Here is a 53,274-nt window from a genome sequence, read left to right as displayed (position 1 = left end):
GCTTATTACGTTAAAAGTTAGTATTTAATGTTGATATTTAGTTTAAAAAACAATTAACATCCGGCCTTCTTTCCCATTGACGGGAAGTGCAGCACTAACATGGAGACGAATGACATGCACTTAAACACCTCCGAGCAACGGGGCGGCCCACATAAACGCACGCTGTTTACGCGTTTTCTCGATACCGTCGAGTGGCTCGGCAACTTATTACCCCATCCTGTGACCTTATTCGCAATTTTCTGCGTCGCCATTCTGCTGGCATCGGGTGTCGCCGGTTACTTTGATGTTTCAGTGGCGGATCCGCGTCCAGAAGGCGCAAGCGGGCGTGCCGCCGATGGCATGATCTACGTGCAAAGCTTGCTTAATGCCGAAGGTTTGCAAATGATCGTCACCAATTTGGTGAAAAACTTTACTGGCTTTGCGCCATTAGGCACCGTATTGGTTGCTATGTTGGGTGTTGCAGTAGCCGAGCATTCTGGCTTACTCTCAGCATCAATGCGTGGTTTAGTGATGGGCGCCTCTCGCCGTACCGTCACCTTTACCATTGTCTTTGCAGGTATTATCTCTAACACCGCCTCAGAGCTCGGTTATGTGGTCTTAATTCCGCTCGCGGCGATGATCTTTCACTCGTTAGGCCGCCACCCACTTGCCGGCTTGGCAGCAGCATTTGCCGGGGTGTCGGGCGGCTATTCAGCTAATTTATTGCTGGGGACCGTCGACCCATTGCTCTCCGGGATCACCGAATCTGCTGCACAAATGATTGATCCCGAGTACACCGTGGGCCCAGAGATGAACTGGTACTTTATGTTTGTCTCCACCTTCTTTATTGCCTTTGTCGGCGCCTGGATAACCGATAAGATTGTTGAGCCTAAGCTTGGACCTTATGACCAAAGCCAAGCGTCTGAAGACATTTCTGCGGCCTCGGCCAGTAAGCTTAATGATGACGAAAAACGCGGCCTGCGTAATGCGGGGATTGCGGTGCTGATTGTCAGTGGTATTTTAGCGCTCACCATTGTCCCAGAGTGGGGAGCACTGCGTCATCCCGAGACCGGTGACGTGGCGGGATCTCCGTTCTTGAAAGGGATTGTCGCCTTTATCATGGTGTTCTTCGCGGTACCGGGTACCGGGTATCGTGTTTGGTCGTACGGTTGGTACCATCAACAACGATCGTGATGTGATTGACTCGATGTCGAAATCGATGAGTGCGATGGGGATGTACATCGTACTGGTGTTCTTCGCCGCTCAGTTTGTCGCCTTCTTTAAGTGGACCAACTTCGGCCAAGTGATTGCCGTCGGCGGCGCAGACTTTCTGCAAACCATCGGTTTAACCGGTCCAGCATTATTCTTTGCCTTCATCTTGATGTGTGGCCTGATTAACCTCTCAGTCGGCTCGGCATCGGCGCAGTGGGCCATCACCGCCCCGATTTTTGTGCCGATGTTAATGTTGGTGGGGTATGCCCCAGAGACCATCCAATCGGCGTACCGGATCGGCGATTCAGTGACCAACATTATCACCCCGATGATGAGTTACTTCGGGCTGATTCTGGCGGTGGCGTGTCGCTATGTGAAAAACCTGGGGATTGGTACCTTAATAGCCACCATGCTGCCTTACTCGATGATCTTTATGGTCGGGTGGAGTATCTTGTTCTATGTGTGGGTTTTTGTTCTCGGTTTACCGGTCGGCCCGGGCGCAGAGACGTATTACAACTTTAACCAATAATCGTCTTTGATTCTTTACCAGGCAAGCCGATCACGCTTGCCTTTTTTCCCTCTTAAGTGGGATTTTCATCCTTCCTCGAAGACGGTTATAGTAACGCTATCTCAATGATGGTAGCCAACAAATGACAACTCTTGCCGACAGTCAGGACCAACCGGCTTGCGACGCTCACTCTCTTGCCCGCGAGGCACAACTGAGTGAGGCGTTTAAACACAATATTACGCCCTTTTGGCAGCAACGTGAGCATGGATTTTTCCATGGAGAAAGTGGCTTACGTCTGCATTGGTGTAGCTTTACGCACCCACAACACACGCGTGCAGTCGTGGTGGTAAATGGCCGCATTGAAAGCGTAATGAAGTACCAAGAGATCTTTTATGACCTCTTTCAAATGGGCTATGACGTTTACAGCTTTGATCATCGCGGCCAAGGTTTATCAGAGCGTTTAGTCATTAAACCGCGCGATTTGGGACATGTTGAACGTTTTGACGATTATGTCACCGATCTCGCGACCTTCATGCAAACCATTCGGGCGCATCGTCATTATGATCAGACCTTCATGCTAGGTCACTCGATGGGGGGCGCCGTTGCCACACTCTATGCGCATCAGTATCCGAACGCGCTTGCAGGATTAGCCATGACCGCGCCCATGTTTGGCGTACAAGTGAGTCCCTGGCTCGGCCGTATCGCGCCTTGGCTTTGTCGCTCGATGGCACGCTATCAACACCCACCGCGTTTTGGGCCAGGGCAAGTGGGCTATCGTCATGTGCCGTTTGAGCAAAACCGCCTGACTCACTCGCGAGCACGCTATGCCTGGTTTCGCCAGCTATATATCAACCAACCCCAGTTACAAATCGGTGGACCGAGCGCGCGCTGGATTGCCGAAGGCATGGCCGCAGGCGAACAATGCTTAGCGGTCGCATCACAATTAACGACGCCAACATTTATCTGCCAAGCTGGTGGCGAGCAAATCGTCTCTAATCCGGCCATGTCGCAATTTCATTTTTTACGCCAACAGGCCAATCAACCCAGCCAATGGCAGTTTTTTGCAGGGGCACGGCATGAGATCCTGTTTGAAACCGATACCCATCGTATTGCCGCTTTATCCGCAATACGCGACTTTTTTGATCGCCAATGCAAGGATCGCTAATGCAAGCTGTCGGCTCATCCATGGGGTCACTAAAAGCGGAAATCAAACAGTGATAGTGTTCCCTTTTTAACCGCTACGAGTTGCAGTAGACTCAAAGGATACTGTGATTGTGATCGCCAAACTAATGAGGACATGATGTACAAACTTGTCGCTTCTGATCTCGACGGTACCTTGCTGACGCCTGAGCATCGTATCGCCCCCTATACCAAGCAAGTGCTGGAGCACCTTCATCAGCAAGGTATTCACTTTGTGTTTGCGACAGGTCGCCATCATGTCGACGTTGCTAGCATTCGTGAAACGGTTGGTATTCCAGCTTACATGATCACCTCGAACGGCGCCCGTGTGCACGACAGTGATAACCAGTTGGTTTACCAGCATAATGTTGACCCTGCTATCGTCGCGAGTCTGATTCAAGACGTCAAAGATGATGCAACTGTCACCATTCACTTATACCGTGATGATGAATGGCTACTGAGTAAAATGGACGAAGAACTCGCCCGTTACCATCAAGACTCAGGGTTCCAGGCCCGTGAATTTGACGTCGATAATCCTCCAGTTGATAACGTGGCCAAGATTTTCTTTATCCGCCATGATCATGACTACCTACTGCAGTATGAGCATCAATTTATTGAGCAGTATGGGGATCAAGTCAGCATTGCCTTCTCTACCCCTTTCTGTCTCGAAGTCATGGGGAGTGGGGTGTCAAAAGGCGCAGCCTTAGAGGCCGTCGCCCGCCGCCACCAGCTCAATCTCAGTGACTGTATTGCGTTTGGCGATGGCATGAATGATGTCGAAATGCTGAATGCCGCCGGCCAAGGGCTGGTGATGGCAACGGCACAAGCACGGGTAAAAGCGACTCTTTCAGACAAGGCAATCATTGGCAGCCATGCCGACGAAGCCGTCGCTCGCTATTTAAAAGCCCATTTATTGGATCAGTGACAGCTTCATTGGGCTTACTTTTGGCGCCAGCCTCGCTGTGGTTACTCCCCCACCATGGCGAGGATGGCCTGCCATTGCGTATCCGTCACCGGCATCACACTTAGACGGTTGCCTTTTTTCACCAAGGGCATCTCAGCCAAGGCCGGATTACCTTTCATCTCAGCCAAGGTAATTAACGGTAAATGACGCTGATAGGCCACATCCACCATAAACCACCTCGGTATCTGTGGCGTCGATTTCGGATCAAAATAGCCGCTTTCTGGCTCAAACTGGGTATGATCGGGATAACACGCACGCACCACGGTCGCCACGCCGACTACCCCAACGTGCTTGCAGGATGAGTGATAAATCAACACCTGATCACCGACCGTCACCTCATCACGCAACATATTTCGTGCTTGATAATTGCGCACCCCTTCCCAGCATGAAACCTTTTGCTGCTTTAAGGTGTCTATGGAAAACGTATCTGGCTCGGTTTTAAATAACCAATAACGCATGCTAGCTTGCTCTTCATCCAACCCTAACGGCAATCTTGCCCGCCAGCTTGAATCGGCGCAAGTCTGTCTATCGCTTATCACAAGGAGTTTATCGTGCCATCCACTCGTCATCTGTTCGTGATTACCGCTGTGAGTGTGCTCAGTTTGGTGGGATGTAGCCAATCTTCTGGCCCTATAGAGCTTGGGCACCGTAGCGATGTCGTTGCCTCGGGACTCAGTCAGTCGCCAATTCCTTTTATGCAAAGCGGTCGCATCGCCGTGAGTCCCGAAACAGCCAGTTTTACCCCCTGCGGCAGCCAACAACAGTACTGGCTCGATTTAACCAGCGAACAGCGCGCGGCGCTTGACCAGCATGAGGCGTCGGTTTATGCCGAATTTGAAGGCTTTTTCACCCCTGTCTCTCGCCGAGGTTTTAGTGCCGATTACCCTGCCGCCGTCACCGTTTCGCGCTTAAACATGCTGACAAGTGAGCTAAAAGGTTGTGCTCAACCGCGTAATACTGTGCTGGCCGAAGGCAGTGATCCCCGACTTTGGTCCGCCGCGGTAGGAAAAGGACATGTAGCGTGGGAAAGTGACAATGATACCCAAGAGGTTTCCCTATCCGACTATCAGTTGGACGATGAACAGGCACAGTTTAGCAGTAAAGAGGCCGTTCTCACTCTCACCCTCAACGGATGCCAACAAAGCGAACACACCCTTTATGGCTGGCAGGCTCGTTTAAAAACAGCCCAAAATACCTTCCAAGGCTGCGCGGTTTTGCCTTCAGCCGACACCAGCCAACATTGGACGGGCCAGTATCAAGGCACCAGCCAGCACTCAGGCCAACCAATACTGACCACCCAACTGACGTTACTGCCTGACCACAGCGCCATCACTACCTATCACCCGCAAGGGGAAGCCGTGACTAAAGAAACCGGGGTTTGGCAGCCGGTCGCTAACAATAAGGTACAAGTACTGACCACTCGTAGCGGCGAACAAATGGTGGTGTCTGAGCGTATTTATCAACGCAACGGCTTGTCCTTGACCGCAACCGAAGAGACATTTAATGGCAATACGTATCCTTTGGGCCCTGAAGGGTTAACACTTAAGCGTCAGGTCGATGGCGCGGACAGCAGCCAACAATGACCTGGTATTCGTGGCTGGGCTTGCGCACAATAGCGCGCTATTAACCAAGGAGACAATCATGGCCCGTTCGCCCTGCCGCCAATGCGGTTTTACCTATCACTGCATCTGTCACTGCTATTGGCCGCTTGAAAGCCAATTGCAATGCGTGCTGGTGATGCACGAAAACGAAGCGGCGCGCCAATCTAACACCGGCAAACTGGTTAAAGCGGCGCTGCCCCACACTCAGATAGAGATTTGGCAACGCAAACAACCACCGCAAGCCTTGCTCGACAGCTGGGCGCGCGGTGATGTGTCACCTTGGTTATTGTTTCCCAGTGATGATGCCGTCCCCGCAGATAGACTCTTCGCTGACCCGGCTCGGTCTGTCTCTTGCGAGAATAGGTTAGTCTCTTACGCGGATAGGTCAGTCTCTTGCGCGGAGACGTTAGCCGCCACGAATGCGCCTCGCGCGCCGTTACAGTTTGTGGTGCTGGATGCGACTTGGCAGCAGGCGCGAAAAATACTCACTAAAAGCCCATGGCTCAATCGTCTGCCGCGGGTCAGTTTGCCGTCGACAGCCGCCTCGCAATATACGCTCAGGCGCAACCAGCCACCTGGACACCTGTGTACCAGTGAAGCGGTGAGTGCATTACTACGAAGCCGAGGCGACGTGGATGCCGCCACGCAGCTGGACTATTTTCTTGCCCACTTTATCGAGAGCTACGAGGCCGACCGCCATCATCAAACCGAGCCTCTCCCCGCCGCCAAGGTGCTGACGCCAAAAGAATAAAAAAAAACGCCGAGCACAGCGCGCTGCCATGCTCGGCGTTTAAGCGGTTTATAGGTTACAGCTTAAAGCGGCTGATCTCTTGCTCGAGGCTATGAGAAAGCTCGGATAACGTCGCGGCTTGACGCGCGGCTTCATCCGCTTCAGTCGATAACTCATTAGACACATCGCGAATGCCCTCTGAGTTGCGGGTGATCTCCGAGGTCACGCTCGACTGCTCTTCCGCCGCCGAGGCAATTTGGGTGGCCATATCGCTAATTTGACTCACCGCCGCAACAATTTGGCTCAGGCTCTCATGTGCAACGCTCGCCTCATCGACACTGGCATGTGCCCGCTTTTGGCTATTTTGCATCATAGTCACCGCTTTACCGGTCGCTTGCTGCAAGGTATCAATCATTTGCTGGATTTCGGTAGTCGAGGCATGGGTGCGTTGACTCAAGATACGGACTTCATCCGCCACCACCGCAAAGCCTCGGCCTTGCTCGCCCGCACGCGCCGCTTCGATCGCGGCATTCAGCGCCAACAAGTTCGTTTGTTCGGCCACACTCTGAATGGTCGATAAGATACTCGTGATGCTGTGCGCGTGTTGATCCAACTCACCAATCACACCGGTGGCCGCCTCGACGTCATGGGCCAACTCGGTGATAGCGTGTTTGCTTTTCTCTACCTGCTGGCCACCATCGTTGGCGACGCTTTCGGTCTCTTGGGCGGTCCGCGCAGTATTATCCGCATTACCGGCAATATCTTGGGTCGCCGAGGCCATTTCATGGATAGCGGTCGCCACCATATTGATTTCATCTTGCTGATGACCAATACGGGTGGAACGCTCTTCCGCTTGCGCCGCGGTCAGCTCGGCTTGTTGCTTGAGCGAGCCAGACAGCTGGCGCAAATGCGACACCATGGCGTGCATGTTGCCGACAAAGCGGTTGAAGTTATTGGCCAGTTTACCAATTTCATCATTGCTGTGTGGCTCAAGGCGCTGGGTTAAGTCCCCTTCACCGGAAGCAATTTCTTCTAGCGCGGCGGACACATTGAGCAAGTCACGGAACAACACGTGCATCAACCACGTCACGGCACCGGCCACCAACAAGGTGATAACGAGGGCTGTCAGTATAAGATCGAACAAGGCATCACCCTGGCTGGCGTATTCGGTGCGCTTATCCAGTTCAATCGCCAGCACCCAGTCGGTGTTAGGAACCGACGCAAAATAAAACAGTTTATCAACGCCATCGACAGGCAATTCCACCAGCGATTGCTGTGCCAACGCCTGACGCACGCGGTTTTCATTCAGCTCAGGAGACAGGCTACGATACGGCTTTAGCAAGCGTGCTTTGTCTTTGTGGGCGAGAAAAGTGCCGTCAGCGCCTAGCAGCATCGCGTTCGCATTTTTGCCCACTTTCAATTGGGTCACATCGCGGATCAACTGGTCAATCAACACATCTGCGCCCACTACACCGATCAATTCGCCATTGCGACGTACTGGCTCGGCCAAAGTCACCAACATCGCACCGGTAATCGCATCACTGTAAGCGGTGGTAATCATCGGGCTACCTGCACTCACGGCTTGCTTGTACCACGGGCGGAGGCGAGGGTCATAGTCATCGCGGTTGCGCTCTGGGCGCGAGCGATACATGGCACCTTTAGGGGTGCCAAAGTAGATATCGTCAAACCCACCGGCCTCGCGCGCTTGCTGTAAATAGCTCACACGATGGCTACTGCTGGTGTAATCGGTAAAGGCGCTGGTGATATCAGCACGGATTTGCACCCAACCGCTGATCGATTCAGTCGCCGCATCGGCGATACCACTGACGCGGCTATAGATGCTCGACTGGGTTTGGGCTTGAATCTGGCTTACCGCAAGCCAGGTGAGAAAGGCGGCCATCAGCAATACAGCAGATAAGCATGCCCCAATTAATTTTTGTTTTAGTGATAACTGCATGGGAACGGCTCTCAAAGCAACGACAGGTTAATTCCAAACTCCCCGATAACCGAGGTAGCAATAGTGAACAGCCGTCACCCCGTCCCTAGGGTACCGCGAGCCCATCCAGTGCATCGCGGGTTCACAGCGCCGGATAGTTTTTATCCGACATGGCAAGCGCGCGCTAATGTAACAGCGCGCAAGAAAGATTGCTATTTTTTAGACAAAAAACAGTCAACTAGAGAAGAGTTAGAATCAAGATCACATAAACCAATCATCGCTTATGATATGCAGTTTGTTGTAAATAACACAAAAGCAAGCATCTGAGGATTGGGGATTCCTCGCAAGACCGACAGAAACGCGGCCTATTGGCGGACCTCAATAATAACTCGGCTATCTGCATATGAATCAATCAGCGCACCTATCTTTTTCGTATTCTCTGAGTCGAGAAACGCATCCCATTCATCCAGAATCAAGTGACCCGAGCTATTTTCCAGTAACCACTGAATACTCTTGGCGGAGTACATACCATCAGACAGTATTGCTGAATCATCCCAAGGCCACAGTAAGCGCTTAGACGGGTTGAAGTAGAGATAATCATTTTTGGCGCAGAGGTGCCTTRAGAAAGAAGTTTTTCCAGACCCGTTTTCTCCAACAACGCGAAAACGGCCCTCCTGCGCTTGAGCAAGGTTCACGGTATCAACGCTCTCGTTATCTTTAAGGATCGCGATATTCCATTGTGGCTGGTAAAGCGGCTTATTTTTCGAAAAACACGTCATCACCGACAGCTGGCCTTTGATAGAATTGTCATGGATAGTCGATAACGTTGACGTCAGTGATGAACCCGCTTTATGGGTGGTGACGGCGTTATTTTCCAGATGCGAGGAAATGAGTTTATTGAACCCCAAGATAAGCAGCACACTGATCATAACGCTGACAAAAAAACGCCAATCAATAAAAGCGGTGATCATTAGCAGACTCAGGAAGAAGTTGAGTCCAGACGACATCCCCCAAAAGGCATAGCCAATAAAGTCAGAAATCGCACTCTTTCCCTGAGAAACGTACACGCCCAGCGTATGGTCGACTGTGCGACTGTCAGTGCAAGATTGATAGCGTTTAGTCGCGGATTGCCAAAATCGACTCAGTGATTCACACAACCACTTTTCTTTATACACATCAGAAAAGTAGCCGATTATATAGGGAAGAATCATCGCGACAATGTAGAGGAATACCCAGAGCTTCAATGCTTCATAATGTTGATTAATTTCAAGAATATAGCCTGAAACCATCACAGAGGCGAAAATAGAAAAAGCAATCGATGACTGGTGAAGCAGCACAAATAGAAACGTATAGAGCGTGTTTTTATTCGATACACCACGGCATATCTCTCTCACGCTTAGAAAAGAAATCACTCACCACTCCTTGGCTCTACTTAAGGAAAAACGGGGAGTCTTCATCCTTTATCCACCCCGCAGCAGATTCTCTACGTGATTAGCGATTAAGCAATAAATTCAGTAAGATAATGTGCATCCAAGCATGTTTTTTTATACATGCTGCCCAGCTACCCAGCCGGAACTCCAAGCCCATTGGAAGTTATAGCCGCCGAGCCAGCCGGTGACATCAAGCACTTCACCGATAAAATACAGGCCGGGAATATCTCGCGCTTCAAGGGTTTTCGAGGAAATTGCGTGGGTATCCACCCCACCAAGCGTCACTTCTGCGGTGCGGTAACCTTCAGTGCCATTTGGGGCAATGGACCACTGGTGAAAGTAGTAATGAAGCTGATCGAGCTGCTTGTCATCGAGCTGCTTGAGCGGTTTATCCGGCAAGCTATCGCGCGCAATCAAGACCTCGACCAAGCGTTTGGGGAATAGGCGAGACAGTGAGGTTTTTAAGGTTTGGTTGGGGTGCTTATCACGCATCGCCACCAGCACGTCTTTTAGCGACTCACTGGGGAGTAAATCGATGGTGACCGCTTCGCCCGGTTGCCAAAACGAGGAAGTTTGCAACACCGCCGGTCCCGATAAGCCGCGGTGGGTAAAGAGCAGGTTCTCGCTAAAGCAAACGCCAGACTCGGTGGTGATCGAACATGGCACCGACACCCCGGAAATATCGGCAAAGCGCGTTTTGTCCTCTTGGTGCAAGGTATACGGCACCAAGGCGGCGCGAGTGGGCAGCACTTTTAGACCAAATTGCTCGGCAAGCTGGTAACCAAAGGGGGTGGCACCAAGCTTGGGCATGGAAAGGCCGCCCGTGGCGACTACCAAAGACTGGCAGCGTACCGGCTCACCATTGAGTTTGAGGCGAAAGCCAGCTTCTTCTTGCTCGATATCATGCACTTCACAGCGATAGCGTTGACTGATGGTGGCTTGGTCGCATTCGGCCAAAAGTAGGTTAACGATATCTTTGGCGCTGTCATCACAAAACAACTGGCCATGGTCACGCTCGTGATAGGCCACGCCATGGGTCGCCACCAGACCAATAAAGTCCCATTGGCTGTATTGCGCCAATGCGGATTTGACGAAGTGCGGGTTCTCACACAGGAAATTATTGGCGGTGACGTCATAGTTGGTGAAATTGCAGCGCCCGCCGCCCGAGATCAGGATCTTGCGACCCGGCTTTTTGGCATGGTCCACCACCAAAACGCGGCGGCCACGTTGGCCGGCTTGTGCCGCACACATCAATCCGGCGGCACCGGCACCAATCACAATTACATCATACTCAGTCACACGCTTACCTGTTTATTCTCTGCTCACCCTGTGGGAGCGGCATTGTAGCAGCCCGCACGTGAGCGGCAAGCGCGATTTAACGCGCCTGTGCATCTGGCGGTGGCCTCATAGCAGCAGCACCTTGCTCTAGCATATTCGGATCCATATGCAGCGTGCGGGTAGGAAGAGCAATATCCGCACCATGCTGATGAATAATTTCAATCACTTTTAATAACACGTCTTGTTTTACCTGATGGTAACGCTGCCAGTTGACCGTTTTGGTGAAGGTGTAAATAAAGAAATCAAGTGAATGCGGGCCAAAACTGTTGAAGTTCACAATCAAGGTTTGCCGCGTTTCAATATCTGCATGCGCTTCTAACATCGCATACACATCATCAATTACCGTACTGATTTTATCGGCGTCTTGATAACGCAGCCCAATGGTTTCGTAAATCCGACGGTTCAGCATCCGCGAGGGGTTTTCCACCACCACGTTACTGAATACCGAGTTGGGCACGTATAAAGGGCGCAAATCAAAGGTGCGCACTACCGTCATGCGAATACCAATTTTTTCCACCGTGCCCTCAATGTTGCGATCGGGGGAGCGCACCCAGTCGCCCACTTTAAATGGCCGATCAAAGTAGATCATCACCCCACCGAAGAAGTTGGAGAGCAAATCTTTGGCGGCAAGACCGACAATTAAGCCCCCCACACCACCAACCGTGAGTAACCCGGAGACACTGACACCCAGGCTTTGTAGCAGCGTAATCACGCCAATGCAGACGGCGAGTGCGCGTAAGACGTTACCAATGGCGTTAATCGTGGTGTGATCACGGCGCCCTTCGTCAAATAACAGCTGCTCACCACTGTTGACCAATCGGAGCAAAAACCAGATCAATAAGAACACGACCAGCAGCTCTCTGATCACGCTCACCCAGCTTAAATTCAAGTGACCTGCGGTATTATCAAGAAAAATTTCTAGCGCATGAAACGCAGGCCAGCCCCAGATTAAGAGGGAAAATGGCGTATCAATCGCGGGCCACAACACATCATCCCAACGTGTTTGCGTGCGCTCTGCCAGTGCCTTTAAGCGCCCCATCAACACACGCCATATCGCCCAGACGACGGCTCCAAGCCCCATCAAAATGACAATATCTGAGATCCAGTCCCACGCGGCGGCTTGATAGAGTGACTGCCACCATTGGATTAGGCTTTGCATGCTTCCCTCACGATTACGGTGTCTAGGCGTTTATGCTTGTCAGACTAACAAAAAAAATGCTGACCAAGGTCAGCATTTTGTCTAAAGAATGGTTATCCGTTTACCAGCCCGCAAAAGCGACAAGAAAAAAGGTCGCGAGCAAGGCACCGGACAGGGCAACATTAAGCGTGAACAGATGACGTACCTTATTGCATTTACCCACAAATGCCGCATCGTGATGATGAAGGTACTCTTGGCTGCGAATATATTGGTATAAACGTTTTTGTCGCGAGATATCGCCTTGGGGCGATAAAGTGAAGAAGTTGCTCTCACGACGACAGATTTGCTGGTAAAGCAACGGGTTGGCATCACGTAACATCACCACCAATGCCCGCAATGACGATACATAGCGTGCGATATTTATCACTGTCACTGTGAACACAGCCACAATTAGGATATCACCGTTCATAATCCTCTCCCTTCACTACACTGGATGGCGCTTCAGAGGGAGAGGTTACGTAATTACTGCCCCGCTGAGCTGTCCATCACTGACGTTGATTCTTCAACTGCCATGGATGCCAAGTCTTTGTCGATAAAGAACAGAGCCTTGCCATCTTCGCCGACTAACTCGATCTTATCGAGTACGCCTTTAAACAACTTCTCTTCTTCGTGTTGCTCCGCGACATACCACTGCAAGAAGTTAAAGGTAGAATAGTCTTGCGTGGTAAACGCGGCATGCGCCAAGCTGTTAATTTTTTCCGTGATTAAGCGCTCATGCTGATACGTTTCGCGAAACACCTCACCTAACGAGGAAAATTCGTGACGCGGTGCATCAATCGACCCCAAGATAGGCATGGCCCCTGTCTCACTCACATACGTAAACAGGCGCTGCATATGCTGCATTTCTTCCTGTGCGTGCTTATGTAAGAATTTTGCCGCGCCTTCGAAACCCTGATCCTCACACCAAGCGCTCATTTGTAAGTATAGGTTTGATGAGAAAAACTCCAAATTGATCTGCTCATTGAGCCTGTCAACCATGGCAGGTGCTAGCATATAAAACGTCCTCTTTATTGGGGGTTAGCTGCCATTCTGACCAGCAGCACGTCGGTTTTCAAGCGGATTACGCCGGTAATGTCCAGCGTGACCGATTCTTATATCGAATTTATGACCCGCCTCATTGTCGAATTCTTAATCGGAATGCGATCACAGTGACGGATTTTGCCTCTCAAGCTGGTTAAACTGCGTTTATAACCTCGCATAAAAAGGATAACTCTATGTCATACAAGCATATTTTGGTTGCGGTTGATTTGTCAGATGAYAGTGAAAGACTGTTGAAGAAAGCTGACGCACTTGCCTTCGCCTTGGGCGCACAACTGTCGTTGGTTCATATTGACGTCAATTATGCCGAGCTCTATACCGGACTGATTGATATTAACTTAGTCGAATCACGTAACCGAGTGATTGAAGAAGCCCAGCAAAAACTCAATCAACTGGCCAGCGACGCACAAAGCACGGTCACACACACCTTGGTCAGTAGCGGTGATTTAGCGGAAGAGATCACCGAGTCGATTCAAAACATGGGGATTGATTTGGTGGTCGTCGGCCATCATCAAGATTTCTGGAGCTCGTTGTTGTCGTCAACTAAACAACTGCTGAATAAAACGCCCGTTGATCTTTTGATGGTGCCCATCCGCGACTAAACCCTCTTCGCTAACCACTCTCGACAGAAGGCGGGTCATTCTGCCTTCTGCGCTTTTAACCATACGCTGACTGGGAACCGATTGCGTCCTAGAAGCGAAACGGTACACTGCCCTTTTACTCTCTTTATCGAAGGAACCGAGTTATGGGGTATCTTAGCGGCGTGACACTGCTGTGGGCCTTTTCGTTTAGCCTAATTGGCGTGTATCTAGCCGGCCAAGTCGACAGCTACTTTTCTGTATTGATGCGTATCGTGCTGGCAGGATTGGTGTTTTTACCTTTCTTACGTCCTCGCCAAGTGCGCCCGGCGTTTGCCGCCAAATTGATGTTAGTCGGCGCGTTTCAGCTTGGCATCATGTACTGTTTCTTCTATCAGTCCTTCTTATTCTTATCGGTACCAGAAGTGCTGTTGTTTACCGTTTTTACTCCGCTTTATGTCACCTTAATTTACGATGCGTTGAAAAGGCAGTTCAGCGCTTGGTACCTGCTCACCGCGGCCATCGCGGTGCTTGGCGCCGTAGTGATCCGCTATGCCACTGTCAATCCGGACTTTCTGGTTGGTTTTTTAGTGGTACAAGGTGCAAATTTGTGCTTTGCGATTGGCCAGGTTGGTTACAAATACTTGATTGAGAAAGAGCAAACTCAGCTACCTCAGCATGCGGTATTCGGTTGGTTTTATCTTGGCGCCTTAGTGGTGGGCGTGCTAGCTTTCGCCTTGCTCGGAAACAGTGACAATCTGCCTTCTACGCCAACCCAGTGGGGAGTGTTGATTTATCTAGGCACTATCGCGTCAGGGCTGGGCTATTTCTTTTGGAATAAGGGTGCAACCCTGGTCAATGCTGGGGCGCTCGCAGTGATGAACAACGCGCTGATCCCAGCCGGCATTGTGGTGAACGTGCTGATTTGGAACCGCGACGCGGATATTTTGCCGTTACTCAGCGGCGGGGTCCTGATTTTAGCCGCGCTGTGGTTTAACCAAACCTGGGTCAAGCGCCGCGTCGACGCCCAACGGAATGCTGCCCCAAAGCCTCAGTAACCCGAACGTAAAACAGGCAGGGAACCCCCTGCCTGTTTATTTACCCGAGAGCCAACCCTAATCAGATAAAGGCAAACGCGTCTGAGTAGAGATGATCACGACTCACGCCGCGCTCTTTGCAGAACATATCACGTGCCACGCCTGCCATTTCAAAGCGCCCGGCAATATAGATATCGTAGGCGCCGAGGCTAACAAAATCTTCCATCACCGCTTCTAATACATTCCCTACTTTGCCTCGCCATTCGCCTTCCGCCTGTTCAACCACAGGCATAAAGGTAATATTGCGATGCGATTCAGACAGTGCTTGCAGCTCGTCATGCGCGTAAAGCTGGCACGGGTTGCGTGCCCCCCAATAAATAAAGATCGGAGACTGTATTCCTTGATTAATACAGTGATCGACCATGCTGCGAACATACGAAAAACCGGTTCCGCCGGCAATCAACAGCAAGGGACGCTCACTCTCACGCAACCAGGCATCGCCGGCCGGTTCGGTGATTTCAAAGCTCGCTTCACCGCTTTCTAGCACGGCTTTGGCTTTTTCGACCACTTCCAGCGCGAACGGATTTTCATCGGCGGCGCCCACATGGAGCTCGAGCTCACCGCCGTCTTGGCGACATGGACTACTCGCCAGTGAAAACGGGCGTTTATCTTTTTCGCCCATTACCGCCATCACATATTGCCCAGGGTGATAGCTCACCGCCTGCTGAGGCTTTAGGACAATGCGGTAAGTGTGACACGCCAGCGACTCAACGGCGGTCACTTCACATAGTATCGACATTCTGTTCCTCTGTTCGTTTTGCTACAGCCGTTGAGGTTATGAGAGGCGGTATCACTACCGCCTCAGGCTGTGTTTTTATCATTAACGGTGAATGCTAGCGCATACCAACCGGATTAGTCTAAGATCCCTAATTCGTCCCATATCGCATCGACACGTGCGACCACATCCGGGTCTTTCGCGATCGGTGTGCCCCACTCGCGAGCGGTTTCTCCTTGCCATTTATTGGTGGCATCGAGCCCCATTTTCGAGCCAACGCCAACCACTGGCGACGCAAAGTCGAGCGAATCTATCGGTGTATTTTCCACCATCACGGTGTCGCGCGCGGGATCCATGCGAGTGGTGATTGCCCAAATAACATCATTCCAGTCACGCGCATTCACATCGTCGTCACACACTATCACAAACTTGGTGTACATAAACTGGCGCAAGAAAGACCACACGCCCATCATCACGCGTTTCGCATGCCCTGGGTATTGTTTTTTCATAGTGACCACCGCCATCCGGTACGAGCAACCCTCCGGAGGCAAATAAAAGTCGACAATTTCCGGGAACTGCTTTTGCAAAATGGGCACAAACACTTCGTTCAGGGCTACACCCAGTACGGCAGGCTCGTCCGGTGGCCGCCCCGTGTAGGTGCTGTGATAAATCGGCTTTTTGCGCATGGTCAGATGCGTCACAGTGAATACATGGTGACGCTCTACTTCGTTGTAATAGCCAGTATGATCGCCATAAGGCCCTTCGTCGGCATATTCATTCGGATCGATATACCCTTCCATCACAATCTCGGCACTCGCCGGCACATCCAAATCGTTACTGATGCTCTTTGCCACCTCGGTTTTACTGCCGCGCAACAGCCCTGCAAAGGCATATTCAGACAGGGTATCGGGCACGGGGGTGACGGCGCCGAGAATGGTGGCCGGATCCGCGCCATAAGCAACGCTGATAGGAAAAGGTTCACCCGGATGGGTTTGCATCCAGTCATGCAAATCAAGTGCGCCACCGCGGTGTGCGAGCCAACGCATAATCACTTTGTTTTTGCCGATTTTTTGCTGGCGATAAATACCAAGATTCTGGCGCTTTTTATTCGGCCCGCGCGTAATGGTCAGCCCCCACGTCAGCAATGGCGCCACATCGCCCGGCCAGCAGCGCATCACTGGGATTTTATCCAAATCAACGTCATCGCCGCTAAGCACAACTTCTTGGCAACGCGGACGACGCACGGTCTTGGCGGGCATATTTAACACCTGACGAAACACAGGCAGCTTGTCGAGCGCATCGCGAAACCCTTTAGGGGGCTCAGGCTCTTTTAAGTAGGCCAGCAGTTTGCCGACTTCACGTAGCTCAAGCACATCGTGTCGGCCCATACCGAGCGCCACACGCTTAGGGGTGCCAAACAGATTCGCTAATACCGGCATGTCATACCCGATGGGATTTTCAAACAGAAGGGCCGGCCCGCCCGCTCTTAGGGTGCGGTCGCATATCTCAGTGATCTCTTGGTCAGGATCCACTGGCTGCGTAATGCGTTTAAGCTCACCTTGGGCCTCAAGGTAATCAATAAAATCGCGCAGATCGGAAAGTTTCATATCAGGCTCAATGAGTTAATGGACGCCTCTATGATACCAAGTAAACCGGTATCCGGATCGGTAAAGGGTCGACATTAGCGCGACGACAACGCAGATGCAATGTGCTGGCGGCCAAGGGGGCCAAGCTCGTCACCTAATCCACTTAACCACTCATCTTTTCCAGCTTCGACCAATAATTGTGCCACCTGCTGCCCTTGGCGTAATGATAACTGAGACATCAAAAAGTCAGCGACTGGCGCGGGTAATGGAGAAAGATTCGCCAGTTGTCGAATCGCGGGGCCACGCAGCGATGGGTTATCTGCGGCGGCCATCATTTGTTGCAACGCAAACCCATCATTAGCTCGTTGACGCAAAGCATGCAGTGCATTGAGGCTGTATTGATCGGTACCGCGCCGCCAAAGACGATCATACAGTGCCGGCCGGTCCGTCGCTTGTGCAAGTGCGGCCAAAATCGCGTTATCTGGTAGCCACATTAAGGTGGGATCAGTGAGGTATTGTTCGACCAAATAGGCTAAGCCATCGCTGTCATACTCATCAATCATCGCAACCAATGCATCACGGCGTTGTCGATAACCCGGCTGAGATGGCTTAATCCAGTCAGCAATCACCAATTGGCGATAACTGAGTAACATGCCTAACTCTTGGGTCAGTTGTTGCTCCCGATAACGGTTTAACTGTTGGCGTGCTGCTGCCGCGTAATGGAAGGCAGGGGTCGTGACCCAATAGCCGTCTTGCTGGTGACGTAACAAAAAATGGGGTTGTTGCTGACTCAATTCAGCCAGATAACGTCGCCAATGATCGTTGTTCAGTGGCAAAGGTGAAGAGAGTAAACGGTAGAGTGTCGCTTCACGTGTGAGCGGCGGAAGCTGACGAATATGCGCTTTGAGCGCAGTGACATCGTCTTTCGCGAGCAGAGTAGCCATGGTACGCATGGCTTTAGCCGTGTTCGCGTTATCTAACACCTGTTCAATAAAGGTTTGGGTGACGATCTGACCATCCGCGGCTGGCGCATTAGCCGCCAAGGCCGCCGGGCTCGATAAGCTCATGATCCCAAGCCCTATAGCCAACAGTATCGTACAGTAACGTCTTGCCATCCGTTGCAATCCTATGCCCAGTGTCACGCGTTCGGCGCCACCTTTCCTTGGTCACGTCTATTGTGCGAGCTGGGCCTTGGGTGAGCAATAAAAAAGCACTGCGAATGCGCAGTGCTTAACACTATTGCGTTAGCCGTTACGAGTTTTGTCGCCGCATGGCATCAAAGAACTCATTATTGGTTTTGGACATCGCCAATTTACCAATCAAGAACTCCATCCCTTCAAACTCGCCCATTGGATGCATGATCTTTCTTAAAATCCACATCTTTTGCAGTTCATCGGGTTTGGTAAGTAGCTCTTCACGGCGGGTGCCTGAACGGGTGAAGTCAATGGCAGGGAAAACACGTTTTTCCGCAATCTTACGCGAAAGGTGCAGTTCCATGTTACCTGTCCCTTTAAATTCTTCGTAGATCACTTCATCCATCTTCGATCCCGTATCCACCAGCGCGGTAGCAATGATGGTTAGGCTCCCGCCCTCTTCCACATTACGCGCCGCACCAAAGAAACGCTTAGGACGATGGAGCGCATTGGCATCCACACCACCGGTCAACACTTTGCCCGATGATGGCACAACCGTGTTGTAAGCGCGGGCTAAACGCGTGATCGAATCCAACAAGATCACCACGTCTTTTTTATGTTCAACCAGACGTTTTGCCTTCTCAATCACCATTTCGGCAACTTGCACGTGTCGGTTAGCTGGCTCATCAAAGGTCGAGGCAACCACTTCCCCTTTAACCAGACGCTGCATCTCGGTCACTTCTTCCGGACGCTCGTCAATCAAAAGCACCATCAGTTCGCAATCAGGGTGGTTAAACGCAATGCTCTGAGCAATATTTTGCAGCAACATGGTTTTACCCGCTTTCGGCGGTGCCACAATCAAACCACGTTGGCCTTTACCGATAGGCGATGCCAAGTCGAGGACACGGGCGGTGATGTCTTCGGTAGAGCCGTTACCGCGCTCCATCACCATCCGCTCGCTCGCGTGTAATGGGGTTAAGTTTTCGAAAAGGATTTTACTGCGGGCATTGTCGGGTTTGTCGCTGTTAACTTGGTTAACTTTTAGTAGCGCGAAGTAGCGCTCGCCGTCTTTCGGCGGCCGAATTTTACCCGCGATGGTATCGCCTGTGCGCAGGTTAAAGCGCCGAATTTGGCTGGGCGAGACATAAATATCATCAGGGCCGGCCAAATACGAGCTGTCTGCGCTGCGCAAGAAGCCAAACCCGTCTTGAAGAATTTCCAGCGCGCCATTGCCAAAAATATCTTCACCGCTTTTTGCGTGCTGTTTGAGGATCGAAAAAATAATGTCCTGCTTACGCAAGCGAGCCAGGTTTTCAAGTCCCATGCTTTCGCCAAGCGCAACCAGCGTCGAGACGGGTTGAGTCTTCAGTTCGGTAAGATTCATAGTGGTGAGTGTCTTGTTTGTCAAAGTTGAGGTCTGAAATTAGTTAGCGTGTCGAGACCAGTGGCATGTTCGAGAGATGAACAGAAGTACAAATTCCGTGCAATAAGGTAGCACCTAAATGGGGTATCGTCTAGTTGACAGAAAAACAACCGCCGCTGTGAGGCAGCGACGGTTACTTTAACATTACAGGTTAGCGTCAAGAAACTCTTTCAGTTGAGTTTTTGACACAGCACCAACTTTAGTTGCTGCCACGCTGCCATCTTTAAAGAGTAGCAGTGTTGGGATACCACGGATGCCGAACTTAGGCGGAGTACCTGCGTTCTGGTCAATGTTCAGTTTTCCGATGGTGACTTTACCTGCATACTCCTCGGCGATTTCGTCCAAAATCGGTGCAATCATTTTACATGGACCACACCATTCTGCCCAAAAATCAACCAAAACAGGTCCTGCAGCTTTTAGAACGTCTGCCTCAAAGCTGTCGTCGGTTAGCTGCATAATTTTGTCGCTCATCTTTTACTCCAATACATGTTTTAGTTACTGGCTAAATTGCGACCAGTAAATTATGGGACTATTTGACTGGATTCGCTTCCGTATTGCAAGCCTAAGCTGATATTCTATCCGGATGAAAATGACGCATATCACAGAGCAGAAATTTGCCGAGCTCGGCTTGCACGCCGATGTTCTTAAAGGCTTGGATGCCAAGGGGTTTACTGAATGTACTCCTATCCAGGCATTGGCATTGCCGGTCCTGCTCACCGGCCAAGACATTGCAGGGCAGGCGCAAACAGGGACAGGAAAGACCCTGGCGTTCCTCGCTGCGACGTTTCATCACCTCCTCACGACCGATGTCCCCGCATCGCGTAAACAAAATCAACCGCGTGCCATCATACTAGCTCCTACGCGTGAGTTGGCGATTCAGATCTATAACGATGCTGAACCGCTTTTGGCGAATACCTCAATCACCGCCGGTCTCGCGTATGGTGGTGAAGGTTACGATAAACAGCAACAAACGTTGGAACAAGGGGTTGATATATTAATCGGCACCTGTGGTCGTATCATCGACTTCCACAAAAAGAAAATTATCGACTTGCACAGCATTCAGGCAGTGGTGCTGGATGAAGCCGACCGTATGTTTGATTTGGGCTTTATCAAAGACATTCGCTTTTTGTTTAACCGTATGCCGGCCCCCAACCAGCGCTTAAACATGCTGTTTTCGGCGACCTTGTCCTATCGTGTACAAGAGCTGGCCTTTGAGCACATGACTAACCCTGAACACGTGGTCGTGGAGCCTGAGCAAATCACAGGACATCGGATTAAGGAAGAGCTTTTCCAGCCATCCAACAAAGAAAAAATGCCGCTGCTACAAACCCTCATTGAAGAAGAGTGGCCCGAGCGCGCCATCATCTTTGCCAATACCAAACATCGCTGCGAATCCATTTGGGCCCATTTAGCCGCCGATAATCATCGCGTAGGTCTGCTCACTGGCGACGTCCCTCAGAAAAAGCGGGTTAAAATTTTAGAGCAGTTTACTAACGGCGAACTGGACCTGCTCGTTGCCACCGATGTGGCAGCACGTGGATTACATATTCCTTTGGTTACCCACGTTTTTAACTATGACCTTCCCGATGATGCGCAAGACTATGTCCATCGCATTGGCCGTACAGGGCGAGCCGGCGCCAGTGGCAGCTCAATTAGCTTTGCCTGTGAAGAGTACGCGATAAACTTACCGGCGATTGAAGAGTACATTGAGCACAGTATTCCGGTCAGCGAATTTGATCGTAACGCGCTATTGAAGGATCTGCCGCCGCCAAAGAAAATGGCTAAACGCCCGAACACACAGCGTCGTAGTAACAACAAGAGCGGCAGCAGCAATAATAAAGGCAGCAGCAACAACCGCAACCGGCAGCGCCGCCGTCCACAAAAGTCGGCATAACAGAAAAGAAACATAGGTCAGAGCGCATCATGAGTGGTCACGGAAATACAACATCAACACCGACGCTGTACGCCGCGATTGATTTAGGCTCCAACAGCTTTCATATGCTGGTGGTGCGCCAAGTGGCCGGCAGTGTTCAAACCCTTGCCAAAATAAAGCGAAAAGTACGTCTCGCCGCTGGGATGGATAACCAACAACAGCTCAGCGATGAAGCCATGCAACGCGGCTGGGATTGTTTGGCTCTGTTCGCCGAACGCTTGCAAGACTTTAACACGGACAATATTCGCGTGGTCGCGACCGCTGCGCTGCGCCGTGCCAGTAACGCTGATGCCTTTTTAGCCAAGGCAAATACTTTACTGGGTTACCCTATCGAGATTATCTCGGGCGAAGAAGAAGCGCGCACCATCTATCAAGGGGTGGCGCACACCTCAGGTGGTCCGGGTAAACGCTTGGTCGTCGATATTGGCGGGGCCAGCACCGAGCTGATTATCGGTGAGCAGTTTGAACCGACCTTGTTACAAAGCCTTAATATGGGGTGCGTAACTTTTTTAGAAGACTACTTTGCCGATCGCGTCCTCAACCAAGCCGCTTTTGAGAAAGCGATCGCCGGTGCGAAAGCAGAGTTGGCCCCGTTGGTAGCTCAGTATCGCGAACTGGGGTGGGACTGTTGTGTTGGCGCCAGCGGCACGGTACAAGCGCTGCAAGAAATTATGGTGACCCAAGGGATGGATGAAGTGATCACCTTGGAAAAGCTTCACCGACTGCGCGATCAAGCGATTGCCTGCGGGCAAATGGACGCACTGGATATTGAGGGGTTAACGCTCGAGCGGGCCTTGGTTTTTCCGAGTGGCCTGTCCATCTTGATTGCCATTTTTGAGTGTTTAGAGGTGACTCGCATGACCCTCGCCGGCGGGGCGCTACGTGAAGGTTTGGTGTACGAAATGATGACCGCGATGCGTCACAGTGATATTCGTGCGCGCACCATAGCTAGTATCCAATCCCGCTATCAGCTTGATGAGGACCACGGGATCAATGTGGCTGCGACCGCACTTGAATTACTTCATCAGTGTCCCGCGTCATGGATTCCAGAGCCGGAAGCCGGTAGCCTGCTCCATGCGGCAGCCTGCGTGCACGAAATTGGGTTGAGCATTGGCTTTAAACATGATGGCGACCATGCCGCATATTTAATTACTCATCTCGATTTACCTGGCTTTACCCGTGCACAAAAACAACTGGTTGCCACCTTGTTACGCTATTACCGTGAACAACTGGTATGCATTGATGGCCAACATGCCTTGTCCACCACCAGTGCCAACCGTCTCCTCCGACTACTACGCGTAGCTGTGATTTTATGCCATCGTCGCGACAGTCGCGTTCGGCCAATGATCGGACTCAATGCTGACGGCGACGCACTCACTTTGGCGTTAGATACCACACTGCTTGACGCTAGCCCACTGTTACGCGCGGAGCTAGAGCAAGAGGCGCTGCGTCAATCAAGCCTTGGACAGCCACTCGTCGTGCACGCTCAAGACGCTCACGCTCTATCGCACACACACCTTTAGCAAAACAAAAGGCCCACACCTTGATGGTGTGAGCCTTTTTATCCTTGGCGCTGTCAATCAGCTCAGCGGGCAATTAAGCCGCTGCAATCCCACTATGGCGCAATAACGCCTCAGGGCTTGGCTCGCGACCTCTAAAGCGAACAAACAAGTCTTTCGGTGCTTCACTGCCCCCGCGGCTAAGAATATGGTTTAAGAAGTCTTCACCGGTGTCACGGTTAAAGATCCCATCCTCTTCAAAACGCGAATAGGCATCACTCGAGAGTACTTCAGCCCATTTATAGCTGTAATAACCTGCACTATATCCGCCCGCAAAGATATGCCCAAAAGCATGCGGAAAGCGGTTCCATTCAGGCGTCGGCACCACTGAGACTTGCTCACGCACCGCATTTAGCGTTTCCATGATCCGCGGGCCCACATCCGGATCAAACTCGCTGAATAGACGGAAATCAAACAAACTAAACTCGAGCTGACGCAACATTCCCATGGCTGAGTTAAAGTTTTTCGCCGCGAGCATTTTTTCCAGCATGTCTTCAGGAAGCGCTTCTCCGGTTTGGTAATGCCCCGAAATAAAGCTCAGCGCCTCTTGCTCCCAGCACCAGTTTTCCAAAAACTGACTCGGCAACTCTACCGCATCCCAAGGCACACCATTAATGCCGGAGACATCAGCCACGTCAACTTGCGTCAGCATATGATGAATGCCATGACCAAATTCGTGGAACAGGGTGACCACTTCATCATGGGTAAACAACGCCGGGTCGTCACCCACTGGCGGATTAAAGTTACAGGTTAAGTACGCCACCGGTGTTTGCAGTTCACCGTTCGCTTTGCGACGACGCACCCGGCATTCATCCATCCACGCGCCACCACGTTTATGCTCCCGCGCGTATAAGTCCAAATAGAAGCTGCCACGCAGCGTCCCTTGGCTGTCATGAATATCATAAAAGCGCACACTTTCATGCCACGTGTCGATTCCTTTACGCTCGGTAATCGTCATACCGAACACACGTTTCATCACTTCGAACAAACCATTGAGCACTCGCGCTTCAGGGAAGTATGGGCGAAGTGCCTCATCGGAGATGGTATAACGCGCTTGCTTGAGTTTCTCGCTGTAATACGGAATATCCCAAGGCTCAAGGGTATCGACGCCAAATTCTTGCTTGGCATACGCCTTCACTTCGGCAAACTCGCGTTCACCTTGAGGGCGGGCTTTGTCGACCAAATCATTCAAAAAGCCCATCACTTGGTCTGGTGTTTCTGCCATCTTGGTCGCCAACGACAGTTCGCTGTAGCTATTAAAGCCCAACAAACGTGCCAGTTCGTATTTTAAGCGCAACGACTCATTCATCAGCTCGGAATTATCCCACTGCCCCGCTTGCGGGCCGCGGTCAGAAGCACGCGTGGTAAAGGCTTCATACATTTGTTGACGCAGYGCACGATTATCGCAATACATCATCACAGGCAGGTACGAGGGGACATCCAGGGTAAATAAATAGCCTTGCTGCGATTTTGCCTCTGCTTGCGCTTTCGCCGCCTGGCGCGCGGACTCAGGCAAGCCTGCGAGTTCACTCTCGTCAGAAATCAACTTGGTCCACCCCATGGTGGCATCAAGTATATTATTGCTAAATGAAGAGGAAAGCTCAGACAAACGCATTTGAATGTCACCAAATCGGTGCTGCTGATCCACCGGCAAGGCAATGCCCGAGAGTTCAAAATCTTGCAGCGCATCGGTGATGGCTTTTTGCTGAGCAATCTCTAGGGTCTCGAATTCGGCGCTCTCTTTTATCGCTTTGTATGCTTGATACAAACCTTTGTGCTGCCCGCGCCATGTTGAATACTCAGATAATAACGATAAGCAGCTTTCATAGGCTTCACGCAATGGCTGGCTATTGACCACCGCATTCATATGGCTGACCGGTGACCAGATCCGGCCTAGCCGATCTTCGGCCTCAGTCACCGGTACGCAAACAGTGGCCCAGTTAGCTTGGTCAGTGCCAGCAGCGGCATCGACAGCTTGGCGACAGTCAGCAATAGCGGCTTCCACTGCCGGCTTAACATGCTCAGGCTTAATCGCCGAAAACGGAGGTAAATCCTCAAATTGAAGTAGCGGGTTGGACATAGTGCCTTCCTTTTTGCTGATAAGGTGCTCACGAAGCGAGCCCTAGGAATATATAAACAATACGGTGTATATGCCGTCTCGAGGGGGACTTTTCAATCCTTTGGACTCAAGCAAGTTGTATTGCGAGCGTTACAAAATGATTCTGAGACTGCTGCCTCACTGACGGTTTGGTATGCTAATACTCAGAAGGTCAGAGTGGGTGGCTTTACAAGCGCCACCAAACAGGACAAGCTGACCTCGACATAAAAGCCAGTGGCACCCTGTGCCTATAAGATGGAGAAAGACATGGCGAAGCATTTCGACTATATCTGTATCGGTGGCGGTAGTGGCGGTATTGCCTCTGCCAACCGTGCCGCGATGCACGGTGCTAAAGTCGCCCTTATTGAAGCAAAACACCTAGGCGGCACCTGCGTCAACGTAGGCTGTGTGCCAAAAAAAGTGATGTGGCATGGCGCCCAAGTCGCAGAAGCGCTTAACCTCTACGCGTCAGACTACGGTTTTGATGTGGATGTGAAAGGCTTTAACTGGTCAACACTGGTTAATAACCGTGAAGCCTATATCGGCCGCATCCATAAGGCCTACGACAATGTTTTAGATAAAAACAACATCGATGTCATCCGTGGGTTTGCGCGCTTTGTCGACAACAACACGGTTGAGGTTGATGGTGAGCATTACACCGCCGATAACTTCTTAATTGCGGTCGGTGGCACGCCCACTGTTCCAACAATTCCGGGCGCTGAACTTGGCATCGATTCTGATGGCTTCTTTGCTCTCCCCGAGCAGCCTAAGCGGGTGGCTGTTGTCGGTGCCGGCTATATCGCGGTGGAGATTGCAGGCGTGTTACATGCGCTCGGCTCTGACACCCACTTGTTTGTGCGTAAAGACCGTCCACTACGGACATTCGATCCTATGGTGACAGATACCTTGGTCGAGGTAATGGAAAAAGAGGGGCCAACCCTTCATACCCAGCATGTTCCGGTTTCCGTTACCAAAGAGAACGATGGCAGCCTGACGCTATCATTTGAAAACGGCACCACCCACAATACAGACACCTTGATTTGGGCAATTGGCCGTCACCCCACCACAGATAAAATCAACCTGGGTGCGACGGATGTTCAAACCACGGCAGATGGCTACATCAAAGTCGACCCATACCAAACCACCAGCGTGCCACATATTCACTGTGTCGGCGATATCATGGATGGCGGCATTGAGCTCACCCCTGTTGCGGTGAAGGCGGGACGTTTATTATCAGAGCGCCTATTTAACGGCCAAACGCATGCCAAAATGGACTATGAGTTGGTGCCAACCGTGGTATTTAGCCACCCGCCAATCGGCACCATTGGCTTGAGTGAGCCAGAAGCACGCGCCAAGTATGGCGATGACAATATAAAAGTCTACACGTCGAGCTTTGCGGCCATGTACACCGCTGTTACTCAGCACCGCCAACCTTGCAAAATGAAGCTGGTGTGTGCTGGCGATGAAGAAAAAGTGGTGGGCCTGCACGGGATCGGCTTTACGGTCGACGAGATGATTCAAGGCTTTGCGGTGGCGATGAAAATGGGCGCCACTAAGGCAGACTTTGATAGCGTGGTTGCGATTCACCCGACCGGGTCAGAAGAGTTTGTTACCATGCGCTAAGCCGCGCGAGATAGGTTCATATCAAAACGCCGTGTCGATACACGGCGTTTTTTATGGGGATTCATTGTTTGTTACAGCAATTAGCCTGTCAACTGCGCACAGAAGCGAGCCAAGCCTTCTTTAAGACTCGCCAGTGCCGCCGTGGCTTGATCGGCTTCTCCTTGCTTGGCCGCTTGCTCTAGTGTCAACGCGTTCTGATACAGCTCTAGTGCGGCCAAATTACTGGCACTGCCTTTCATTTTATGCGCTTCTCGGACTAAATCGGCGTAATTAGCCTCCGCTAACTGCCTTTCCATCACCGGAAGCTGTTGCTCGCTTTCTTCAACAAAAATACGGCAGGCCTCGTCAAGAAGCGCCGGACTGTCCATTAACCGACTTAACGCTTCTTCTTTATCCCAAACCGATAGGTCGGCCTTTCCTTGATTGACACTCATGTTGGATCCTTTGTACTGATAGACCTATGCGCCACATGGGCTTTTTGAATACTTTGTAGTCATCTTATTTCTAGCTGTTACTAAGGTTAACCAGCTGCGTTTACCCTGTTGAGGTAGCGGTTAAACTCAGGTCCAATCATGCTCGCTTTTCCCCCAAATCATAACAACAGAAGTGAGTGCAAATCATGATGGATATGTTGCCTTGGCTAATCGTTTCCGGTCTGATTGTTTCAGTCATCACCGGACTATTAACCGTATTGATGGTAAAAGGTCTCGATTAAGTCTGAAAGACTCCATGGTACGCCATGGAGTTTTTGCTTGTCCGCTGTTTATATTGATTTAGGGTTTATCCGACTTAGCCTTCTTTCTGGCCTTTTTATCCGCTTTACCCTTTTTGTCTTTCTTGGCTGCTTTTTGTTTGGCTTTTTTAGCTTTTTTAGCTTTTTTAGCGGCGTGATCAGACGCTTTCTTCGCTTTCTTTTCTTCACCACTCACTAGCGAAATAGGACGACAGACGTAGCCTTTTTCACTCGCGACCCGCGCACATTTACTACAAGCCACGCGTGGCGGTGTGGTGATGATTGCCAAGGAGGATAGGTTAGCTTCAACCTCGCCTCGGCGCCATTTACATAAAGCTTTGGCCACTTACGCCTCCGCGCCTAACGCTGCGTTAATGTACATATCAAAACGGTTTTTCTTGGTGGTGATGGTCGAATGCGGTGGTCTATCCGCTAACGGCGTCGCATAATCCGGCCGCTTAACCACCACGCGACTGCGGGCCAGTTGAAGTGCGGGCAGCAATAAGGCATCTGCATCGCTATCTGCCCCCACTAAAGATTGAAAAACGCGCATCTCTTTTTTCACCAAGGCGGCTTTTTTCTTGTGGGGATACATGGGATCAAGGTAAATCACATCAGGTCGCACCAAACMTGGCATGTTTGCCATGTCAGTCAGTGCTTGCTCACTATTGGCATGCAATAACGTCATCCGTGATTGCATCCATGCACCAATATCGGGGTCCTGATAGGCTCGCTGTAAGCCATCATCAAGCAAGGCGGCAACAACCGGATGCCTTTCTATCATTTGCACGGAGCAGCCTAAAGACGCCAATACGAACGCATCGCGCCCCAGTCCAGCGGTGGCATCGAGTACGCGCGGGGTGATCCCCTTATTGAGCCCAACCGCTTTCGCTATCGCTTGTCCTTTCCCCCCGCCAAATTTACGACGGTGGGCGACCGCACCGCTCACAAAGTCAACAAACACTGCCCCTAATTTAGGTTCATCGCGCTTGCGTAGTTCAAGATGCGTTTGTGTCATTACCAGGGCAAACGATGAATCAGGATCGTGAGTGAGTGACCACTTCGACTTTAGCCTTTCAAATTCTTCGTCTTTTTCAAGAGCGTCACAAATCAAACTGAGTTGCACATCGGATCTCCACAGCTGGGGCTGGTCCGATTATATCAGAGATGGTTTTTTTCCTTCACTGTCTCACGACTGGGACGCCACTTTTTTACCTGATCGCTCAACGGCGCCGGGATACTAAAGTGATAACCTTGGGCATAGTCGATGCCAAGCGCTTTGACTCTGTCCAAGATAGCTGCGTTTTCAACAAATTCAGCCACGGTTTGTTTTCCCATTTGCTTAGCTAAATCATGAATGGCTTTCACCATGGCATAGTCGGTTTCATCAGTCTCAATATCGCGGATAAACTGTCCGTCAATTTTTATAATATCGACCGGTAAACGCTTCAGATAGCCAAACGAAGAAATGCCGGCACCAAAATCGTCTAAGGCGATGGTACAGCCCAGTGCTTTAAGCTGAGAAAACAGATCGATCGCACTGCTCATATTACTGATCGCCGCGGTTTCCGTGATCTCCAGGCAGAGGCACTCGCTGGGAACCTGGGTCTGTTTAATGGCATCAAGGAGAAAAGCAACGAACGCGCTTTGGGTAATCGACCGGCCCGATAGATTAATCGATACCTTGCCCAACTTCGCAATTTGCTCGGGATTCGCATCAAACCAGGCAAGCGTTTTGGTTACCACCACCGTATCCAGTTGATGCGCCATGCTGTAGCGTTCGGCGGCAGGAATAAACATACTAGGAGGTAACCAACCGCCTTTGGTGTCGCGCATTCTGACCAGTGCTTCAATGTAGAGCGTGTCTTGCGCATCTGATTGAATATCCACAATTTGTTGTGCATAGATGTCAAAGCGGTCATGCGCGATCGCCTCATGAATATGGCTGACATAAGCCATTTCTTGCTCTCGGCGTTGCAGCTCTTCATCATCGGGGTGATAAATGTGGAGTCGATTGCGGCCTTCATCTTTAGCGGCATAACACGCTGTGTCTGCTTGGGCATGAACTTGTTGAGGCGAACCCGCGGTACGGTCAAGCAGACGAATCCCCAACGAGCACGCTAAGCGCATCCGGCTGCCATGCCAGAAGAACTCACTGTCAGCAAGCACCGCCAGCAAGGCTCTCCCCCAGATCACTGACTGCTCCGCGGCGTGATGATACGCGATAACGCCAAACTCATCACCACCTAAGCGTGAGAGTACCGCCCCTTCCGGCAAGTGCTGACGGATAATCTGAGCCACTTGTTTTAACGCCTCATCCCCCGCTTCATGGCCCGCGGTATCATTAATTAATTTAAACTGGTCCATATCGATATAGAACATCGCATGGCACTCATCATCTTCTCGAGCTTGTAATAATGCCGCGGCCAGTTTTTGTTCAAAGTAGCTACGGTTGTAGAGACCGGTTAAATAGTCATGATGCGCTTGGTAGGTCAGCTGATTTTCCATTTCTCGGTGCGCGGTAATATCTTCACCCACGACCATTAGCTGAGTTTGATTATGCATAGCGCGGATGGTTTCTCGAACCCATAAGGTGTGTCCATTGCCGGCTCGATACGGAATCTCACGGCGCCAGACTTGCTCTTGGTTATGCTGATCCCGTTTAATCATTCGATGGGGTGGCGCCTGGTCGCTCACATACAACTCAGTGATTTTATGGCCCAGTAAGCACGATTTTTCATGGCCGAATAAATCTGCGGCGTATTGGTTCAGTGACTGGATGCGCGCCTGGTAGTCCACCGTTAACAAAATAACGGGTTGTTGCTCATAGAGCATGCGATATTCAATTTCGCTGCGCTGTAGCTTCTCTTCAGTTTGTTTGCGTTGGGTGACATCTCGCGCTTCAAGTAATACGCGTGGCTGGCCTCGTTCACCGGGAAAGCTTTTCACTGCCACGTCCAAGATCACTTCACGGTGGGCTTCGCTCAAACATAATTCAAACCGCTGAGGCTGAGTGGTTCCAATCTGTTTTAGGTGTTGCTCCAAACTTGCTGGATTACGCCAAATTGGCCACAGCCATAAAGGACGCTCTCCATACGCCTGTCTGTCGGCGATCAGCTGATAAAAGCTGGCATTGCCTGAAACAACGATGCCATTTTGATCCAACAACGCGATCAGTTGATTACTTTGATCAAACACCCCTTTGAGCATCGCCCGGTGACGCATCAACGATGCCTCACTGCGTCGAAGCTGACGAATATTCGCGGCTAGCATGACAATCACGCTTCCCAGCACCAAAACAGCCAAGGCGACCGCTTGCACAGCCACCGGATGAGTTTGCCATATTGGTTCGGGTTGATTGGTGATCGTCACATCATCAAACGCGCTAATATCTAACTGCCAGCGCTTGAGTGCCGGGTAATCAAACATGGTGATATTGGTCCCATCACGTTCGGCGGGTAGCTGACCACTCAGGGTCTTAAGGAGGAGCTTCCCTTGATGGTAGCCTTGATTTTTACCATCTATCACCACGCCGCCGACCACACCCTGACCGAGCATAAAACTCATGGCACCATAGATGGGCACAGGCGTATTGTGAGTGAGCGTTCGGATACCACTGAGTTTATCGAGAAATTGTCCGTTGCTATCCCTAAAATAGGAAAGATAAAACACGGCCTCACCGTCATGCATGGCTTGAATTCTATCGCGTAGTCCCGAAAAGGTGAGACCAGAAAGGCGCACGACGTCGATGCCAGAATCACCGTTTCTGGCCAGTTGCGCTTGCACGACATTCCAGTATTGACGACTCGAGAAGGTATTATCGAGCAACACATAAACGCGCTCTAAACCAGGGTGCAACCGCTTCATTAACGCCAAGTTGCGCGGTAGATCCACTTCCTCTTTGACGCCGGTTAGCTTAGGGAGCAACGGATAATGCTGGCGACCGAAGTTATTCAGGCCCGCGTAAACAACTGGCGTTTCACCAATAAACGCATGTAGCTCATGAATTAACCAAAGTGCGGCATTATCCGTGGTTAAGATCGCATCGAATTGATGGTTCGCTAGCTTTTGGATATAGAGTTTTTTGAGTTGCTCTCGATACGCCTCTGACTGATAACGTTTAATTTCTAGATAAGTATGTTGAAACGCAATGTCTTCTCCCGCGGTGGCAGTATCGAGTCCTTCGACCAGAGCTTGGTTCCAAAAGAAGTTGGGATGATAGGAATGCACCACCAGCACGTTTTTTTGTGCGGCGCTCACACTCAATGCTACCCAGAACAGTAAACCGCCTAAAAGGTATTTGATCCCCACATCTACTTCCTGTTGGTTGATTGGTATCGCACTAAACAACGCGATACCCTACATTAGGTGTTAACCGAACGGTCAAGCAATCGTGTTAACGAAAAACAAGACCTCGCTATAACAAAAAGACGAAAACAATGAACGAATTGCCGAAACTGGATGACCTTGATCGTCGAATTCTTTCTACCTTACTGGATGATGCACGCGTTCCTTACGCAGAAATGGCAAAGCGATTTAATGTCAGCCCTGCCACCGTGCACGTTCGTGTCGAAAAGATGAAAGCCGCTGGCATTATCGAAGGCACCGAGATATTGGTAAATACTAAAAAACTCGGCTATGACGTATGCTGCTTTATTGGTATCAATCTGAAAGCGGCGCGCGATTACCACTCCGCGCTAGAAAAGCTGAACCAACTCGATGAGGTAGTCGAAGCTTACTATACGACAGGGGCCTATAACATCTTCGTGAAGCTGATGTGTCGCTCTATCGAGGAGTTACAGTTTGTATTGATTGATAAACTGCAGGCCATCGATGAGGTCCAATCGACAGAGACACTGATCTCACTACAGAACCCGATCAACCGCAATGTTATCCCTTGAATTTTGTGGGGTAATTCATGCCCTTACTAAAAAAACGCCCCTGCCAATGGCAAGGGCGTAGAGACACTGTGTGGTCATTTAGCCGACGGTATCTTCCGGCCGCGGTGGTAATGGCGCGCCCGCGTCTTCGGCTAACCACTCGGCAACTTGCTTGGCAAAGTAGGTTAAAATGCCATCCGCACCCGCTCGCTTAAAGCACAGAAGTGATTCCATTACCGTTTCCCGCTCTTTCAGCCAACCGTTATCAAACGCTACTTTATGCATGGCATACTCACCAGACACTTGGTAGGCAAACGTTGGCACATTGAGCTCACTTTTCACTCGGCGCACCACGTCCAAATACGGCATTCCAGGCTTCACCATCACGGTATCGGCGCCTTCAGCAATGTCCATTGCAACCTCATGGAGGGCTTCGTCACTATTGGCCGGATCCATTTGGTAGTTGGCTTTGTTACCGCCTTTAAGGTTAGCTGCTGAACCAAGTGCATCACGGAAAGGCCCGTAGTAGTTGGAAGCATACTTGGCTGAATATGCCATGATTTGGGTATTAATATAGCCGTTTGCTTCCAACGCTTCGCGAATACGTCCAATTCGCCCGTCCATCATATCCGACGGGGCGACAATATCGACACCAGCTTCGGCATGAGACAGGGCTTGCTTGATCAGTACCTCAGTGGTTGGCTCATTCATCACATAGCCGTCGTCGTCGATAATACCGTCTTGACCATGAATGGTATAAGGGTCAAGCGCCACATCAGTAATCACGCCCATTTGYGGCACATGCTCTTTGAGCAGGCGCACAGCACGAGGCACTAACCCTTCCGGATTAAAGGCTTCCGATGCACAGAGCGTTTTAGCATCTTTGGGGATCACCGGAAACAGGGCGATCGCGGGCACTCCCAATTTGGCAAGGTAGTCCGCTTCATGTAACAGCAAGTCGATAGACAGTCGTTCAATACCTGGCATTGAAGCCACTGGCTCGCGACGGTTTTTGCCCATCAGGACGAAGACCGGATAAATTAAATCATTGGCAGAGAGTGTATGTTCTGCCACCAAACGGCGGCTAAAATCAGTTTTGCGTGTACGACGCAGGCGTCGTGCAGGAAAGGCGCTTTGAATGGATACGGCCACGGTATCCTCCTTAATGTTGCAGACCTGGGCTTTGGGGCAGCGTACTGCCTCGCTATCGTTATGCACCCCTCACTGTATCGAGAAACAGCGCTGGGTATTTTTTATTGTACAATCAATAATCTGTTCAACAGGCTGTTGGCGAAGTTGCGCCACCGCCTGTGCAATATGCGGTAAATACTTGGGCTCATTACGGCTACGTTTGGGCCGCGGGCGCAGATCGCGCGGCTGCAAATACGGGGCATCCGTTTCAATCATCAAGCGATCATCGGGCAGCCAGCTTACCTGTTGCTGAAGCTGCTGTCCGCGCCGTTCGTCGCAGAGCCAACCGGTGACACCTATGTATAACCCGGCATCCAAGCAATCTCGCAGTGCCTGATCCTCACCGGTAAAACAGTGCAGTACCGCCGCCGGCAACTTGTCTAACCAAGGACGCAATATCGCCAGCCAACGGTCATGAGCCTCCCGACAATGCATAAATACCGGCATTGACTGCTCAGCGGCTAATGCGAGTTGCGCCTCAAAGACCGCTTCTTGTTGCGGGCGCGGCGAAAAGTCACGGTTAAAGTCGAGGCCACATTCCCCTATCGCCACCACCTCGGCGCGCTGCGCCAGTTGCCGAATCATGGTTAAATTGGCTGGATCGACAGATTTAGCATCGTGCGGATGCACCCCGGCAGTGGCATAAGCGTAGCCAGGGTACCGCGCCGCTAAATCCGCCGCCGCTTGGCTTTCTTCAACGTTGGTGCCGGTAAAAATCATCCCAGAGACGCCGGCTTGCTGCGCATGAGCAACAACCTCGTCTCTGTCTTTATCAAATCGTGAGCTGGTGAGATTGACACCAATATCAATCATTCATTGGCCTCTTCAGATGCCGATGCGTCGCGCGGGACATAAAAACGTGACAGCAACACACCCAGCTCGAACAGCAAACACATAGGAATGGCGAGCAAGGTTTGCGAAATCATATCGGGCGGGGTCAACATCATACCAACGACAAAGGCCGCTACCACGACATACGGACGCTTGCTGGTCAAGCTTTTCGCGGTTGTCGCGCCCGTCCAGACCAGCAGTATAATCGCAATAGGGATTTCAAAGGCAATACCAAATGCTAGAAATAAAGCCAAAATGAAATCGAGATAACTGGCAATATCCGTTGCCACCTGTACCCCTTCTGGCGCAATCGAGGTAAAAAAGCCAAACACCAAGGGCAATACCACCCAGTAGGCAAACGCTACGCCCGCATAAAACAACAACGAGCTCGATACCAAAAGCGGCATCACTAAGCGCTGTTCATGCTTATACAGGCCAGGAGCAACAAAGGCCCAAATTTGGTAAAGCACCACGGGGATGGCAACAAACACCGAGATAACCAGCGTCAGTTTGATGGGGGTGAAAAAGGGCGACGCCACATCGGTGGCAATCATGCTCGCCCCTTCAGGCAGCTTGTCAATCAATGGCTGAGCGACCAAGCTATAAATGTTGTTGGCAAAATACACTAACCCAGCAAAGACCACTAAGATGGCAACGATGGCGCGAAGCAGGCGGTTACGGAGCTCCATCAGGTGACTGATGAGTGGCTGAGAATCGTTTACAGAAGACATAGTGGTTTTTTCATCAGAGACATAAGGCGTTGCTCGTTATCACTTATCGGTCGACGAGGTGGACGAGGGACTGGTGGCCGTGTCCGCACTCTCGGTATCACGCGCTGCAGCGGTTGATGTTGCCGAAGACGCATAAGGATGCTGCACATCGGCGGCTCGCTGTCGCAGCGTCTCCACCGACTCTTGCAGTTCAGGGGAGAGATTTTTCATCCCTGCTTGCTCGGCTTTGTGCAAATTATCTTGCAACTCTTTGATCTTGAGCTCTTGCTCGAGCTCGTCACGGACCGAACCTGCCATACGCTTGGCCGCGCCTACCCAACGTGACACATTACGTATCGCAATGGGCAGCCGCTCCGGGCCAAGCACCACAAGGCCAATGACGGCAATCAGTACCAGCTCCCAGAAACCAATATCAAACACGGCTTACACCTGCTCTTTATCTTTGCGTACTTGCTCTTTTTTCGACGCGTCGCTGTCACTACTATCCAATGACTGCTGCTGAAAATCCGCATCTTTGTCAGTGGTCTTTGCGTCGTCATCGTTCATCGCTTTTTTAAAGCCTTTGACCGCAGAGCCCAAATCGCCACCCATATTGCGTAACTTCTTGGTGCCAAACAATAACACCACGATGACTGCAATGATCAGCAGCTGCCAAATACTAATTCCACCCATACCGGTTCCCTTTATTCCGCTTGGTTAATGTTATGTGCGCAGCAGTGTAACTGCTATTTGTTACAGGTTTTATTACAAAGTCGCCAGCCACACAACCAGAAAACGACCGCCCCCGCTGTCGCAACACTCGGTAGTGTATCGATCCGGTTGGCATACAAGATAGTCGCAGTCAGTAGTAAGGTGGCACCAATACCCAGTAGATATGTGGCGCGCGAGTGGCGCTGTTTGGTCTGTAAATAGCTTTGATAGTAGGTGTCTAACCGCTGATTGACTTGCCGCCCCTGGCGGAGGCCATCGTAGATTAGCTCCGGAATTTCTGGCAGCTTTTCGGCCCAAAACGGTGCCTTCTCTTTGACCGCCGCCCATACCGCTTGCGGTCCGACTTGCTGTTTCATCCACGACTCTAAAAACGGCTTTGCTGTGGTCCACAAATCAAGTTGCGGATAAAGCTGACGTCCAAGCCCTTCAATATAGAGCAATGTTTTTTGCAGTAAGACCAGCTGTGGCTGCACTTCCATATTAAAGCGGCGCGCGGTGTTGAAGAGGTTTAATAACACATTACCGAACGAAATTTCACACAGCGGCTTTTCGAAAATCGGCTCGCACACGGTACGAATAGCAAATTCGAAATCGTCGACATTGGTGTCATGCGGCACCCAACCTGAATCGACATGAAGCTCAGCGACCTTGCGGTAATCACGGTTAAAGAAGGCAATAAAGTTTTCCGCTAGATAGCGTTTATCATCGCGGTTTAACGTACCAACAATACCGCAATCAAGCCCAATCCACTGCGGGTCGTGCGGGTGTTCATACGACACAAATACATTGCCTGGGTGCATGTCCGCATGGAAAAAACTATCGCGGAAGACCTGGGTGAAAAAGACTTCAACCCCCCGCTCGGCGAGCAGCTTCATATCTGTACCGTTCGCCTCAAGCGCGTCGATATCTGACACTTGAATACCGTAAATGCGCTCAGACACCATCACGTCTTTGCGGCAATAGTCACTAAACACTTCGGGCACATACAAGGCTTGATCGTTTTCAAAGTTGCGACGCAATTGAATGGTATTCGCCGCTTCGCGCATTAAATCCAGTTCATCAAGCAAGGTTTTTTCATATTCGCGAATCACTTCTACCGGCTTTAAGCGACGTGCATCAGGGAGAAAACGCGCCACCAGCCGTGCCACGCGATACATCAGACGCAAGTCGGCCTGAATAACCGGCAAGATATCGGGACGGATCACCTTAATCACCACTTCACGGCCATTTTCTTTTAATTTTTGCTTTGTGGCCATCAAAGGGTGCGACTTTATCTTGCAACTGGGCGAGTTCATTGGCGATATGAGCAGGAAAAAGATCGCGGCGGGTCGACATCATTTGCCCAAGCTTTACCCATACCGGCCCCAAACTTTGCATCGCTAAACGCAAGCGCTCACCCACAGGCTTGTCTGGGTGTTGGTTTTTAAGCCAAAACAGCGATTTACGCCCAAGATGGGCGAGTCGAGTCAGCGGTTGCCTGGGTAGTAGGGCATCAACACCGTACAATAACAAAGTACGAATAATAAAATACAGGCGACGAATCTCACTGAGTGTCATGCGGACTCCATCCGTTCTACTAACTGCTTAACCTTGGCTTCCAACCGCGCCGCGTCACTGCGCAATTCGTCCACTTGATCACTGTATGCCGCCACTTCTAACGGCCCCGGCGCCAAGCGCCACTCTTCGGTGATCACTTCCCCAGCATAGCGCTGCTGACGCTGAGCCAGTTGTTGTAATTGCTGCCAACGCTGCTGTGCCTGACTGACGAGGGTATGGGCAACCACATCTCCGGTATAAGGCGATAACCATTCGGCGACATCAAACTGAATGCCGCTCAACAATTGAGAAAACTGCTGGGCCACGTCCATATCACCATCAAGTGTCAGCTTATCGGCTTTTATTAACGCAGTAAGATTGGCTTTTTGCTGCAACTGCGGCAACGCAGAAAGCGAGAGGGATAGTGCACAATCAAGCTCTCCCTCGTAATGGCTCAGTACATCGATCTGCTGGCCAAAAACAAAGACCCACTGTCGATTATATTCTTGCAGCGTGACGCCAATACTGCGCCCTTTTAGTCGTGCTAAACGGCGCTGGCTATCTGCATCTTTATTAATCACGCCATTTAAGGCGGTCTCGAGTCCTGCACACACGAGTGAGTCAAACGCCATACCGGCTCCTTAGAATTTATACCCACGGTGCAGCGCGACAATGCCACCGGTGAGATTATAATAGCTGGCTTGTTCAAAGCCGGCTTGTTCCATCATGCATTTCAAGGTTTCTTGATCAGGGTGCATACGAATTGATTCAGCAAGATAACGATAGCTATCTGGGTCATTGACAATGAGCTGCCCCATCTTAGGTAAAATGTGGAACGAATAGGCGTCGTATACTTTCGATAACGGCTTCGCCACCGGTTTAGAAAACTCTAGGACCAGAAGGCGCCCTCCCGGTTTGAGTACACGAAACATCGAGCGCAGCGCCGCATCTTTATCGGTGACATTACGAAGCCCAAACGCGATGGTAATACAGTCAAAGTGATCGTCAGGAAAAGGTAGCTGCTCGGCATTCGCCTGCACATAGCTCACGTTGCCAACAATACCCTTATCGCGCAACTTATCGCGACCCACTTTCAGCATCGAGTTATTGATATCCGCGAGTACCACCTCACCTTGCTCACCGACGATGCGAGAAAACTTGGCGGTCAGATCACCGGTGCCGCCGGCTAAATCCAACACTTTTTGTCCGGGGCGTACACCACTACAGTCAATGGTGAAGCGCTTCCATACCCGATGAATGCCCATCGACATCACATCATTCATCAGATCATATTTAGCGGCGACCGAATGAAATACATCAGCCACGAGGCTTTCTTTTTCTTGGCGTTTGACTTTCTGGTAGCCAAAATCAATCGTTTCTTGGTCCTGGTGCGAATTTTTCTCTGTCATTGTATTCCCCTAACATATTGGCTCCAGTTTACTTTATCGCCCATCCGGACTCCAAGCGCGCAACCCAGTTTATTCTCATTCTTGCGTGGTGGTGCCTGGGTCCGTCTGCATGACATTGACCGACTCTCCCGGTCCAGGTTCCGTGGCCACACTGGCCAGCGCCGGACTTATATCGCGTTTAACCTCGACACCTAGGGCTTTAAAACTCTCCGCTTGGCGCAAGATATTGCCGCGCCCTTGGCTAAGTTTGTTCATCGCTCCTTGATAACTGTCACTGGCTTTACCCAGCGCACTACCCAGCCCTTCCATATCGCTAACAAAAAGTCGCACCTTGTCATAAAGCTTGCTGGCCTTCTCGGCGATTTGTTTGGCGTTTTGATTTTGATATTCATAGCGCCATAAATTATTGATTGTTCTGAGAGCCACTAACAAGGTGGTCGGGCTCACCAGCATGATGTTGTTGTCCATGGCGTCCCGAATCAGACTGGCATCCGCCTCAACCGCGACCTGAAAAGCCGGCTCAACAGGAATAAACATCAGTACGTAATCCAGTGAGCGTACTCCATGGAGTTGATGATAATCTTTGCGACCCAAACCACGAATATGCTGACGAATTGCCTGGACATGCTCTTTAAGCGCGGCATCTTGTTCGGCCAGTGTCTCAGCGTTGTAATAGCGTTCATACGCGACCAAGGCCATTTTGGCATCAACGACGACATCTTTTTCTTGTGGCAATTTAACCACCACATCCGGCTGATAGCGCTTGCCCTGTTCATTTTCAAAGCTGACTTGGGTTTGGTACTCACGCCCCTCTCGCAAGCCAGACTCTTCTAAAATGCGCGCGAGGACCACTTCGCCCCAATTACCTTGTTGCTTATTATCGCCTTTTAGCGCCTGAGTCAGGTTATGGGCCTCACGGGTCATGTCCGCGTTTAATTGTTGTAAATTTTTGATTTCATGAATCAAGGTATGGCGCTCTTTGGCTTGCTCGCCAAAGCTGTCGGTCACCTGCTTCTTAAATCCTTCCAACTGCGATTTAAGCGGTCCAAGCAGACTTTCTAAGCTCATTTTATTTTGCTCATCGACCGAGTGGACTTTTTGCTCAAATACTTGATTGGCAAGTTGCTCAAACTGGGTGCGTAATCGCTCCTCCGCGTTTTCTAGCAGTGCGTGTTTTTCCTTCGCCGCGTTTAACTGCTGCTCGGCGCTGGCTTTAACTTCTCGCAACTCTGCCAACAGTTCAGACTTTTCCTCACGTACGGAGTCTAATTTGTCGCTTAAGTCGTGATTATGCTGACGCAGTTGCTCCTGTTGCCTGAGTTTCTCGCTCGCAGAGGTTAACTTGCCATAATACTGGCGTAATTCCTGGGTTAGGCGGTCTCGCTCGACATCCAAACTATCTAACTCGTGTTGCTGTTGTTCGAGTTGCTGCTGCAATTGTTGGTGTTGCATGTCAGCACTGGCTTGTTGCTGCGCATATTGCGTTTCATACCATTGCTGGTATTGCGCAATAACACGTCGGTGTAGGCCATAACCGAGTCCAAGGGCACTGACGGCGCCAAAACAAAACGTGAGAATAGGTAAAGCGGAAAATGACAAGCCATCAAGCATAAAGCGTTCTCTATTGTGCGGTCATTGGTATCAGCAAAGGCTAATGGGATACTGGATAGATGTCCAGTCTATCTCAGTCAGTTACAATGGCGTAGACTGCCTGGAACGACAGGCATATTGGCAAGGAGGCAACATGCATAACGAACGTAAGGCACTGATCTTTGCCTTGTCTGCTGTACTGCTATGGTCAACGGTTGCAACCGCATTCAAAATCACCCTGAGCTACATGACACCGATTCAAATGCTGGCAGCGGCCAGCTTAGTGTCGGTAGTAATTTTAACCGTTATTGCTGCTGTGCAAGGAAAGCTTCACGCGCTGTGGCCGACCTTTCGGCGTCAACCCGGTTACTATTGCGTGTTGGGGATGATTAATCCATTCATTTACTACTTGGTGCTTTTTAAAGCTTACGATCTGTTACCCGCTTCATTAGCCCAGCCTTTAAATTACAGCTGGGCTATCACTCTGACATTAATGGCGGCATTGTTTTTAGGCCAAACGATTCGTCGTCAAGATTGGATTGCGGCGGCGTTGGGCTATTTTGGCGTGGTTGTGATCGCTACCAAAGGCCAGCTTTTATCGCTCCAGTTCGATAGCCCGCTTGGCATTGGTTTGGCGTTACTCTCAACGTTATTGTGGGCAGGTTTTTGGGTCCTTAATACTAAAAATCGCGCTGATCCTGTGCTCGGCATTTTGCTCTGTTTTATTCTGTCACTGCCTGTATCTTTGCTATTGGCTGGATTAACAAGCACTTGGGAAGGGATCCCTTGGCAAGGATGGTTGGCAGTCGGTTATGTCGGGCTATTCGAAATGGGAATAACCTTTATGCTGTGGCTGAGCGCGATGAAATATACCCAGAACACCTCTCGGATCAGTAATCTGATTTTTATTTCGCCTTTTATCTCTTTGGTGTTACTGGCCACCATTATTGGCGAGACAATTCATATCAGTACCTTGGTTGGGCTAAGTTTTATTGTAGTGGGGTTACTGATCCAACAGCGTACCCCAAAAAAGCGCAAACAACCTGCCGCAAGCGCGTAACCTGTATTGCTTAAGGGTTGCCAATGCCGCTCACAATGCACGGCGCCCGTTGCACGGCGCCCGTTACACGGCGTCAATCGACATTAACCCATCTTACGCTGGATCATATACTGGTATAGCTCGTCAGCCGACAAGCCATCTTGCTCCAAACCTTGGGTGATTTCCTCGATACGCTCAGCACGACGATCTTCAATCACGTGATTAAATTGATAAACCAGCTCGCGTAAATATTTGAGCGGCACTTGATGGGCGGCGCTACGGACACGCTCTTCACTTTGGCTGCCTAGCTCTACCAATAATTTACCAAACATGATTTTTTCCGGCGATTCCTCAAGTTGTTCAAGGACGCGCGCCATTTCGATTGTCGATAATGACATAGTGTATAACTGACCTTTGGATATAAAACGAAAAGGAATGAGCGTTAATTCGATTTGCTTAGTAAATATACTCTGAACCACGCACGTTTAGCAAAATAAAAAAACGCTGGCCGAGGCCAGCGCAAAAGGATGATGGGTTGTCGAGACCCCTGCGTTTTGCACGTCTTATTATTGTTTGCCAACTGAGACGTTGTTTTATTGATTATTTAGCTTTTTACCACTTTGGCATGCCATTGCTTACCTTTCGGTGACCATAAAATAATCAGACCCGGCACTAATAACCACATATGCACCGTCATCAAATCACTGGCCGATAAGCCTAGACGCTGGGTTAAGCTCACGAGTAGCCCAGCCCCGCTCATTTGGAATAACCCGAGCAATGCCGCGGCCGTGCCCGCGCGGTCCGAAAACGGCGCTAGTGCTGCTCCAGCTGACGCGCCTAACACCCAAGCAAAGCCGAATGAAGAGGTAAAGATCGGCAACATAAAGGCCCAAGGTTCAGCGATGGGGCTAAGCGCCAACATCAACCCGCCCGATCCCACCAGCATCATAAGGCCAATATTTAATGCCCGGCGGCTACCAAACTTTTGCATATAACGTGGCCCTAACATTGCCGCGGCAATATTTAACGCCGCATTGGCGCCAAACCAAAAGGTGAAACTGTTCATGGAGATACCGTATCTGTCCATCAACAGCACAGGTGCGGAGGTGACATAAGCGAGGATCACCGCCATCGCCAACATGCAAAGGGTTATGTGATAAGTAAATGTTGGTACACGCAGCACCTGCCAATAACGGCGTAAGCTGAATAGGCGGCCCGAGGTATCAGTATGCGATGGTCGGGTTTCGGGCAAAAAGACGATAACCAGCACCAACCCTAATACCGCATAACCGAGCATAAAGGTGAAGTTAGCACGCCAGTCAAACACCTGGGTTAACCAACTACCAAGTAGAGGCGCTAAAGCCGGTACAAAACAAATCGCGCCATTTAAGTAGCTAATCATATGGCCACTGCGTTCGGCACCAAAACGATCGCGGACGGCGGCAAAGGCACACACGGAGGTTGCACACGCGCCAAACCCTTGCAGCAAACGCGCCACCAGCATCATATCCATCGAGGTGGCGAGCCACGCCATCAAAGAGCTAAGGCCATAAAGCGAAATACCAATAATAGCCACAGGCTTACGGCCAAAGCGATCGGCCAACGGCCCCGCAAACAGCTGACCAAGACCTAAGCTAAACATAAACCAGGTCACAGTGTCTTGAGCCAAAGTGGGACTCACATTAAAGTCACCCGCCATATGCGATAGTGCCGGTAGGTAAATATCAATCGCCATGGGGCTAAATAGCACCAGTAACACCATTAAGGCGACCAGTAAGCGATTTGATGTCGGTGAATCAGTGTGCGTCATTGGTTACTCCTCTATACAGGCACGCAGTATAGTGGCTTCAGGATATGAACCATAATGGTTTATAGTAAAAGCAGTTATTCCTAAGGAGAATACCAAAGATGGATTTGGACCAACTGCAACGTACCGACCTCAATTTATTGGTGTGTTTGCATGTACTTTTAGAAGAGTGCAATGTCACGGGCACAGCCAAACGCCTGCATTTAAGTCAATCGGCGGTGAGTAAAAATCTGGCCCGGCTAAGATCGCAATTTAACGATCCGCTTTTTACTCGAGCCGCCCACGGCTTAAAACCCACGGTTCGTGCACAAACCTTGCAACCTAAATTACGCGCTTTGCTCAATGATATCGCGGCGATGACCGAACCTGACCATTTTCAGCCACACTTGAGTGATCGCTGTTTTCGCTTTGCGCTTGTAGAAAGCGCCTACCCATTACTGCTACCCCAATTTATTGGCGATATGTTAGAGGCCGCCCCATCGATCACCCTCAATACCGCCGCTTGGGATCAAACCACTTTTGATGGTCTCGCCCGTGGCAATATCGACTTTGGTATCACCGGCAAAGATTTAAATCCCGCCGATGCCATGCTGACCATGATGCCGCCCAAGGGGGTGCGCTACCAAGAGCTTTGCCAAGATCACCAGTGTGTCTTGATGCGCGCCGATCACCCCGCACTCAAGGGCCCATGGGATGAAGCGCGTTACCTTGGACTGCGACATGTACAGGTGAAATGTGATGGAAATGATCGCTGGTTGTTGGACTATAAACTGGCAGAGCGTAATATTGAGCGTGACATTGCCATGTACGTGCCTGATTTTAACAGTGCGGCGAGCCTGTGTACCTATACCGACCTGGTGTTTACCTCACCAAGCCAGTTTGCGCATTATATTGCCGCGTCGCTCAATTTGGTGGTACGGCCGTTACCGACGCCAATACCGCCGATGGCGTACACCTTGTTTTGGCATCAAAATCAAGAAAATGACCCGGGGCACCAATGGCTGAAAGATTTAATTATTTCGCGCTGTCAGCAGTTTAGCCCGGCAAAATTGCAGCCTATCGCCCATCGCGCTAGGGTCTAATCCACTGGTTTTTTACGCGTGGCCGAACATGGCAAGTTCACCCCATACAAAGAAGGAAGAATAATGGACGCGACCCTTACCAAGCGTGTTGAGCAGCTAAGACACTGGCTAGCTCAACACGATTATGACGCCCTACTCATCCCCCACGAAGACGAATATCTCGGTGAGTATGTGCCCGAGCACAACGAACGCCTCCACTGGGCAACCGGCTTTACCGGCTCCGCAGGGGCGGCGGTGATCACCCGCGACAAGGCAGCGATTTTTGTTGATGGCCGCTATGTGGTTCAAGTCCGTAAGCAAGTCCCCGCCGGCCTGTTTGACTACTGCCACCTGATTGATGAGCCACCGGTGCAATGGGCCCAGCAACAATTGCCCAAGGGTGCCAAGCTGGCTATCGACGCTCGCATGCATAGCGTCGCTTGGTACAAACGCACCCAACGCGCGCTGGATGGGGCTTTGGCTTTGGTGAGTGTTGAGCAAAACCCGATTGAAAGCTTATGGGACGATCGCCCCGCCCCGCTTAATAGCCCTGCCATTTTACTGGGTGAAGAGAAAACCGGCCGCGCCAGCTTAGATAAGCGTCAAACCATTGGCCAGCAGTTAGCCGATCAGAACCTTGATGCCGCGGTACTCACTCAACCCGATGCCGTCTGTTGGCTGCTCAATATCCGTGGTCGCGATATCCCACGTTTGCCCGTGGTACTGACCCAAGCGATTATCAAGCAATCCGGTGACGTCACCGTGTTTATCGACCCTGACCGTCTCCCCGACGGCTTTGATGCACACGTGGGCCAAGGAGTGAGCGTCGCGCACCCTGATAGCCTGGTTGATGCCCTGCAAGCGCTGAGTGGTCAACGTGTATTGGTCGACCCAAACGGTGCCAATGCGTGGACACTGGACACGCTCCAACAAGCGCAAGTCACCGTGGTGGAAGCGCAAGACCCATGTGCGCTTGAAAAGGCGGCCAAGAACCCGCAAGAAATCGCCGGTATGCAAGCCTGCCACGTGCGCGATGGTGTTGCCGTGACTCGCTTTTTGGCGTGGTTTGAGCGTCAAGTCGACGCCGGTGAACGCCCTGATGAAGCTGTGCTCGCAGACACCCTGTATCAATTCCGCCAACAAGACGATCAACTGGTCGACTTAAGCTTTGATACCATTTCCGCCGCCGGTGGCAATGCGGCCATGTGTCACTATAACCACAACAATCAGCCCAAACCGAGCGTGATTGAGAGCAACAACGTCTACTTGGTGGACTCAGGCGGCCAATACTATGACGGCACCACCGACATTACCCGTACCGTGCCGGTGGGCGAATGCAGCGCTGAGATCAAAAAGGCCTTCACGCTGGTGCTTAAAGGGCATATTGCGCTGGCCACTGCGCTGTTCCCGAAAGGCACCTCAGGCAGCCAGCTTGATGCCTTAGCACGCCAGTATTTGTGGCAACACGGCTATGATTTTGACCATGGCACCGGTCACGGTGTCGGGCATTTCTTGGACGTGCACGAAGGTCCGCAGCGCATTTCCAAAGCGCCCAATAGCGTCGCGCTATTGCCGGGCATGGTGGTGTCAAACGAGCCGGGCTACTATCGCGCCGACGCGTTTGGGATCCGGATTGAAAACCTCGAGTTGATTGAAGAAAAGCCCACCGAGGGTGACATGACGATGCTCGGATTTGCCTCACTCACGCGTGCACCGATCGATCGTCGATTGGTCGATGTGAGCTTACTCAGCGAGGCGGAAATCCAGTGGTGGAATCGCTATCATCAAACCGTGTGGGATGAAGTTAGCCCATCTTTAGATGATCAAGACCAAGCTTGGTTAAAACAAGCGACCGCGCCGCTAAGCCGTTAAGTCGCGTCTTCACTAAGTATAAAAAAACAAAAAGCGTCCGATTGGACGCTTTTTTTTATTCCCCTTTCAGGGCTTTCTCAACCGCTTTGGGCGAAAAGCCGCGCAAAGTAGTATCGCCAATGCAAATCACTGGGACACCCCGCGAGCCTGTTGCTGCCAGCAGCTTCTTGCCTTTGGGCGTGGCCGTATCGACAACACGATAACGCAGCCCTTTTTTATCTAAGTAAGCTTTGGCCGCCTCACAGTGAGGACAGCGCGGGCCCACATATACAGTAATACGTTTCATGCCCGCATTGTCGCTAACCCGCTGCCGTTTGTGAAGCCATTTGCACCTGACGCGCGACATCGTAGATGTTATCCCAATCTTTCCATACCACCTCAAACCCGAGGGCACGGACGCTGGCGGCCACCTCTGCCGCGCTACGTTCATCACTGATGGCAAACTGCTCTAATTGTGGCTCAGGGTTGGCATAACCGCCCGGTTGAGTTTTTGACGCCGCGGATAAGCTAGTGACACCAAGCGGTAACACATTGTCGCGAAAGTGGGGTGACTCCCGTGTCGATAGCGACAGCTCCACCTGCGGATTCCACAACCGATAGGCACAAATCAGCTGGACCAGCTGCTTATCCGTCATCACCGATTTCGGCTGTAACGCCCCCGCGCAAGGGCGTAAGCGCGGAAAAGATAGCGAATAGCGGCTTTGCCAGTATTGCTTTTCCAAATAATCCAGATGCTGGGCGGTAAAAAAGCTGTCGGTGCGCCAGTCCTCAAGGCCAATCAAGGCGCCGAGACCGATCTTATCGACCCCTGCTTGTGCCAACCTATCTGGGGTTTGCAGCCGGTAGTGAAAGTCGGTTTTATTCCCGCGCTTGTGGTGTTCCCCATAGGTTGGAGCGTGGTAGGTTTCTTGGTACACCATCACCGCATCCACACCTTGTGCCACCAAGGCGCGATACGCGTCGGTATCCAGCGGCTGCACCTCCATCGCCACATGATGAAAGTATTGCTTCACCACCGGTAAGGCGCGGAGAAAATACTCGAGCCCTACCTTGGTTTCATGCTCACCGGTCACCAAGAGCACACTGTCAAAGCCCATTTTTTTGATCGCTTCACACTCGGCGGCGATCTCAGCTTCATCCAGCGTGCGCCGTTTGATTCGGTTTTCCATCGAAAAACCGCAATAGGTACACACGTTGGCGCACAAATTGGAGAGATACAGCGGAATATAAAACCCCATGGTGTAGCCAAAACGCTGCCGCGTCAGCGCCGCAGATTGCTGAGCCATGGCCTCAAGATAGGCTTCAGCGGCTGGGCTGATCAGGGCAGCGAAATCGTCCAAATTGCGCGAGGATTTAGCCAGCGCCCGCTCGACATCTTGGCGCGTTTTGCTGTAAATCGAAAGGCGATGATGATCCCAATCGAGTGCCGCCCACCGCTCAGAAAAGCTCATCACGCCTCCTTAGCGTCAAGAAACGCAGTTAAGGSGCTAGAAGCGTGGGCGTGATTGTGTGTGCCCGCCAGCCCAGCGCGATACGCGCAGCGTCCTGCTTCAACCGCTTGTTTAAACGCCGCACCCATAGCAGTCGGATCGCCAGCCGTGGCAATGGCGGTGTTCACCAAAACTGCATCAGCACCGCGCTCCATCGCTAACGCCGCATCTGACGGTGCACCAATGCCGGCATCAATGATCACCGGCACGCGAGCTTGCTCAATAATGATGTCGAGAAACGCCATTGAGGCCAGTCCTTGGTTGGAGCCAATCGGTGAGCCAAGGGGCATCACCGCCGCGCACCCCACCTCTTCCAAACGCTTACACAGCACAGGATCGGCATGACAATATGGCAGCACCACAAACCCCTCATCTACAAGGGTTTTCGCCGCTTGAAGGGTTTCAATCGGATCAGGCATCAGATACTTAGGGTCGGGGTGAATTTCCAGCTTTACCCAAGGCGTTCCTAATGCTTCTCGAGCAAGACGCSCGGCAAACACCGCTTCTTGCGCATTTTTCGCCCCCGAGGTATTGGGCAGCAGGCGCACACCTAGTTCACGCAGCGGGGTTAAAATATCGTCTTGTGTGGCATGCACATCGACTCGCCTTAGCGCCATGGTGACCAGCTCAGTACCACTGGCCGCCAGTGATTCGGCCATGACCTTGCGACTGGCAAACTTGCCCGTGCCGGTTAACAGCCGAGATGAAAACGTCGTATCCGCAATGGTTAACATAATTATCCTCCGGCAATCGCTTGAAAGACCGCCAAGCTATCGCCAGCGGCAAGTGACGTGGATGACCAAGCATCGCGCGCAATAATGGTCTGATTTAGCGCGACCGCGACTGATTCGGCCGGCACCTTCATCTCCTCAATCAATTGCGTGACGGTCGTGGCATTGACCTCTGTGGGTGCGTCATTAATGATTAACCGCATCACTTACCTCCCGCGTTGGCTGACAAACCGCACAGTGCGGATGAACAGGCAGCGAAAAGTGCTGCCATGTCATGGTTTGTCCATCCAGTCGTGACAAGCGATTGGTACCGACCGCCTGCCCTAATAATAATTTTATCCCTTCAAGCGCTTGCGCAGTGGCCATCATGCCGACCACAGGTCCCATTACCCCAGCTTCAGCGCAGCGTGTGGGTTTAGAGGGAGTCACGTCTGCAAAGGCGCACGCATAACATGCACTATGCGGTTGATAAACCAATAACTGGCCTTGCCAGCCAATCGCGGCCGCGCTCACCAACGGCGTGCCAGTCTCTACACAGACTTGGTTGACCGCATGACGAGTGGCGAGATTATCACTGCAATCAAGGACCACATCCGCCATCGCCACTTCGAGCGCCAGGCGCTCATCCTCGAGATAGGCATTGATGGCCCGGCACTGGCAATGTGGGTTCAGCGCGCCCAAGTTAGCAGCTAGCGCTGCGGCTTTACCGGTGCCGATTTGCGCCTCTCGATACGCCACCTGACGCGCCAAATTGGATAGCTCAATGTGGTCCGAGTCAGCAATCGCTAACTGTCCCACGCCAGCGCCTGCAAGATAGAGACCCGCGGTGGTTCCAAGCCCACCGGCACCGACCATCAACACGTGCGCCTTTTTAAGTGCCTGCTGCCCGCACTCTCCGACCTCTGGCAGCATAATTTGCCGGCTATAACGCAGGTATTCACTGTCCGATAGCATCACACTCTCCTTGCTGTCTGGATGGATTCAGACAGCGATTAAACGCGTCAATGCGCGCCGCTAAATCGGGCGCTTGCGTCACGGCGCGGACTACCGCAATGGCGTCCACGCCAGTGCGCCAGACCTCGGGAGCTCGGTCGAGATCAATACCGCCAATCGCCACCGTCGGGAAGCGGCCCTCCACAGTCGCCACCTGCTGCGCTAACGCTGAAATACCTTGCGGTGGTTCGGCGAGCTGTTTGGTGGTGGTGGGAAAAATATGGCCGATGGCGAGRTAGCTTGGCGTGAGTTCAACCGCTGCAGCGAGCTGTTCTGGACTGCGCGTCGACACACCGAGACGCAGCCCTTGCCGCGCAAGCCGGTCAAGATCCGCCTCACGTAAGTCTTGTTGCCCTAGATGGACGCCATAGGCGCCAGCTTCAAGCGCGAGCTGCCAGTGATCGTTGATAAACACCTGCGCATGGTGCGCGCGGCCCAATGCCACCGCGCGCTGTATCCAATCCGCCAATTGTGGATGCGCTGGCTGCTTCACGCGCAGTTGCACAGTTTTCACCCCCAAACAAAGTAAGCGTTCGAGCAAATCCACATCGTCCACCACCGGATATAATGGGCCTACGCCTTCAGACATAGGCGCAAACGGAGTCAAACTCATGATCCCACCTTGTCGCTGTCTTCCACCTCAGTACCGTGTTGTGGCTGAAGATGGGATTTTTGCAGGTAGAGCTCACTGCCCTTTTCTCGGAATTCTTGCGATTTTTGCTGCATGCCTGCTAACGGGTCTTCCAGCATAGCGACATCAATCGCTTGACCCGCGGCGGCATAGCCGTTTTCTTTGGCGTAGTCCCGGACTTCCTGGCTGATTTTCATGGAGCAGAACTTCGGTCCACACATCGAGCAAAAATGTGCGACCTTGCCCGACTCTTGAGGCAGTGTTTCATCGTGATAGGCGCGTGCCGTGAACGGATCAAGGGATAGATTGAACTGGTCTTCCCAGCGGAATTCAAAGCGCGCTTTAGAAATGGCGTTATCACGCACCTGCGCCCCCGGGTGTCCTTTAGCTAAGTCCGCAGCATGCGCGCAAAGCTTGTAGGTGATAAGCCCAATTTTAACATCCTCCTTATTGGGCAGACCCAGATGTTCTTTGGGCGTGACATAACAGAGCATCGCACACCCAAACCAGCCAATCATCGCCGCACCAATGCCGGAGGTAATATGATCGTAACCGGGAGCAATGTCGGTGGTTAGCGGGCCGAGAGTATAGAAAGGCGCTTCATGGCAATGGGTGAGCTGCTCGTCCATGTTCTCTTTGATCATATGCATGGGCACGTGGCCAGGGCCTTCAATCATCACCTGCACATCGTATTCCCATGCCACCTTGGTGAGCTCGCCCAGGGTACGTAGCTCACTGAATTGCGCTTCGTCGTTCGCGTCTGCCACTGAGCCGGGACGCAGCCCATCGCCCAACGACAAAGACACGTCGTAAGCGGCACAGATTTCGCAGATTTCGCGAAAATGGGTATACAGGAAACTTTCTTGATGATGCGCCAAGCACCATTTGGCGATAATCGATCCACCGCGCGAGACAATCCCAGTCACGCGATTGGCGGTCATGGGCACATAGTGCAAACGCACCCCAGCGTGAATGGTAAAGTAGTCGACCCCTTGCTCGGCTTGCTCTATCAAGGTATCGCGCATGACTTCCCAGGTCAGGTCTTCGGCAATGCCGTTCACTTTCTCAAGCGCCTGATACAYAGGCACAGTGCCAATCGGGACTGGGCTATTACGTAAAATCCACTCGCGGGTTTCGTGAATATTGCGGCCCGTCGATAAATCCATCACCGTATCCGCACCCCAACGAGTCGACCATACCAATTTTTCAGTTTCTTCCTCTATTGAGGAGCTCACCGCTGAGTTACCAATATTGGCATTCACTTTCACCAGGAAGTTACGCCCGATGATCATCGGCTCCGCTTCTGGGTGATTAATGTTAGCCGGAATAATCGCCCGCCCTTCGGCGATCTCTTGGCGCACAAATTCGGGGGTGATTTGTGATGGCAAATGCGCACCAAAGCTTTCCCCGGGATGCTGGCGGTTCAGCTGCTCTTCACGATACTGCTGACGCCCCATATTTTCGCGAATGGCGATAAATTCCATTTCTGGGGTAATGATGCCTTGGCGTGCGTAATGCAGTTGAGTCACACACTGATTAGGTTTCGCGCGGCGGATAGATGGTAAGGCACTAAAGCGAAGTTCATCCAAGGTTTCATCACTGAGGCGGGTTTGGGCATAGTCAGAGCTCACCGCATCAAGAAACTCCGTATCGGCACGTTCATCGATCCAGGCTTTTCGCACTGGCGCTAAGCCTTGGTAAATATCGATAGTACTCTGTGGGTCGGTATAAGGCCCTGATGTGTCATAAACCCGAATGGACTCATTGTCTTCATACTGAGGCTTTTCTTTGCTGCCGCCCACAAAGGTGGGGGAAAGATGGATCTCGCGCATCCCGACGCGAATGTCAGGTCGCGAGCCCTCGACATAGACTTTTTCCGAGTTGGGGTAGGTTTGCGCAGAAAGGGAATCGATAAAGGATTTGGCCTCAAGGCGGGCCTGTTTACGGGTCGACATAGCATTACTCCGGTGTTCATTATGGGAATTAATGCTTGCCGGAAAACGCTGAATTTGAGATGTGAGCAAACTGGCAGACGGGTTGCGTCTGTGATCTGAAGCATCTCTTGTTCCCTTCGCTGGTCTTAACCAGATCAGGTTCAACGGATCCCACTTTATGTGGTCTCAGCCAATTGGCACTCCGACAAGTTCAATGCCAGTATAAGAAATCACCGCCGCAACAACAAGCGACGTACGCGATGTTTTCTATTACCCGGTAATACGTCCCAACAGCCAAGCCCCCATCGCTGCCGCTCCGAGGCATAAGGCGAGATTCAAACCAACATTTAGCAAGGCTTTCACCGTTTCTCCATGTTGGAACAGCATCAAGGTATCGACAGAGAACGTCGAGAAGGTGGTAAAAGCCCCTAAAAAGCCAATCGCAATCAGTTGACGCCAAGGGACCGGGGCAATTAGCTCTTGGCTCATCGCCGCTAAAAAGACGCCCATTGCTAATGAGCCCAGCACATTAACCATTAGGGTGCCGTACGGGAATCCTCGACCAAACACCGCGACGCTCCACTCTGAAACTAAAAAACGCGAGGACGCCCCTAATGCGCCACCAAGCCCTACCCACAATATGCTTACCACTGGGTGCTCCTTTCGATTGGTAAAAACTCATCATACCGCGACATGTGAACAAGAAACAGGAGGAAGAAAAAGGGAAGAAAGGCGCGGTTACTACCACAGACAGTAGACATAAAAAAAGCACCGACAATGTCGATGCTTTAATATTTGGCAGGGGTAGAGGGATTCGAACCCCCAACACGCGGATTTGGAATCCGCTGCTCTGCCAGTTGGAGCTATACCCCTGTAGATAGTTGCCTATTGTAGCGATCTCGCGACAAATTACCACCATCAATTACTGGTCAGACGTTTAATCGCTTATTTATAAAGCGATCTGTCTGGTCGCCCAACAACAAAAAAACCCAGCTTTTCAGCTAGGGCTTCTAAGTAGTGGCGGAGTGGACGGGACTCGAACCCGCGACCCCCGGCGTGACAGGCCGGTATTCTAACCAACTGAACTACCACTCCGCACCAATTCTGTCTCATCAAAGTCTTACACTTAATTGCTTTGATGCTTAAATGTTTGCTAACTAAAGCCCAATATTAAGCTCTAATTAGATTATCTTGTTTGATGCGATGAGGATTTTGAATCGAGACGCGCAGTGTATGCCAATACATG

Annotated in this window: 47 protein-coding genes, 2 tRNA genes, 3 pseudogenes and 1 riboswitch; of the genes and pseudogenes, 14 read left to right on the top strand and 38 right to left on the bottom strand. The window is 51.3% G+C overall.

Annotated elements, in window-relative coordinates; translation table 11 throughout:
- Positions 1–114 precede the first annotated feature (114 nt).
- The 3 genes and pseudogenes from BZG79_RS00545 (at position 115) to BZG79_RS00535 (ending at position 3,803) form a co-directional block, all read left to right on the top strand.
- Positions 115–1,720: pseudogene (locus BZG79_RS00545) on the top strand (AbgT family transporter).
- A gap of 121 nt (positions 1,721–1,841) precedes the next feature.
- The gene (locus tag BZG79_RS00540) at positions 1,842–2,864 is read left to right on the top strand and encodes an alpha/beta fold hydrolase (RefSeq protein WP_077773522.1); all 1,023 of its coding nucleotides are present in this window, start codon (positions 1,842–1,844) and stop codon (positions 2,862–2,864) included.
- Positions 2,865–2,999: 135 nt separating this feature from the next.
- Positions 3,000–3,803, top strand: a complete 804-nt coding sequence (locus BZG79_RS00535; protein ID WP_077461872.1) for a Cof-type HAD-IIB family hydrolase — start codon at positions 3,000–3,002, stop codon at positions 3,801–3,803.
- 41 nt (positions 3,804–3,844) lie between these two features.
- Here the strand turns inward: BZG79_RS00535 and BZG79_RS00530 are convergent, their stop codons facing one another.
- Complete coding sequence (locus BZG79_RS00530) at positions 3,845–4,300, bottom strand: EVE domain-containing protein (protein WP_077773521.1); 456 nt, start codon at positions 4,298–4,300, stop codon at positions 3,845–3,847.
- A 93-nt stretch (positions 4,301–4,393) separates the two neighbouring features.
- Between BZG79_RS00530 and BZG79_RS00525 the strand changes: the two genes are divergently transcribed.
- Both BZG79_RS00525 and BZG79_RS00520 read left to right on the top strand, forming a co-directional pair.
- On the top strand, positions 4,394–5,425 hold the full coding sequence (locus tag BZG79_RS00525; protein ID WP_077773520.1) for a hypothetical protein: 1,032 nt from the start codon (positions 4,394–4,396) through the stop codon (positions 5,423–5,425).
- Positions 5,426–5,483: 58 nt separating this feature from the next.
- Positions 5,484–6,194, top strand: a complete 711-nt coding sequence (locus BZG79_RS00520) for a tRNA-uridine aminocarboxypropyltransferase (protein WP_199877488.1) — start codon at positions 5,484–5,486, stop codon at positions 6,192–6,194.
- A 55-nt stretch (positions 6,195–6,249) separates the two neighbouring features.
- Here the strand turns inward: BZG79_RS00520 and BZG79_RS00515 are convergent, their stop codons facing one another.
- The 6 genes from BZG79_RS00515 to ftnA all read right to left on the bottom strand — a co-directional run bounded on the left by BZG79_RS00515 (position 6,250) and on the right by ftnA (position 13,068).
- Positions 6,250–8,130 (bottom strand): methyl-accepting chemotaxis protein, encoded by a 1,881-nt coding sequence (locus BZG79_RS00515; protein WP_077773518.1) that lies wholly within the window; start codon positions 8,128–8,130, stop codon positions 6,250–6,252.
- A 344-nt stretch (positions 8,131–8,474) separates the two neighbouring features.
- A complete protein-coding gene (locus BZG79_RS00510; RefSeq protein WP_077773517.1) occupies positions 8,475–9,521 on the bottom strand; it encodes an ATP-binding protein in 1,047 nt (348 codons plus the stop codon).
- A gap of 132 nt (positions 9,522–9,653) precedes the next feature.
- The gene (locus tag BZG79_RS00505; RefSeq protein WP_021022221.1) at positions 9,654–10,838 is read right to left on the bottom strand and encodes an NAD(P)/FAD-dependent oxidoreductase; all 1,185 of its coding nucleotides are present in this window, start codon (positions 10,836–10,838) and stop codon (positions 9,654–9,656) included.
- 76 nt (positions 10,839–10,914) lie between these two features.
- On the bottom strand, positions 10,915–12,036 hold the full coding sequence (locus BZG79_RS00500) for a mechanosensitive ion channel family protein (RefSeq protein ID WP_101494574.1): 1,122 nt from the start codon (positions 12,034–12,036) through the stop codon (positions 10,915–10,917).
- 100 nt (positions 12,037–12,136) lie between these two features.
- Positions 12,137–12,487: a universal stress protein UspB gene (locus BZG79_RS00495; RefSeq protein ID WP_028569577.1), complete on the bottom strand. Its 351-nt coding sequence runs from the start codon at positions 12,485–12,487 to the stop codon at positions 12,137–12,139.
- A 50-nt stretch (positions 12,488–12,537) separates the two neighbouring features.
- Positions 12,538–13,068, bottom strand: a complete 531-nt coding sequence (gene ftnA / locus BZG79_RS00490; protein WP_021022218.1) for a non-heme ferritin — start codon at positions 13,066–13,068, stop codon at positions 12,538–12,540.
- A 221-nt stretch (positions 13,069–13,289) separates the two neighbouring features.
- On the opposite strand from ftnA, the gene BZG79_RS00485 reads away from it, so the two are divergent.
- Together BZG79_RS00485 and BZG79_RS00480 are read left to right on the top strand one after the other, a co-directional pair.
- A complete protein-coding gene (locus BZG79_RS00485) occupies positions 13,290–13,715 on the top strand; it encodes a universal stress protein (protein ID WP_021022217.1) in 426 nt (141 codons plus the stop codon).
- 143 nt (positions 13,716–13,858) lie between these two features.
- Entirely contained in the window at positions 13,859–14,749 is an 891-nt protein-coding gene (locus BZG79_RS00480; protein ID WP_077576393.1) for a carboxylate/amino acid/amine transporter, read from the top strand.
- Between the two features lie 61 nt (positions 14,750–14,810).
- On the opposite strand, the gene fre is transcribed toward BZG79_RS00480, so the two are convergent.
- The 5 genes from fre to trxA form a co-directional block, all read right to left on the bottom strand.
- Positions 14,811–15,527 carry an NAD(P)H-flavin reductase gene (gene fre, locus BZG79_RS00475; protein WP_021022215.1) on the bottom strand — a complete coding sequence of 239 codons (717 nt, stop codon included), beginning with the start codon at positions 15,525–15,527 and terminating at the stop codon, positions 14,811–14,813.
- Positions 15,528–15,640: 113 nt separating this feature from the next.
- A complete protein-coding gene (gene ubiD, locus BZG79_RS00470; protein WP_077461866.1) occupies positions 15,641–17,110 on the bottom strand; it encodes a 4-hydroxy-3-polyprenylbenzoate decarboxylase in 1,470 nt (489 codons plus the stop codon).
- Between the two features lie 74 nt (positions 17,111–17,184).
- Positions 17,185–18,204 (bottom strand): hypothetical protein, encoded by a 1,020-nt coding sequence (locus BZG79_RS00465; protein ID WP_199877486.1) that lies wholly within the window; start codon positions 18,202–18,204, stop codon positions 17,185–17,187.
- 136 nt (positions 18,205–18,340) lie between these two features.
- A complete protein-coding gene (rho, locus tag BZG79_RS00460) occupies positions 18,341–19,606 on the bottom strand; it encodes a transcription termination factor Rho (protein ID WP_021022212.1) in 1,266 nt (421 codons plus the stop codon).
- A gap of 183 nt (positions 19,607–19,789) precedes the next feature.
- Complete coding sequence (gene trxA, locus BZG79_RS00455) at positions 19,790–20,116, bottom strand: thioredoxin TrxA (protein ID WP_021022211.1); 327 nt, start codon at positions 20,114–20,116, stop codon at positions 19,790–19,792.
- Between the two features lie 112 nt (positions 20,117–20,228).
- Here trxA and rhlB point away from each other — a divergent pair, with 112 nt between their 5' ends.
- Positions 20,229–21,539, top strand: coding sequence for an ATP-dependent RNA helicase RhlB (rhlB, locus tag BZG79_RS00450; protein WP_077461864.1), 1,311 nt, complete (start codon positions 20,229–20,231; stop codon positions 21,537–21,539).
- A gap of 29 nt (positions 21,540–21,568) precedes the next feature.
- Positions 21,569–23,101 (top strand): guanosine-5'-triphosphate,3'-diphosphate diphosphatase, encoded by a 1,533-nt coding sequence (gppA, locus tag BZG79_RS00445; protein WP_077773515.1) that lies wholly within the window; start codon positions 21,569–21,571, stop codon positions 23,099–23,101.
- A gap of 73 nt (positions 23,102–23,174) precedes the next feature.
- Here the strand turns inward: gppA and prlC are convergent, their stop codons facing one another.
- Entirely contained in the window at positions 23,175–25,217 is a 2,043-nt protein-coding gene (prlC, locus tag BZG79_RS00440) for an oligopeptidase A (RefSeq protein ID WP_077773514.1), read from the bottom strand.
- Between the two features lie 285 nt (positions 25,218–25,502).
- On the opposite strand from prlC, the gene gorA reads away from it, so the two are divergent.
- Positions 25,503–26,858, top strand: coding sequence for a glutathione-disulfide reductase (gorA, locus tag BZG79_RS00435; RefSeq protein ID WP_021022207.1), 1,356 nt, complete (start codon positions 25,503–25,505; stop codon positions 26,856–26,858).
- 80 nt (positions 26,859–26,938) lie between these two features.
- Here the strand turns inward: gorA and BZG79_RS00430 are convergent, their stop codons facing one another.
- The 4 genes from BZG79_RS00430 to BZG79_RS00415 all read right to left on the bottom strand — a co-directional run bounded on the left by BZG79_RS00430 (position 26,939) and on the right by BZG79_RS00415 (position 31,941).
- Complete coding sequence (locus BZG79_RS00430) at positions 26,939–27,292, bottom strand: Hpt domain-containing protein (RefSeq protein WP_077773513.1); 354 nt, start codon at positions 27,290–27,292, stop codon at positions 26,939–26,941.
- A gap of 339 nt (positions 27,293–27,631) precedes the next feature.
- The gene (locus tag BZG79_RS00425) at positions 27,632–27,937 is read right to left on the bottom strand and encodes a hypothetical protein (RefSeq protein WP_077660399.1); all 306 of its coding nucleotides are present in this window, start codon (positions 27,935–27,937) and stop codon (positions 27,632–27,634) included.
- Positions 27,938–28,717 (bottom strand): class I SAM-dependent methyltransferase, encoded by a 780-nt coding sequence (locus BZG79_RS00420; RefSeq protein WP_077773512.1) that lies wholly within the window; start codon positions 28,715–28,717, stop codon positions 27,938–27,940.
- Positions 28,718–28,752: 35 nt separating this feature from the next.
- Entirely contained in the window at positions 28,753–31,941 is a 3,189-nt protein-coding gene (locus BZG79_RS00415) for a bifunctional diguanylate cyclase/phosphodiesterase (RefSeq protein WP_242414111.1), read from the bottom strand.
- Between the two features lie 89 nt (positions 31,942–32,030).
- On the opposite strand from BZG79_RS00415, the gene asnC reads away from it, so the two are divergent.
- Positions 32,031–32,492, top strand: a complete 462-nt coding sequence (gene asnC / locus BZG79_RS00410; RefSeq protein WP_021022202.1) for a transcriptional regulator AsnC — start codon at positions 32,031–32,033, stop codon at positions 32,490–32,492.
- Between the two features lie 78 nt (positions 32,493–32,570).
- Here asnC and hemB read toward each other — a convergent pair whose 3' ends face one another.
- The 9 genes and pseudogenes from hemB to rmuC all read right to left on the bottom strand — a co-directional run.
- On the bottom strand, positions 32,571–33,623 hold the full coding sequence (gene hemB / locus BZG79_RS00405; protein ID WP_021022201.1) for a porphobilinogen synthase: 1,053 nt from the start codon (positions 33,621–33,623) through the stop codon (positions 32,571–32,573).
- A 69-nt stretch (positions 33,624–33,692) separates the two neighbouring features.
- Complete coding sequence (locus BZG79_RS00400) at positions 33,693–34,475, bottom strand: TatD family hydrolase (RefSeq protein ID WP_077576398.1); 783 nt, start codon at positions 34,473–34,475, stop codon at positions 33,693–33,695.
- A complete protein-coding gene (gene tatC, locus BZG79_RS00395) occupies positions 34,472–35,224 on the bottom strand; it encodes a twin-arginine translocase subunit TatC (protein ID WP_077773511.1) in 753 nt (250 codons plus the stop codon). Before tatC ends, BZG79_RS00400 begins: the two co-directional genes overlap by 4 nt.
- Before the next feature lie 39 nt (positions 35,225–35,263).
- Positions 35,264–35,644, bottom strand: a complete 381-nt coding sequence (gene tatB, locus BZG79_RS00390; protein ID WP_077773510.1) for a Sec-independent protein translocase protein TatB — start codon at positions 35,642–35,644, stop codon at positions 35,264–35,266.
- A 3-nt stretch (positions 35,645–35,647) separates the two neighbouring features.
- Positions 35,648–35,896 (bottom strand): Sec-independent protein translocase subunit TatA, encoded by a 249-nt coding sequence (tatA, locus tag BZG79_RS00385; protein ID WP_077773509.1) that lies wholly within the window; start codon positions 35,894–35,896, stop codon positions 35,648–35,650.
- A gap of 53 nt (positions 35,897–35,949) precedes the next feature.
- A pseudogene (gene ubiB / locus BZG79_RS00380) lies at positions 35,950–37,492 on the bottom strand (ubiquinone biosynthesis regulatory protein kinase UbiB).
- Complete coding sequence (locus BZG79_RS00375; RefSeq protein ID WP_077461855.1) at positions 37,489–38,103, bottom strand: SCP2 domain-containing protein; 615 nt, start codon at positions 38,101–38,103, stop codon at positions 37,489–37,491. Before BZG79_RS00375 ends, ubiB begins: the two are co-directional and overlap by 4 nt.
- A 9-nt stretch (positions 38,104–38,112) precedes the next feature.
- Positions 38,113–38,880 (bottom strand): bifunctional demethylmenaquinone methyltransferase/2-methoxy-6-polyprenyl-1,4-benzoquinol methylase UbiE, encoded by a 768-nt coding sequence (gene ubiE / locus BZG79_RS00370; RefSeq protein ID WP_077773508.1) that lies wholly within the window; start codon positions 38,878–38,880, stop codon positions 38,113–38,115.
- Between the two features lie 75 nt (positions 38,881–38,955).
- Positions 38,956–40,329: pseudogene (gene rmuC / locus BZG79_RS00365) on the bottom strand (DNA recombination protein RmuC); the annotation flags it as partial.
- A gap of 295 nt (positions 40,330–40,624) precedes the next feature.
- On the opposite strand from rmuC, the gene BZG79_RS00360 reads away from it, so the two are divergent.
- Positions 40,625–41,530, top strand: coding sequence for a DMT family transporter (locus BZG79_RS00360; protein ID WP_021022192.1), 906 nt, complete (start codon positions 40,625–40,627; stop codon positions 41,528–41,530).
- 83 nt (positions 41,531–41,613) lie between these two features.
- Here BZG79_RS00360 and BZG79_RS00355 read toward each other — a convergent pair whose 3' ends face one another.
- Positions 41,614–41,907 carry a hypothetical protein gene (locus tag BZG79_RS00355; protein WP_021022191.1) on the bottom strand — a complete coding sequence of 98 codons (294 nt, stop codon included), beginning with the start codon at positions 41,905–41,907 and terminating at the stop codon, positions 41,614–41,616.
- Between the two features lie 206 nt (positions 41,908–42,113).
- A complete protein-coding gene (locus BZG79_RS00350; RefSeq protein ID WP_077678614.1) occupies positions 42,114–43,319 on the bottom strand; it encodes a multidrug effflux MFS transporter in 1,206 nt (401 codons plus the stop codon).
- A gap of 98 nt (positions 43,320–43,417) precedes the next feature.
- Here BZG79_RS00350 and BZG79_RS00345 point away from each other — a divergent pair, with 98 nt between their 5' ends.
- Together BZG79_RS00345 and BZG79_RS00340 are read left to right on the top strand one after the other, a co-directional pair.
- Positions 43,418–44,398: a LysR family transcriptional regulator gene (locus BZG79_RS00345; RefSeq protein ID WP_021022189.1), complete on the top strand. Its 981-nt coding sequence runs from the start codon at positions 43,418–43,420 to the stop codon at positions 44,396–44,398.
- A 63-nt stretch (positions 44,399–44,461) separates the two neighbouring features.
- Positions 44,462–46,249, top strand: a complete 1,788-nt coding sequence (locus BZG79_RS00340; RefSeq protein ID WP_077773506.1) for an aminopeptidase P family protein — start codon at positions 44,462–44,464, stop codon at positions 46,247–46,249.
- 55 nt (positions 46,250–46,304) lie between these two features.
- On the opposite strand, the gene BZG79_RS00335 is transcribed toward BZG79_RS00340, so the two are convergent.
- The 10 genes from BZG79_RS00335 to BZG79_RS00290 all read right to left on the bottom strand — a co-directional run bounded on the left by BZG79_RS00335 (position 46,305) and on the right by BZG79_RS00290 (position 53,123).
- The gene (locus tag BZG79_RS00335) at positions 46,305–46,535 is read right to left on the bottom strand and encodes a glutaredoxin family protein (protein ID WP_069361819.1); all 231 of its coding nucleotides are present in this window, start codon (positions 46,533–46,535) and stop codon (positions 46,305–46,307) included.
- A 13-nt stretch (positions 46,536–46,548) separates the two neighbouring features.
- A complete protein-coding gene (thiH, locus tag BZG79_RS00330) occupies positions 46,549–47,700 on the bottom strand; it encodes a 2-iminoacetate synthase ThiH (RefSeq protein WP_077773505.1) in 1,152 nt (383 codons plus the stop codon).
- On the bottom strand, positions 47,700–48,473 hold the full coding sequence (locus BZG79_RS00325) for a thiazole synthase (RefSeq protein ID WP_077773504.1): 774 nt from the start codon (positions 48,471–48,473) through the stop codon (positions 47,700–47,702). Before BZG79_RS00325 ends, thiH begins: the two co-directional genes overlap by 1 nt.
- Positions 48,474–48,475: 2 nt before the next feature.
- Positions 48,476–48,673 carry a sulfur carrier protein ThiS gene (gene thiS / locus BZG79_RS00320; RefSeq protein WP_077773503.1) on the bottom strand — a complete coding sequence of 66 codons (198 nt, stop codon included), beginning with the start codon at positions 48,671–48,673 and terminating at the stop codon, positions 48,476–48,478.
- Positions 48,657–49,424, bottom strand: coding sequence for a HesA/MoeB/ThiF family protein (locus tag BZG79_RS00315; protein WP_077773502.1), 768 nt, complete (start codon positions 49,422–49,424; stop codon positions 48,657–48,659). The genes thiS and BZG79_RS00315 overlap by 17 nt, the downstream gene beginning before the upstream one ends.
- A complete protein-coding gene (thiE, locus tag BZG79_RS00310) occupies positions 49,408–50,076 on the bottom strand; it encodes a thiamine phosphate synthase (RefSeq protein ID WP_077660409.1) in 669 nt (222 codons plus the stop codon). Before thiE ends, BZG79_RS00315 begins: the two co-directional genes overlap by 17 nt.
- Positions 50,073–52,049 carry a phosphomethylpyrimidine synthase ThiC gene (thiC, locus tag BZG79_RS00305; RefSeq protein WP_077773501.1) on the bottom strand — a complete coding sequence of 659 codons (1,977 nt, stop codon included), beginning with the start codon at positions 52,047–52,049 and terminating at the stop codon, positions 50,073–50,075. The genes thiE and thiC overlap by 4 nt, the downstream gene beginning before the upstream one ends.
- Positions 52,050–52,143: 94 nt before the next feature.
- Positions 52,144–52,243, bottom strand: a riboswitch (TPP riboswitch).
- 55 nt (positions 52,244–52,298) lie between these two features.
- The gene (gene crcB, locus BZG79_RS00300; RefSeq protein ID WP_021022180.1) at positions 52,299–52,679 is read right to left on the bottom strand and encodes a fluoride efflux transporter CrcB; all 381 of its coding nucleotides are present in this window, start codon (positions 52,677–52,679) and stop codon (positions 52,299–52,301) included.
- 145 nt (positions 52,680–52,824) lie between these two features.
- Positions 52,825–52,901, bottom strand: a tRNA-Trp gene (locus BZG79_RS00295).
- A gap of 145 nt (positions 52,902–53,046) precedes the next feature.
- Positions 53,047–53,123, bottom strand: a tRNA-Asp gene (locus tag BZG79_RS00290).
- Positions 53,124–53,274 lie beyond the last annotated feature (151 nt).

The organism is Salinivibrio sp. MA427 (genome assembly GCF_001996115.1).
GTDB classification, from domain to species: Bacteria; Pseudomonadota; Gammaproteobacteria; order Enterobacterales; family Vibrionaceae; genus Salinivibrio; species Salinivibrio costicola.
Note: the sequence above shows the minus strand (reverse complement) of the source record. Positions and strands in the feature narration are given on the sequence as shown.

Bases quoted from the DNA above. Each gene is read 5' to 3' on its own strand.
- BZG79_RS00360 (WP_021022192.1), top strand. From the start codon at position 40,625: ATGCATAACGAACGTAAGGCACTGATCTTTGCCTTGTCTGCTGTACTG.
- BZG79_RS00465 (WP_199877486.1), bottom strand. From the start codon at position 18,204: ATGGCAAGACGTTACTGTACGATACTGTTGGCTATAGGGCTTGGGATC.
- BZG79_RS00375 (WP_077461855.1), bottom strand. From the start codon at position 38,103: ATGGCGTTTGACTCACTCGTGTGTGCAGGACTCGAGACCGCCTTAAAT.
- BZG79_RS00315 (WP_077773502.1), bottom strand. From the start codon at position 49,424: ATGCTATCGGACAGTGAATACCTGCGTTATAGCCGGCAAATTATGCTG.
- BZG79_RS00530 (WP_077773521.1), bottom strand. From the start codon at position 4,300: ATGCGTTATTGGTTATTTAAAACCGAGCCAGATACGTTTTCCATAGAC.
- BZG79_RS00355 (WP_021022191.1), bottom strand. From the start codon at position 41,907: ATGTCATTATCGACAATCGAAATGGCGCGCGTCCTTGAACAACTTGAG.
- fre (WP_021022215.1), bottom strand. From the start codon at position 15,527: ATGTCGATACTATGTGAAGTGACCGCCGTTGAGTCGCTGGCGTGTCAC.
- ubiD (WP_077461866.1), bottom strand. From the start codon at position 17,110: ATGAAACTTTCCGATCTGCGCGATTTTATTGATTACCTTGAGGCCCAA.
- BZG79_RS00535 (WP_077461872.1), top strand. From the start codon at position 3,000: ATGTACAAACTTGTCGCTTCTGATCTCGACGGTACCTTGCTGACGCCT.
- BZG79_RS00520 (WP_199877488.1), top strand. From the start codon at position 5,484: ATGGCCCGTTCGCCCTGCCGCCAATGCGGTTTTACCTATCACTGCATC.
- trxA (WP_021022211.1), bottom strand. From the start codon at position 20,116: ATGAGCGACAAAATTATGCAGCTAACCGACGACAGCTTTGAGGCAGAC.
- BZG79_RS00345 (WP_021022189.1), top strand. From the start codon at position 43,418: ATGGATTTGGACCAACTGCAACGTACCGACCTCAATTTATTGGTGTGT.
- BZG79_RS00430 (WP_077773513.1), bottom strand. From the start codon at position 27,292: ATGAGTGTCAATCAAGGAAAGGCCGACCTATCGGTTTGGGATAAAGAA.
- thiH (WP_077773505.1), bottom strand. From the start codon at position 47,700: ATGAGCTTTTCTGAGCGGTGGGCGGCACTCGATTGGGATCATCATCGC.
- BZG79_RS00335 (WP_069361819.1), bottom strand. From the start codon at position 46,535: ATGAAACGTATTACTGTATATGTGGGCCCGCGCTGTCCTCACTGTGAG.
- BZG79_RS00500 (WP_101494574.1), bottom strand. From the start codon at position 12,036: ATGCAAAGCCTAATCCAATGGTGGCAGTCACTCTATCAAGCCGCCGCG.
- asnC (WP_021022202.1), top strand. From the start codon at position 32,031: ATGAACGAATTGCCGAAACTGGATGACCTTGATCGTCGAATTCTTTCT.
- BZG79_RS00515 (WP_077773518.1), bottom strand. From the start codon at position 8,130: ATGCAGTTATCACTAAAACAAAAATTAATTGGGGCATGCTTATCTGCT.
- BZG79_RS00400 (WP_077576398.1), bottom strand. From the start codon at position 34,475: ATGATTGATATTGGTGTCAATCTCACCAGCTCACGATTTGATAAAGAC.
- ubiE (WP_077773508.1), bottom strand. From the start codon at position 38,880: ATGACAGAGAAAAATTCGCACCAGGACCAAGAAACGATTGATTTTGGC.
- thiS (WP_077773503.1), bottom strand. From the start codon at position 48,673: ATGCGGTTAATCATTAATGACGCACCCACAGAGGTCAATGCCACGACC.
- gppA (WP_077773515.1), top strand. From the start codon at position 21,569: ATGAGTGGTCACGGAAATACAACATCAACACCGACGCTGTACGCCGCG.
- BZG79_RS00480 (WP_077576393.1), top strand. From the start codon at position 13,859: ATGGGGTATCTTAGCGGCGTGACACTGCTGTGGGCCTTTTCGTTTAGC.
- tatA (WP_077773509.1), bottom strand. From the start codon at position 35,896: ATGGGTGGAATTAGTATTTGGCAGCTGCTGATCATTGCAGTCATCGTG.
- rhlB (WP_077461864.1), top strand. From the start codon at position 20,229: ATGAAAATGACGCATATCACAGAGCAGAAATTTGCCGAGCTCGGCTTG.
- BZG79_RS00540 (WP_077773522.1), top strand. From the start codon at position 1,842: ATGACAACTCTTGCCGACAGTCAGGACCAACCGGCTTGCGACGCTCAC.
- BZG79_RS00350 (WP_077678614.1), bottom strand. From the start codon at position 43,319: ATGACGCACACTGATTCACCGACATCAAATCGCTTACTGGTCGCCTTA.
- ftnA (WP_021022218.1), bottom strand. From the start codon at position 13,068: ATGCTAGCACCTGCCATGGTTGACAGGCTCAATGAGCAGATCAATTTG.
- tatC (WP_077773511.1), bottom strand. From the start codon at position 35,224: ATGTCTTCTGTAAACGATTCTCAGCCACTCATCAGTCACCTGATGGAG.
- BZG79_RS00340 (WP_077773506.1), top strand. From the start codon at position 44,462: ATGGACGCGACCCTTACCAAGCGTGTTGAGCAGCTAAGACACTGGCTA.
- gorA (WP_021022207.1), top strand. From the start codon at position 25,503: ATGGCGAAGCATTTCGACTATATCTGTATCGGTGGCGGTAGTGGCGGT.
- rho (WP_021022212.1), bottom strand. From the start codon at position 19,606: ATGAATCTTACCGAACTGAAGACTCAACCCGTCTCGACGCTGGTTGCG.